The sequence below is a fragment of the Archangium sp. genome (genome assembly GCF_057119385.1).
Genome location: NZ_DBNGVP010000106.1, coordinates 1 through 55,877, shown reverse-complemented (window position 1 = coordinate 55,877; position 55,877 = coordinate 1). Strand labels below are relative to the sequence as shown.

Sequence of the window (55,877 nt, the reverse complement as noted above, 5' to 3'; positions counted from 1 at the left end):
CGTCGGGCCTGGGGCTGGCCATCGTGATTCCGGGAGCGAGCTCCATCAGCTTCTTCATCGGCGCGGCCATCGCCGAGTTCCTGCGCCGCAAGAAGCCGAAGCTGGCCGAGGCCACGGTGCTCCCGGTGAGCTCGGGCTTCATCGCGGGCGAGAGCCTCATGGGCATCGCCGTGGCGATGCTCAAGGCGTTCGGGTTCATGCCCAAGTAGGCCCTCCAGGGAGGGTCGGGCACTACTTCTGGAGTCAACCCCGGGCTTGACAGCGATGTGACTCATGGAGTCACATCCGCTGTCGCATGCCCTCCCTCCGTCACGAGGCCTTCGTGGTGAACGACGCGGCACGCACCGCCCTGGAGGCACTGATGCGCAGTGGCACCTACGAGTACCAGAGCGAGTTCGCCCGGCGGTACCTCGCCCAAGGCCGGCAGGAAGGCCGGCAGGAAGGCCGTCAGGAAGGCCGTCAGGAGGGCCGTCAGGAGGGAGAAGTGATCGCCCTGCTGGAGGTCCTCGAAGCCCGCGGCTTCCAGGTGGATGAGCAGGACCGCCAGCGCATTGCCGCCTGCACCGACCTCGAGCAGCTCAAGCGTTGGCTCCGCAAGGCCGTGTCCGTGCAGTCCGTGCGGGAGCTCTTCGTGCCCGCGTGAGCGGCGACTCCGAGAACATGGTCCGCCTGGCGTTCACTCGATAGCATCAGCGCCCATGAGCGTGGACCTGTTGCGTGAGCTCGCGGCCGTCCTGCCGCCCGAGGCACTCGTCACCGACCCGGATGTGCTCGAGTCTCACCGCCGGGACCAGGCAGGGTGGGCTTCGGCGGGCTCTCCGCGCGTCCTCGTCCGTCCTGGTTCGACCGCCGAGGTCCAGGCCGTGCTCCGGGTGGCCTCGGCCCTGCGTGTCCCCGTGGTCCCCCGTGGGGCAGGCTCGGGGCTGTCGGGTGGTGCCAACGCCGTGGACGGGTGCATCGTGCTCTCGCTCACGCGGATGAACCGCATCCTGGAGATCGACCGGCGAGGTCTGTGTGCCGTCGTCCAGCCCGGAGTCATCAACGGGGCGCTCAAGGCGGCCGCGGCGGAACTGGGGCTCTGGTACGCGCCGGACCCCGCGAGCTGGGAGTTCTCGACCCTGGGCGGCAACCTCGCGACCAACGCGGGCGGCCTGTGCTGCGTGAAGTACGGCGTGACCGGAGATGCCGTGCTCGGGCTCGAGGCCGTGCTCGCGGATGGCTCCGTCGTCCGGACGGGCGGCCGCATGATGAAGAACGTCGCCGGTTATGACCTCACCCGGCTGTTCGTCGGCTCCGAGGGCACGCTCGGCGTCATCACCGAGGCCACGTTGAAGCTCCGGCCACGTCCGCCCCGGGCCACGACGCTGGTGGCCTCGTTCCCGACGCTCGTGGGCGCGGGTGCGGCGGTCACGGAGATCATGGCCGAGCTCCGGCCCTCGCTCCTGGAGTTGATGGACCGCACGACCGTCCGCGCCGTCGAGGCCGCCCGGCCCATGGGCCTGGACATCGACGCCGCGGCGCTCCTGCTGGCGCGCTCGGATGCCGGGGGAGAGCAGGGCGTGGCCGAGAGCACGCGGATGGCGGCCATCTGCGAGGCGGTGGGGGCGACCTTCATCGCGAACTCCTCCGACGAGGCCGAGGGCGAGCTGTTGATGGGGGCGCGCCGCTTCGCCTTTCCCGCGTTGGAGCGGCAGGGCTCGACGCTGCTCGATGACGTGGGGGTGCCGCTCTCACGCATCCCGGACCTGCTCGCGGTGGTCGAGCGCATCGCCGAGCAGCGGGGAGTGCTCATCGGTACGTTTGGCCACGCGGGCGACGGGAACATGCATCCCACGATCGTCTTCGACCCGAACGACACCAGCGCGGTGGCACGGGCGCGGGCGGCGTTCGACGACATCCTGCACGCGGTGCTCGAGCTGGGGGGAACCATCACCGGCGAGCACGGAGTCGGCTCGCTCAAGCGGCCATTCATCGCCCGGCAGCTCGGACCCGAGACCCACCGGCTCCACCTCACCATCAAGAGCGCGATGGACCCGCTCGGCATCCTCAACCCCGGCAAGCTGCTCTGAGCGCGGCTAACGCGGCACCAGGACGCACTGCCCGAGCTCCGTGTCGCACACGGGGATGAGCTCTCTGGGGTCCAGACAGTCGGCGGTGACGCACTCTCCCGGCTGGCAGACGATGGAGGCCTGCTGGGCCAGGGTTCGCGCTCGCCGCTGGAACTCGGTGAGGTTGGCCCTCGTGTTGACGGCGCCGAAGCACTGGAACGCGCCCAGGCAGTTCTGCCCACCCGCCAGGGCGAGCAGATCGATCTTCTGACAGGTGTCGCCAGCGCCGCACCGGGCGTAGTGGGAGACCAGCTCCGTGGCGCCCTCCTGGAGTTGCTCGCAGTTGGCGCACCCCGACAGCCACACCGCCCCCGCCGCCATGCACGAAACGAGCATCCGTCTCATTCCCACACCCCCGCGTGCCTCGGTTCAACCGCCCGTGGAACGGACGGACCCTGGACACGCGGGAGCCCTCGCGCATCGCCCCAAGGGGATGTCGGCAGCGCGCTGTTCCTCGGTGTACAGACGGAGCCCGCCGAGGGGGTCTACTTCTGTCCGTTCGCGAAGTAGCGCTTCTGGATGCGCTCGCAGTAGCGGACCAGGTTCTGCTGCTGCTGCGTGTACTTCCGGAGCGGCGAGTCCACCGGGAACAGCAGGATGCTCGCGATGAAGGCGTAGAGCGCCGCGTCGAACGAGGTGGGGTTGTCCCCCAGGAGGAACGGCTTGTCGCCGAGCACCGCCGCCACCGCGGAGACGTCCGCCTTGCCCATCTCCAGGATCTCCTCGGGGCGGTGGCGGCCCATGCCATGGGCGTGCATCGCCTTTCCGACTCCCCGGCGGATCAGCGGCACGATGGCCTTGCCGACGACGGGCGGGAAGAGGGCCTCGAAGAGGGGTTTGTAGAGCCGCCAGCCCTCGTCGGAGATCCAACGCTCCTGGAGGATGTTCCAGTAGAGGCTGTCCTCCAGCGCGCGCCGGACCAGGTGGCCCTTGGCGACATCCTCCGCGCCGAGCTTCCCGTCGAGCGTGTCGCCGTGCTTGCGCTTGAGGTGCTCGATGATGAGCTGGGAGTCACCCAGGTACGAGCCATCCTCCTCGATGAAGGGGATCTTCCCCTTGGGAGCCTTCCCCCCGGCGGCCGGCTTCGCCGTGTAGGGGATGCCGGCCATGCGGAGATAGGTCTCCAGCTTCAAGCAGAAGGGGCTGATGTCGCTGAGGCCGAACGCGGACGGGCCTTTGTGCAGGGTGAGCATGGAGGGGAATCCTCCATGCCCGGGTGCGGCCCGTCCAGAACCCAGCGGTCAGCTGCGCAGGCCGGGGGCCTCGTGGCCGGTGCGGGCCACGTACTCCGTGTAGCCGCCGCCGTACTGGTGGATGCCCTCGGGCGTCAGCTCCAGCACCCGGTTGGACAGCGCGCCGAGGAAGTGCCGGTCGTGGCTCACGAAGAGCATGGTGCCCTCGTAGTTGGCCAGCGCGGCGATGAGCATCTGCTTCGTCGCCATGTCCAGGTGGTTGGTGGGCTCGTCGAGGATCAGGAAGTTGGGCGGATCGTAGAGCATCTGCGCCAGCACCAGCCGCGCCTTCTCGCCACCGGAGAGCACCTTGCACTTCTTCTCGATCTCATCGCCCGAGAAGCCGAAGCACCCGGCCAGCGCGCGCAGCGAGCCCTGCGAGGCCCGCGGGAACCTGTCCACCAGCGAGTCGAACACCGTCTGGTCCGGCTTGAGCAACTCCATGGCGTGCTGGGCGAAGTAGCCCATCTTCACGCTGCCGCCCACGCTCACCGCGCCGTCGTCCGGCTTGGACTCCCCGGCGATCAGCTTGAGCAGGGTGGACTTGCCCGCGCCGTTCACGCCCATCACGCACCAGCGCTCGCCGCGGCGCACGAGGAAGTCCAGGCCGTTGTAGATGCGGCGCTTGCCGTAGCCCTTCACCACCCGCTCCAGCTTGGCCACGTCGTCGCCCGAGCGCGGCGCCTGCTGGAACTCGAACACCAGCGTCTGCCGGCGCTTCGGGGGCTCCACCTTCTCGATCTTCTCCAGCTTCTTCACCCGGCTCTGCACCTGGGCCGCGTGCGAGGCGCGGGCCTTGAAACGCTCGATGAACTTCAGCTCCTTGGCGAGCATGGCCTGCTGGCGCTCGTACTGCGCCTGCTGGTGCTTCTCGTTGAGCGCCCGCTGCTGCTCGTAGAACTCGTAGTTGCCCGAGTACGTCGTCAGCTCGCCGCCGTCGATCTCGATGATCTTCGTCACGATGCGGTTCATGAACTCGCGATCGTGGCTCGTCATCAGCAACGCGCCCTCGAAGCCCTTGAGGAAGTTCTCCAGCCAGATGAGCGACTCGATGTCGAGGTGGTTGCTCGGCTCGTCCAGGAGCATCACGTCCGGGCTCATCAGGAGGATGCGGGCCAGGGCCACGCGCATCTTCCATCCGCCGGACAGGGCGCCCACGTCCCCGTCCATCATCTCCTCGGAGAAGCCGAGGCCCGCCAGAATCTCCCGCGCCCGGCCCTCCAGCGCGTAGCCGCCGAGCTCCTCGTAGCGTCCCTGCACCACGCCGAAGCGCTCCACGAGCTTGTCCATCTCGTCCATGCGCTCGGGGTCCGCCATGGCCGCCTCGAGCTGCTTGAGCTCGGCGGCCACCTCGGACACGGGGCCCGCGCCGTCCATCACCGCCGCCACCGCGCTCTGCCCGGACATCTCGCCCACGTCCTGATCGAAATAGCCGACCGTGACGCCGCGATCCACGGACACCTGCCCCTCGTCCGGGTGCTCCCGCTGGACCACCATCCGGAACAGGGTGGATTTGCCCGCTCCGTTCGGGCCCACCAGACCCACCTTCTCGCCCTTGTTGAGCTGCGCAGACGCCTCCACGAAGAGGATCTGCTGTCCGTGCTGCTTGCCGATGTTGTCGAGACGAATCATGGGACCTCAGACTCCGGAAACCAGGTTCTGCAACTCCTGCCAGCGCGCGTAGAGGCGTTCGACTTCCGCCGCCGTCGCGTCCAGCTCCTTCTGCACCTCGGCCGCCTTCGAGCCGCTGGAGTAGATGGTGGGATCCACGAGCTTCGCTTCCAGCTCCGCCTTGCGTGTCTCCGCGGCCTCGATGGCCGCCTCCATTCCGTCCAGCTCGCGCTGCTCCTTGTACGAGAGCTTGCCCGGCTTGCGCGCCTGCTTCGATTCGGCCACGGGGGCGGGCTCGGCCTTCTTCGCCGCGGGGGCAGGGGCGGCCGCGGCGCGGGCCTGGGCCTGCTCCTTGAGCCGCCGGTACATCGCGAAGTTGCCCTCGTAGCGCACCACCTTGCCATCGCCCTCGAAGGCGAGGATGGAGGTGGCCACCTTGTCGAGGAAGTACCGGTCGTGCGTCACCAGCAGCACGCTGCCGGTGAAGTTGAGCAGCAGCCCCTCGAGGATGTTCAGCGTGACGATGTCCAGGTCGTTCGTCGGCTCGTCCAGCACGAGGACGTTGGCGCCCTCCAGGAAGAGCCGCGCGAGCAGCAGGCGGTTGCGCTCGCCACCCGACAGCGCCTTCACCTTCATGCGCTGCATGGGCACGGGGAAGAGCAGGTCATCCAGGTAGTCGCGCAGCGCCACGCGCTGGTCGCCCAGCTCCACCCAATCGTCCCCGCGAGGCGAGGCCGCCTCGTACACCGTCTGCTCCGGGTCCAGCGAGGCGCGGGTCTGGTCGTAGTAGGCGACCTTCGTGTTCTTGCCGATGACCACCTTGCCGGAGTCCGGAGGCAGCTCGCCGAGCAGCACGCGCAGGAAGGTCGTCTTCCCCACGCCGTTGGGCCCCACGAGGCCCACGCGCTCGCCGCGCTGGAGCATCAGGTTGACGCCCTTGAGCACTTTGCGCTCGCCGTAGGACTTGTGGACGCCCTCGGCCTCGATGACGGTGTGGCCCAGCCGGGGCGCCTGCATCACCTGCAGCCCCGCCACCTTCGGCCGCTGGAAGCCCTTCTCCTCCATCAGCTTGCGCGCCCGCTCGATGCGCGCCTTGCTCTTGGTGCGCCGCGCCTCCGGGCCCTTGCGCAGCCACGCCACTTCCTGGGCAATCCAGCGCTCGCGCTTGTGCTGGGCGGTGGCCGCGTTCTCCTGGGCCACCAGCTTCTGCTCCACGTACGCCTCGTAGTTGCCCGGGTACGAGACGACGCCCTCTCCAGGCTGGATCTCCACCATCCGATCCACCAGCCCGTCCAGGAAGTAGCGGTCGTGCGTCACCAGCAGCAGCGAGCCGGGAAGCTTGTCCAGCTCCTCTTCCAGCCAGTCCACCGTGTCCGCGTCCAGGTGGTTGGTGGGCTCGTCCAGCATCAGCATGTCCGGCCGCGTCAGCAGCGCACGGGCGATGGCCACCCGCTTGCGCAGGCCGCCGGACAGCTCGGCCACGGGCCGGTCCCAGTCCTTCACGCCGAGCCGGTCCAGCAACGTCTTCGCGTGGTGCTCGGTGTCCCAGCCGCCCAGCTGCTCGATCTTGTCCGACAGCGCCGAGAGCTGCTCCATGAGCTTGCCCTGCGCGTCGGCGGGGGTGGACTCCATGCGGCGGATGAGCTCGGCGTGTGTGGCCAGCGCATCCCTGAGGGGACCCTGGGCCACGCTCAGCTCCGAGGCCACCGTGGCGCCGGGAGCGAACTCGGGCTCCTGCGGCAGGTAGGTGACGCGAGCGCCCCGGCGCAGCTGCAACTCCCCCGCGTCCGCGCGCGCCACCCCCGCCAATATCTTCATCAGCGAGGACTTGCCGGAGCCGTTCACTCCCACCAGGCCCACGCGCTCACCTTCTTCGATGGTGAGCGTCAGGCCCTGGAAGACGGTACGGCTGCCGAAGGACAGTTGGACGTCGGCGGCGCGGAGCAGGGTCAAGGGTTCCTCTTATCCGGTGTGCGGAGGTTCTCGTCGCGAGCGCTTCTTACAGCCACTTGGGCGCGCGAGGCCTCTGGGAAACGGCGGCCGGTGCGGCAGGGGCCGGCGCCGAGGGGCGCTGGGCCTGCTGCTGGCTGGCCGGACGGTCGCTCCGGGGCGGACGCGCCGACTCCGAGCTCCGGGAGCCTCCCGCGTTCGCACCCCGGCCACCCCCACCGCCACCACCCCCCCGGCGGCCGCGTCCACCGCCGTTGCCGTCGCGGCGCCCGCCGTCACGGCGCTGTCCCTGCGGCGGACGGGGGCTCTGCTGCGCCCGGGCCGGTGCCGCATCGAGCGCGCCCTCGGCGGGGGGCGGCAGGTTCGAGCGGTACGCCTGGGCCTCCATCACCGGCACGCGCCGGCGGATGGTGCGCTCGATGTCCTTCAGGTACGCGCGCTCCTCGGAGTCGCAGAAGGAGAGGGCGATGCCCGCCGCACCCGCGCGGCCCGTGCGGCCGATGCGGTGCACGTACGTCTCCGGCACGTTGGGCAGGTCGAAGTTGATGACGTGGGTGATGCCGTCGATGTCGATGCCTCGCGCGGCGATGTCCGTGGCCACCAGCACCCGGCAGGTGCCGGACTTGAAGGCAGCCAGCGCCCGCTCGCGCGCGTTCTGGCTCTTGTTGCCGTGGATGGGCTCGGCGCCGATGCCCGCGGCCTCCAACTGCTTGGCCACGCGGTTCGCCCCGTGCTTGGTGCGCGTGAAGACGAGCACGCGCTGGATGGCCTTGTCCGTCTGCAGCAGGTGCACCAGCAGGCCGCGCTTCTGCTCCTTCTCCACGAAGTACAGGCGCTGGTCGATCGTCTCCGCGGTGGTGGCCACCGGCGCCACCTCCACCCGCACCGGGTTCGTCAGGATGCTGTTGGCCAGCCCCTGGATCTCCGGCGGCATGGTGGCCGAGAAGAAGAGCGTCTGCCGCTTCTTGGGCAGCGCGGCGATGACGCGCTTCACGTCATGGATGAAGCCCATGTCCAGCATCCGGTCCGCCTCGTCGAGGACGAAGACCTCGAGCGACTTGTAGGTCACGAAGCCCTGCTGCATGAGATCCAGCAGACGGCCGGGGGTGGCCACGAGGATGTCCACGCCCTGCTTGAGGGACTGCTCCTGGGCGTTCTGGCCCACGCCGCCGAAGATGACGGCGGAGGTGATGCCGGTGAAGCGCCCGTAGGCGCGGATGCTCTCACCGATCTGCGCGGCCAGCTCCCGGGTGGGGCTGAGCACGAGCGCGCGGATGGGGCGGCCGCGGGCGGGCGGCGTCGGGCGGCCCACGGACAGCCGCTGGAGGATGGGCAGCGTGAACGCCGCCGTCTTGCCGGTACCCGTCTGCGCGCAGCCGAGCACGTCCTTGCCCTCCAGCACGTGGGGGATGGCCTGCTGCTGGATGGGCGTGGGGGTGGTGTAGCCCTCGCCCTTCACGGCGCGCTGCAGGGGCTCGGCAAGCTTCAGGTCTTCGAAAGTCATGGATTCTCTTGAGTGGGGGATGGTCCCCGGGGGGCCCGCGACGCGAATCGCCAGCGGGCCCGAAAACAAAGAAGGCGCCCCCGGGGGAGGCGCCTTCCTTCAACAGCCTGGAACTGTCAGGCCGTGCAGCGCGGGACTACTTGCGCGCGGCCTGCTCGGCGGCCAGCTTCTCCTTGTACTGCGCCATCAGGGCCTCGGCCTCGTTGCGCGGCACCGGCGAGTACTTGGCGAACTCCATGGTGAACTCGCCCTTGCCCTGGGTGGCCGAGCGGAGGTCCGTGGAGTAGCCGAACATGGTGTTCAGCGGCACCTCGGCCACCACCGTCACGTAACCCTCGGCCGTTCCGGACTCGAGGATGGTGCCACGGCGCTGGTTGATCTGTCCCACCACCGAGCCCTGGAAGTCCTCGGGAGCCTGGACCTCCACCTTCATCATCGGCTCGAGGATGATCGGCTTGGCGGCCGCGTAGCCCTCGCGGAAGCCCATGATGGCGGCCGTCTTGAAGGCCTGCTCGGACGAGTCCACCGCGTGGAAGGCGCCGTCGTTGATGACCACGCGCACACCCACCACGGGGAAGCCGATGAGCGAGCCCTTCTTGATGGCCTCCTGGAAGCCCTTGTCGCACGCGGGGATGAACTCGCGGGGGATGGAGCCGCCCACGATGTCGTCCACGAACTCGTACTGCTGCACGGCGTCGGCCGGCAGGGGCTCCACGTAGCCGCACACGCGCGCGAACTGGCCGGAGCCACCGGTCTGCTTCTTGTGCGTGTAGTAGAACTCGCCCTTCTGGGAGATGGTCTCGCGGTAGGCCACCTGCGGCTTGCCGGCCACCACCTCGCAGTTGTACTCGCGCTTCATGCGCTCGATGTAGATCTCCAGGTGCAGCTCACCCATGCCGCGGATGATCGTCTGGCCGGACTCCTCGTCCCGGTTCACGCGGAAGGTGGGATCCTCCTTGGTGAAGCGGTTGAGGGCCTTGGAGAAGTTGGCCTGGGCGTCGCGGTTCTTCGGGCTCACCGCGAGCGAGATGACGGCGTCCGGCACGAACATGGACGTCATCGTGTACTGCACGGTGCCGTCGGTGAACGTGTCGCCGGAGGCGCACTCGACGCCGAACAGGGCGACGATGTCACCGGCACGCGCGTCGTTGATGTCGTTCATCTCGTTCGAGTGCATGCGGACGAGACGGGGGACCTTGACCTTCTTCTGGTTGGCCTGGTTGACGATGAAGTCACCCTTGCTCACCTTGCCCTGGTAGATGCGCATGTAGGTGAGCTGACCGTAGCGGCCGTCTTCCAGCTTGAACGCCAGACCGACGAAGGGCTTGTCCGGGTTGGACTCGAGGATGACCTTCGCCTCGCCGTTCTTCTGGTCCAGCGCCTCGTTGGTGATCTCCGCCGGGTTGGGCAGGAACGAGCAGATGGCGTTGAGCAGCAGCTGCACGCCCTTGTTCTTGTAGGCCGAGCCGCACATGACGGGCGTCATCTTGAGCGCGATCGTGGCGCGGCGGACCGCGGCCATGATCTGCTCGTTGTTGATGGCGGCGTCCGCCAGGAAGAGCTCACCGAGCGTGTCGTCCACCTCGGCGACCTTCTCGATCATCTCCAGGCGGTCGGCCTTGGCCTTCTCCACATACTCGGCGGGGATGGCCTCCTCGCGGATGGTCTCGCCGCTCTCACCGTCGAAGTAGAACGCCTTCATCTGGATGAGGTCGATGAGGCCCTGGAAGCGGTCCTCGGCGCCGATCGGAACCTGGAGGCGCACGGGGTGGTGGCCGAGCTTCTCCTTCAGCTGGGCGGCCACGCGCTCATAGTTGGCGCCCGCGCGGTCCATCTTGTTGACGAACGCGATGCGGGGAACCTTGTAGCGCTTCATCTGCCGGTCCACCGTGATGGACTGGGACTGAACGCCGGACACCGAGCAGAGCACCAGGATGGCGCCGTCGAGCACGCGCAGGGAGCGCTCCACCTCGATGGTGAAGTCCACGTGTCCCGGGGTGTCGATCAGGTTGATGTTGTACTCGCCCCACATGGCGTACGTGGCGGCGGACTGGATCGTGATGCCCTTCTCACGCTCCAGATCCATCGAGTCCATCTTCGCGCCCACGCCGTCCTTGCCACGCACCTCATGGATCTCGTGGATGCGGCCGGTATAGAAGAGGATGCGCTCGGAGAGCGTCGTCTTGCCCGAGTCGATGTGGGCGGAGATACCGATGTTACGAACCTTTTCGATGGGAACTTGGGAGGCCACGAGGGTCGGTCCTTCTGCTGATTGAAGTCCTGCGAGAACAGGGCAGGGGGCGCCCTTACTTCCCGGCGCTTGAAGTTTCCAGCCAAATCGGCATGGAGCCGGGGAGCCGTGTACTCCCTCTCAAGCCGGAGGGGAAGCCCCCCCGGTCGCCGGGCTGCTGGAGGAGCCCCGCCTACACTGGGGGTTCATAACCCCCAAGCTTCCCGAAAGCTTCTGTTGCCCAGGTGGATTTCCGGGGAGGGCGGTGGGATGAGGCGCCCGGACGGCCGTCCGGTGAGGTAGGAAGCGGGGACGGGGTCTCTTCCCCACCCGAGGAGGACGCACATGGCTCAGCCCGCTGGTTTCGACAGGGATATCGGCTACTTGATGCCCTTCCTGGATCGGGTCACCGCCGCGGCCGACACGCTCCCGGACGCCACGGCCCGCGAGGAGCTCAAGCGCCTCATGGCCGACGAGAAGGCGCGCTGGGCCCGGATCCAGCAGTTGCTGGGTGGGGCCGCGGGGAAGGGGACGCCGACGCCCGCCACGGCGGGGGCGCGTACTCCTTCCAGCGCGCCGGAGCTGGCCCGGGCCCGGGCGGATGGGATCAACCGGGAGCAGCCGCGCCAGGCGGGGCTCACCGTGGGCAGTCTGAAGCGGCAGTCCTGAGGGGGCGGCCCCTCACTCCTTATTACCGGGGGTATAGCGGAGGCCCTCGGTGACCTCGGCGTCGGTGAGGAGCCGGAAGGAGCCCTCGGGCACGTCCAGCTCCACGCCGCCCACGGCCTCGCGGTGCAGGGCGCGTACGGGCAGCCCCACCGCGCCGAGCATCCGCTTCACCTGGTGGTTGCGGCCCTCGGTGACGATGACCTCCACGGTGTGCACGTCGCGCAGCCGGACCTTCGCGGGCCGTGCGGGGCCGTCCTCCAGCTGCACGCCGTGGCGCAACGGCTCCACCTTGTCCTCGTCCGCCTCGCTGAAGACGGTGGCCACATAGCGCTTGGTGAGGTGCGTGTCGGGAGACGTCGCGTGCGTCACCAGCTTGTCGTCATTGGTGAAGAGGAGCAGCCCGGTGGTGCCCCGGTCCAGCCGCCCCACCGCGTGCCAGGTGAAGCCGGCCAGTTCCGGGGGCAGTTGGGGCAGGAGCACGTCATAGACGGTGCCCACCCGATGCTGGCCCACCGTGGAGGTGAGCAGCTCGGCGGGCTTGTGGAAGGCAAGGACGCGGGTGGGCGCCTCGAGCGACACGGGCAACCCGTCCACGCGCACGGCGGCTCCAGGGAGAACGGGGGCGAGGGGCTGCTTCACCACCTTGCCATTCACCGAGACGCGGCCGGCCTTGATGGCGGCCTCGGCCTCCTCCTGGGGCAGCACCCCGGCCCTCGCGAGCGCGCGGGCGAGCCAGTCCGGCTTGGCCTTGCCCTCCCAACGCCCCGGGTGGGCGTGCTTCTTGGCGGAGGGAGGCGGGGAGCGGCGTGCGGGGGGCTTGCGATTCATGGCTCGGGGCCACTGTAACGGCCACGAGTCAATGCCGCGAGGGTTCGTCGAAGGCGCCCCCCTCGGCGGAGCCGGGCGTGGCGCCGGGCTCGCCCTGGGGCATGCGGCGCTCCTCGCCCTCGGTGCCCTCGGCGGCGTTGGGCGTGCGCTTGGGCCCCTGCTCCTTCTCGTTGGGGGCCTCCCGGTTGGGGACATTGGGAGAGTCGTCGGGCCCGTCGCCGATGGACATCCGCTCGTAGGGCATGTGCCGCATGGTTGGCTCCTTCCAGGTTGGAATCTTCAGAGAAGGTAGGGACCCTGGGACGCACCTCACCGGGGATGCTTCCAGGCCGCTCGCTGGAGGGGAGGGGGACGCGGAGCGCTTGCGGCTGGACGCCCGCTCGCTCAGGCTCGCGGCCCCTTCCCTGGAGGCTTCATCGTGCGTTCCATCCTGTTGCTCGTCCTGCTCGCCATGCCCGCGCTCGCCGCGGAGCCGGCTCCGGTGCCCAAGCGGCCCGTGCACACCTACTCCATCGTCGCGAGGGATCCGGAGACGGGGGAGCTGGGCGTGGCGGTGCAGTCCCACTGGTTCTCGGTGGGCTCGACGGTGCCCTGGGCCGAGGCGGGCGTGGGCGCGGTGGCCACCCAGTCCTTCGTGGATCCGTCCTACGGGAAGCTCGGGCTGGAGCTGATGCGCGCGGGGCGCAGTGCTCCGCAGTCGCTGGCGGGGCTGCTGGCGGCGGACTCGGCGAGCCAGGTGCGGCAGGTGGGGATGATCGACGCGCAGGGCCGGGTGGCGGCGCACACGGGGGAGAAGTGTATCGCGGCGGCGGGCCACATCGTGGGGGAGAACTTCTCGGTGCAGGCCAACATGATGGAGAAGGACACGGTGTGGCCGGCGATGGCCAAGGCCTACCGCGAGGCGAAGGGGGACCTGGCCGAGCGGATGCTGGCGGCGCTCGAGGCGGCGGAGGCGCAGGGGGGCGACATCCGGGGCAAGCAATCGGCGGCGCTCATCGTGGTGTCGGGCAAGGCGTCGGGGCGGCCGTGGGTGGACCGGAGGTTCGATCTGCGGGTGGATGATCACCCGGCCCCGCTGAAGGAGCTGCGCCGGCTGGTGACGCTGCAGCGGGCGTACAACTTCATGAACGAGGGGGACCTGGCCATCGAGCGCAACGACACGCAGGCGGCGCTGAAGGCCTACTCGGCGGCGGAGGAGCTGGCGCCGGGCAACGCGGAGATGGTGTTCTGGCACGCGGTGTCGCTCGTCAACGTGGGCAAGGTGGACGAGGCGGTGCCGCTGCTCCAGAAGACGTACAAGGCGGACCCGCGCTGGAAGGAGCTGCTCGAGCGGCTGCCGAAGTCGGGGCTGCTGCCGGAGGACCCGAAGCTGATGACGAAGCTCCTGGGCCCCGCCCGCTGACAGGGGTTACTCGCCCCTGTTCCCCGAGCGCAGCCGTTTGGCCAGCGTGTGCAGGGCGGCGAGCCACAGCTTCGCCTCCTTGCGGGTGAGCCGGGAGCGGCGCAGGGGGGCGAACAAATCCCGGAGCCCGGTGCGGCCCCGGGTCTGCTCGTCCACGAGGAACCCCCCGGTCACGAGCGCCTCCTCCAGGGCGGACTCCACGAGGGCCAGCTCGGTATCCGTGGCCGCGACGGGAAGCGGAGCGGCGGGAGGCGGCGAGGCGGCGAGCGTGGCCATGCGGATTTCATAGGCGTACAGCAGCACGGCCTGGGCGAGGTTGATGGAGGGCTGCTCGGGAGCGGTGGGGACGGCGGACAGGTCGTGGCAGCGCTCGACCTCGGCGTTGGTGAGGCCGCTGCGCTCATCGCCGAAGACGAGGGCGACGGGGCCTTGAGCGGCACGCTGCACCATCTCCTCGGCCACGGCGCGAGGGGACAGCCGGCGCTTGCCCTCCACCTTGCGCGAGCTGGTGCCCACCACCCAGACGCAGTCCGCCACGGCGGCGTCGAGCGAGTCCGCGCGGCCCGAGGCCTCCAGCACGTCCTCGGCGTGGACGGCGAGCCGGCGGGCGGGGGCGAGGTCCTCGGCCTCGGGGTGGACCCAGGTCCACTCGGAGAGGCCGCAGTTCTTCATGGCCCGGGCGGCGGCACCGAGGTTCTCCGCGTTGCGCGGGCGTAGCAGCACCAGGCGGATGGGCAGGGACATGGGCCGCGCACCTTAGCGCGCCTCGGGCAGGCCAGGGCATCCGGAGGCCGCCGGGCGGCGCGCGTGGAGACCGAGCCGAGAAGCCGCCTCCGAGGCCGCCCCGCTCTGACCGTCCCTGACGAGCACGAGCCGCCATGCCTCCCGGGCTTCCTCGTGCCGGCCCAGCGTCGCGAGGCAGTCACCCCAGGCCAGCAAGCCGTCCCCACCCTGGCCCTTGTAGGGGTGTGCGGCGCCCGCCTCGAAGAAGCGCAGGGCTTCCTCCAGGCGCCCCGCGGCCAGGGTGATGCGCCCGAGCAGGAACAGCCCGTTGCGCGTGCTCGACACCCGGCGCGCGAGTTTCATCCCCCCGCGCGCCTCCCGCTCCGCTTCCTCGTACCGGCCCAGGGCCAGGAGTGCCGCGGCGCGGGTGAAGTGCACCTCGCTCCGATACACCCGGGACACGCGCTGGCGGTCCACGTGCTCGAGCGCGGCGAGCGCCTCCTCACCGCGCCCGGTGTGCGCGAGGATCCACGCCCGCTGGACGGGGAAGAAGTTCCACAGGAAGGGATACGCACGTGCCGGCTCTTCCAGGGCGGACAGGCGCGCGCTGGCGGCCCCCCAGCCTCCGAGGTTGTAGACGGCCTCGACGAGGTTGAACCGGACCATGGCCCACTCATTCCGCTCGGGGGACGGCACCTCGGGAGCCGGTGGACCGTGCCAGCCCCGCTCGATGTCGAGCGCCTCCAGGTAGCGGCCCGCGTTGATGAAGAGGTTGACCACGCAGGTGGCGCAGGGCAGGCAGCCATCCGCCCTGGCATGGACCGCGAGGCGGCGGGCACCCGCGAGGGCCGTCTCGGTATGGCCGAGCGCCGAGTACGCGTAGAGCTCCTCGCGCCACAACCTGGCCCTCATCCAGGCGTCGAGGGGAAGCCACTTCAGCAGCCAGGCGAGAGCGAGGGTCGCGCGGAAGGCGCCCCATTCGCCGCACCATGTCGTGAGATCCAGGAGGAGCCGATGCACCTGGCCCCAGAGCAGCAGCGAGGCCACGAGGACGAGCAGCAGCTCGGGGGGAAAGGGGGAGAAGCCCGCGATGGCGAGGGTCATGGCCGGTATGCCTCCGTACCGGGACACTCTACCTGATTGGGCAGGTGGGCGGGGCGACTTTTCAGGTCATGTGTCGAGGAAGCGGCGCTGCCATCGTCGAGTGAGGTCCCGGGAGGTGGGCTCTTCGTACAGATAGGGCTCCAGCACCCGGGCCAGGGCGCGGTACGACCGCATTTCTCTCTTCTGCTCCACATCGCCCGCTTCAGGCCATTGCCCCATCGAGACCATCACCTTCTGTGTGCTCAACTGCTCGATGGACACCTCTGGGTGATGGGTCAGCCGTGCGCGAATTCCTCCTGCGCCTCCGAGTCGTCCGAGCAATGTCTGTCCATAGAAGTTCAGCCAGTAGGCTCCCCGTACCTTCTCACCCAGGTTCATGGATGTGGTGCTGAGGTCCTGTATGTCCATCCCCGGGTAGCGGAAGCATTGCTCTTGGATGAGCTGCATCACCGGCTTGCTCGGCAGGAGATGGTTGAACGCAAGACTGACGTAACCAGAATCGAGGGGGACCTCGCGTGCAATCGCCACGGCGAGTTCCTTGACGTGCTCGGGGCCGTGCTCCTCCAGATACTCCGTGGGCAACCAGAATGAAACCGCGCTCACGAAACCTGGCGGGTCGAGGTCTTCTCGTGACCTGCCATGGTATTCGAAGCGAAATCCGCCCACCTGATTCTCATGCTCCTCCAATTGCAGGATGCAACTGGAAGGTGCTCTCAGCTCGTCGCGAACCTTCTCCCACTGTGCATCATCGAGAGGCCGTACAGCTCCCGCCCAGCCCTTGTATTCCTCGGAGGCCAGATCGCCTCCCATGTCCACGTACCAGCCCAGCTTCTCGTGCCCCACCGCATCGAGGTAGAGGTTCAGGGCGCGCATGATGGTCCGTGAGATGGTGTCATGCGGGCGCCGCATGAAGAGGCAGAGGATGAGTCCCTCTCGCAGGACCAGTCTGCCATCCGGCAGGCTTTGCCTGAGTCTCGGGTAGTGCTCGCTCACCATGTGGGCTCCCGAATGACTCCGTCCAATGGGGTGACGCGGTAAGGTGACTGTCCCAGGGCGCGCTGGTACATCTCTCCTTGTGTACGGCCCTGATAGGGATGCCCTTTGGGGTACTTCCTCCAGAAGGGCGGGTTCGTCTCCGGGCAGGGAAACTTGAAGTCGTAGACAGCCCAGACTTCGAGAGGATCTCCCGTGTGGATGACGACATCGGGCTCCAAGGTGCCCTCGAGCTCTTTCTCACGCCCTTGTCGCACGAGCCTTCCTCTCGCTTCCTTGCTCACGAGACTCGTTCGTCCTGTCGCGGGGTTGAAACTGTAGCGTTGTTCCAGGCTGAATTGCCCGGGAATCAGTTGTCTCAATGCCAGGTCGGCGCACTCGCGGGCTTCCTGGTGCTTCTCCAACCCCCAGCGCATCGCCTGTGTTACAGGCCGCTGGTGGGACTCGCCATGCTGTGGTTCCGGTCACCCCCGGAGCACGTCGTCGAAGGGTGGCGCTTCGCTCCCTGGTTGTCCCCAGCGGAGGCCCGGGAGCGGCCCACCCTCCTTCAGCCGTGTCAGGGTGACGAGCAGTGTGACCCTCCGTTCGTGTGTTTCCATGACCCGCGCATCCAGCAGCGGCAGTGCACGGGCTCGGGTTGCGAGTCGGACTCCTGGTGTCCACCCCAGACCGCCTGCCGGGCCATTCCCCTCCGAGGCAGGGACAGGATGGCCCTGCGCACCTGTGCCCATGAGGGCCTGCGCAAGGAGGGAGAGCGGTGTCTGCGTTTCGTCCAGTGGCCCATGAGGGAACGGGCCTGTGGGGAGGGGCTCGTCTGCTCGGTTTCCGGCTGGTGCGGCCGGCCGTGCGTGCCCGGAAACGAGGGGACATGCCCGGAAGGCTTTTTCTGTGCTCGTGGGGACCCTGACGGGCCCGTGTGCCAGCCCACCTGTGAGGGCCGTGCGTGTCCCGAGGGCCTGGAGTGCGTCCGGCGGGAGGGGGGCGTGTCGGTGTGCCTCGCGGTGTACGGGCGCTCGTGCCATGGCGACGAGCCCTGTCCCGAGGGGACGGTGTGTGAGACGGAGCCGTTGCTCACCCTGGTGGGGCAGGCCCGGAGGTCGTGCGTCCGGACCTGTGGACACGAAGGTGCCGAGAGCTGTCTGGAGGGCTTCGTCTGCCACCAGGGCCGGTGCCGGCCGCGCTGCTCCCTGACGCGGCCCGATTCCTGTGGGACCCGGTTCTGCGTCTCCACCGACGACGAGGGCAACGGCATCTGCCTGTTCTCGCCGGAGCAATGGGACATGGACATCGAGCCGGCCCGGGATGGCGGGTGAGCTCGCTCATCCCGGGCTCGGACAACTCCGAGCTCAGAACGAGGCGTCGAGCTGGAGCCGCGCGAGATGCCGGCCCGCGGAGCGGTCGTGGCCGAAGATGTAGAAGTAATCGGTCTGCAGTTTGAACGCGTGACCGTTCAGGTAGACGTTGAGTCCACCCCCCACCTGTCTCCCCTGCGTGTTGACCTGGGTGACGAGCGCGGGGTCCGTCCCCGCGAACGCGAACAGGTGGTCCCACCGGGCGGCGACCTCGACCAGCGGGGACACCATCAGGCCGGCCTGGAGGAAGTAGCCCCAGCCGGAACGTGAGTACTCCCGGATCGCCGCCCCGCTCGCGTTGGTCCCCTCGAGGACATCGCGCCCCGCGTTGCGAAGCACTGCCTCGCCGAGGAACGAGAAGCCGCCGTACTTGAAGACCACGTCGGCGGCGGCGTGCCGGTAGTCCAGCGTCCCGAGCGTCAGCGCGTTGCCCGTGGTCGACCTCTGGCGGTTCGTCCCCTGGTTGTAGCCACCGGCGAGCCCGATCGCGAGGCGCGGCCTGGGCAGCCGCTGCAGGTCTCCTTCCTGATCATCGTCGAAGGCGCCCCACGGACGGAGCACCAGGCGCGCCACGTAGATGCCCCCCGTCGCCTGGGGGCCGAACCGGTTGCGTCCCTCGCCGCCGCCGACGAAGAGGTGATAGCCCAGCAGGCCATTCAGCCCACCGAGGTCGTTCGAGTACAGCATCAGACCGACATCGCGATCCAACGTCAGCTCCTGCACCACCTGCTGCCGGTCCACGAGCTGGAGCGCGAACTCCCGGATGGTGCGGGCCCGGTCGAACGGAACGAAGTACTGCCCGACGCGCAGGTTGAGATCGCGCACCTTCGTGTAATCGATGAACGCATCGAAGATGGGAGAGGAACTGCCCGTCTCGAAGTCGTTGCCGCCGAAGGCGAGCTGAATGGTGTACTTGAGGTCGGTGGTGAGGACATGCCCCTGGGTGATCAGGCGCAACGTCTTCACGTTGATCTCGTTGGTCGTCTTGTCCTTCTCCCGGGCGAGCGTCTCCCGCAGCTGCGCTCGCGCCCTGACCGTGATGCCAAAGCGGCCGTCCTCGGTCGTGACCGTGAGTCCCTTGCCCGGCGCGGCCGATACGGAGACGCCCTCCTCCCGCTGGCTCTGGAGCAGGCGGACCTGTTGCTCCAGCTCCGCCAGCCGCTCGGCGGTGGCGGCCGGTGCATCCACCGCTGGGGCCGGCGCTGGCTCCTGGGCGCTCGCGGGCCCGTGGACCAGGACCGCCGTCATGGCCAGCACGAGGGCGGCATGCGCGCGCACGCCCTTCGTGTTGCCGGCCTCCTCTCGTTTCATGTTCGCAGCTCGCATTCCTGACCTCTCCTGGGGTGACCCGGACCGAGGCACGGCTGCGATCGAGCATAGAAGCTCGAAAGCCCACCGGGCCCTCGCGGGGGGTGGGCTTTCTCTTCCTCTGTCGTGCGGCGGTCCTACTGCCGCTCGACGGAGGGGAGACCCACCGTCAAGGCAGGACAGCGGCAGCTGCAGGGGTGACGCGGAGGAAGCATGTGCATCCAATATAACGGATGAACCTCCGCCAGCAAGGAGATTCCCGCCAGGCACCCGGGGAGCGCTCCCCCCGGCGGGCCTTCAGGCCGCGAGCTTGTTGCTCACGGTGTGCGGCACGGGCCGGTGCGTCGAGGGCAACCAGACCAGCGGGAAGCCGATCTCCGGGTACTGGGAGATCATCTCCCGGAGGTAGCGGCACATGCTGAGGACCATGCTCAGCACCATGACCCCCAGCAGGCCGTGGTGGAGCACGGGCTGGAGCGCCTGGGGCAACGCGGACAGGGGGAGCACCAGGAGGAAGAGCACGCACTCGGCGGTGAGCCACGCGGGCGGCTTGTTGACGAGCTGGCGCGCATGGACGCCCACCGCGAGGCTGCTCATGGCGAGGGCGACCAGGGCCCGGGCGGAGAAGACATCGCTCCAGTCGCTCAGCCACGTCACGTACAGGCCGAGGATGAGCGCGGGCGCCGTGAGGATCCGCACGTAGAAGCGCGGCGAGGAGAGCGGCGAGCGGTACATGAGCACGAGGTCCTGCAGCAGCGACCAGGCCCCCGCGCCGAAGGCCACGAGGCTCAGGATCGCATAGGTGAGCTGGAAGGCGGGCTGCTCGAGGATGGCCACGCCGAAGACGCAGACCGACAGCCCCAGGAAGAGACAGAAGACATAGTTCCAGAGGTGGTTGATGTAGGGATCGCGCATGACCCCCGTGGCGAAGTAGCGGCACAGCCCGAGGTAGAAGAAGAGCTGCCCGGTGGCGGTGAGCAGGATGTAGGGCAGGAAGTAGACGCCGTGCCGGGGGCCGAGCTGGGCCACGATCATCACCGCCATCGCCGAGTTCATGACGTCGACCCAGTGGTCCCAGAAGTGGCGGGCGGTGGACTGGGTCCCGTTGCGCCGGGCCTGGGTGCCGTCCATGGCATCCAGGCAGAAGTGGAGCACCCGGCAGACCACCCAGAGCGCATACATCCATTTCGCGCGCTCGAAGGTGTGCACGGCGGCGAGCAGGAACAGGTGCAGCAGCAGCCCGGGAATGCCGAGGACGACCGGGGAGAGCCGGTAGGGGAGATGGTGGACGGCGAAGTGCCGGCACTCCTCCCGGACCACCCGGATGAGCGCATCCTCCTCCAGGCGCTTGTAGCTCTGCTGCGTGTCGAGGACCAATACATGGGGCTCCAGCGCCCGTGCCTGTTGCGTGCTCATGGCCAGTGTCCGTTCACCCGGGCCGGTGTCGTTGCCCTGGGTGTGGCGAACAATGCGAGGGATGGGGCTCGAGCGCGGTGCGCGGCGTCACACGAGGACTGTGGCCCGCGTCACAGCCCCGAGGGCGGATCCGGGGCGGCGCCGGAAAAAAATCGGAGGCCTTGCCCGCCGGAGCGGCTCACGGGTCCAACCCATCAGACAGCGCACGAAAGGGAAATCCCATGAGCCACAAGCGTTTCAATCAGGTGTGTCTGGTGGCGGCCGCCGCCTCTCTGCTGGGTGCCTGCGAGGGCGGGCTCACGGCCGCGGAAGCGCCGCACTCCGACCGTGGCGGTATCGGAATGGAAACGCCGGTGCCGGCTCCGGGCGCCGACGAGTCTCCGGCCACGGGCTCCATCGACATCCGCCGCTCGCTGGCCGTGACGGAGAAGAGCATCCTGGCCCGGTTCGGGGGACGGCGGGTGTTCAGCAAGCTGGTCGCGGACCATGGCGGGACGGGCTTCACCCCCGAGCAGCTCTTCCGCCAGCTGTGGGACACGCAGAACCCGGCGCCCGGGCAGCCGGATCTGGCGGGCATGCCGCACTGCACCGACATGGGCAACACCCTCAACGGCTTCCCCTACGTGTGCCGCCCGAGCGAGGGCGGACAGGCGCGGCCGGGCTCGGTCATCAACCTGGACAGCTATGCGGCGGTGGGTCTCTACAACCGCTTCGATCTGGCGCCCGTGGACGGCTCGAACTGCGGCGAGTACCGCATCGTCCTGGCGAAGCTGCCCTCGGCGCCCGCCAGCCGCAACTTCATGATCTTCGAGGCGGTGCTGCCCAACCCCCAGCCCGAGCTGGGGCTCGAGGGCTGCCGGCCGGTGGCCGACTTCTGGGCCGGGCTGTCCGCTGACGCCGATCCCGCGTCGCGCGCCAGCAAGCTGGAGGCCTTCTACTTCACGGGGTTGCCGGGCTTCGAGCCGGTGGTGGCCATGAACCACTACGGCAACAACCCGGGGAGCCTGGGCCAGGTGCGCACCAACCAGTTCCTCCAGGGCGGCCCCACCGCGCCCCCGATTCCGTGGATGATGCGCGAGTTCAAGCTGGTGAGTGACTGCACCTCGCAGCCCTCGTGCACGCTGAAGTTCGTTCCGGCGACGGTGAAGACCAACCCCTTTGGCGGGCTGTTCAACCCGGCGTCCACGGACCCGCGGGCCTCGGCCTTCCAGAGTCACTTCATCTCGCAGGTGGCGAGCCTGGCCATCAACGACATCAACCGCTTCAACCACTCGGTGCCGGATCAGTTCAACGCCGCCCAGAGCGACTCGCAGACCCGGGGCGGAGCGGATGACTACCTCGCCCAGTTCGGCCCGGGCCCGAGCCCGTTCCACCAGGCCATCGGCCAGGAGCTCGCCCGCGTGGGCAGCACGCTGACCCCCCATGACATCGTCGCGCGTGCCCAGGCCCTGTCCTGCGGCGGCTGCCACCAGCGCAACAGCGGCAGGCCCGTGGGCGGTGGCCTGACGTGGCCCGCCTCGGCCAACTTCGTCCAGAGCACGGAGAACGATGATCCGGCGGACCCGGGCCGCTTCGCCATCTCCCCCGCGCTCCGGGACCAGTTCCTGCCCCAGCGCAAGGCCGTGCTGGAGCGCTTCCTCAATAATTGAGTTCGGCCTTCAATCCAGGTTGAGCTTGATTTTCAGGTTTTGGAGCAATATGCGGACCTCTCAACGGAGGTTCGCATGAGCGGTGGACAGACGAGGCCGTGGGCAGCAGCGCGGATGATGAGCTTCATGGGAGTGCTCGCCATGCTGGGAGTCTCGAGCATGGCGGGTCCGGCCGCGGCGGCCATGGCCCCGCTGGCGGCGCTCCAGGCCGAGGTGACGGCGAACCTGCCGTACCCGACGCGGAGCGAGTACCGCATCAAGGGCCTGCAGCCCGACTTCTGGCCGAGCTACGACGAGGTCACCGGCAACAACACGGGCGGCGTGGCCATGAACCTGACGTGGTTCACCTGGGAGCCCACCGCGAAGGCGCCTCCGTGTGCTTCGAATGAAGTGGAGTACAGCGGGCGCTGCTTCGTGGTGGATGCGGCGGTGGACTCGGCCATCCGGACCTGGACGGCGCGTGGCGTGGTGGTGACGGCGGTGGTGTACGGCGTCCCCGCGTGGGCGCGAGCGGGCCGGGTGTGCACTCCGGCGGGGCCCGGCTTCGAGATCTTCTGCGCGCCCAACAACGCGGCGGACTACGGGCGCTTCGCGGGCATGCTGGCCTGGCGCTACAACGGGCTGAATGGCAACGGCCGCATCGCCGACTTCGTCATCCACAACGAGGTCAACTCGAACGTCTGGTTCGACGTGGGCTGCGGGCAGGGCGCGGGGGCCTGCAACACCCAGACGTGGCTGGACACCTACGCCGCCAACTACAACGCGGCCTATGACCAGGTCGTCGCCTGGCAGCCCGCCGCCAAGGTGCTCATCTCGCTCGAGCACCACTTCGGCCCCGAGTTCGACCAGCCGGGCGCCAACGAGCCGCTGCTCTCGGGCATGACGTTCCTGAGTGGCTTCGCCGCGCGGGTGGGCTCGCGCGCGTGGCGGGTGGCCTATCACCCCTATCCGCCCGATCTGCTCAAGCCGCAGTTCTCCGCGGACGACTACCCCCGGGTGACGTACGGCAACATCGGCGTCCTGGCCGGGTGGCTCCGCAAGACGTTCCCGAACGTGCCGTCCTCCTGGGAGCTCCAGCTCACGGAGAGTGGCGTCAACTCGCTGTCGCCCAACTCCTCGGAGGCGGCGCAGCAGACGGGCGTGTGCAACTCGTTCCGCAACGTGCTGGGGACGCCCGGCATCGAGAGCTACATCTACCACCGCATGAAGGACCACCCGGACGAGGTCTCCAGCGGTCTGGGCGTCGGGTTGCGCCGCGCGGATGGAAGCGCCAAGCCGGCCTGGACCACGTGGGCGCTGGCCAACCGGAATGACCTCAATCCGCCGCAGCTCTCCTGTGGCTTCGAGGACCTGCCCTACACGCGCCTGCGCCGGAGCTACAACGCGACGCGTGGGCACTGGGCCTCCACGCGTCTGCCGCCGCCGGGCTTCACCGTGGAGTCCTCGTGGCGGCTGCTGCGCGCTCCCCAGCCGGGAACGCGGATGCTCTACGAGTGCCGCGTGGGCGATCACAACCTGCTGACGCCGGATGTGAACTGCGAGGGTCTGCAGCCGCTCGGGCCGGTGGGCTACGTCTACACGTCCCAGGTGGCGGGCACGGTGCCGCTCTACCGCTGCCGGATCTCCTCCAACGGAGATCACTTCGTCTCGCCCGCGTCCAACTGCGAGGGGCAGACCGTCGAGTCGCTCCTCGGGTACGTCGTTCCCTGAGACAGCCTTCTTCCGTGGACGCCAGTGGGGAATCCCCTGGCGTCCCGGCCCTCACCCGGCTGCCTGGTCCTCCTGACCGGGCATTCGCCGTGCGTACCCTCGGAACGAAGCTCCCACCCGAGGGTTCGCCCGATGAGACACAACCGGCTCGAGTCCTTCGCCCTGCTCGCGGCTTCGTGGGTGACCACGGCCGCGTCCGCCTGTCCCAACTGCGAGACCTCCCAGGTGGTCAAGGCCTCGGTCCTGGGTGAGGACTTCTGGCGCTATCTGATGCTCCGCCGCAGGTTCGTGGTCAGCACCATCCCCCCGAGCAGCACCGGCGTGCTGCCCCGGTTGCGCAGCTCCACCCAGCCCTCGCGCGCGTCCAGCGCCTCCAGCACCAGCCCGGGCTTGCGCATGCGGTAGCGCTCCAACTCCTTCAGGACGAACGCCCGGCGCAGGCGGACGAAGTCCCTCATCCAGGCGCGGCCCTTCTGGAACTTCAGTGGATGCCCCCGGCCCGCGGGATGGGAAGCGGGTTCTCCCAGGTGGGAGGGCCGTTGTCCGCTCGGGGCTCGGGACTACCCGCTCAGCGGCAGCCGGTGGCCGAGGGAGGAAGCGGGGAGCCGACACGGTCCAGCCACCCGCGCTCCCGCCACTCCTCCTTGCGGACCTCCACCGCGTGCGACAGGTCCCGCTCGAAGCTGTCGGCGAGCGCCCGGGCGAGTGGCGCGTCCTCGACGACGAGCGCCCCCTCCTCGAGCATCGCGCTCGCGTTGGGCTCCAGGTTGTTGGAGCCCACGGCGGTCAACTGGTCATCCACCACGAGCGTGCGGGCATACAGGGGCGCGGACTGGTACTCCCAGAGGCGCACGCCGCTCTCCAGCAGGCGCTCGTAGGAGGCGCGCTGGGCGGCGAGCACGCCGGAGGTGGCCTCGTCGCCGGGCACGAGGATGCGCACGTCCACGCCCGCGCGGGCCTTGCGGATGAGCGTGTCCACGGTGGCGGCGGTGGGGACGAAGCAGGCGTTGGTGAGCCACAGCCGGCGCCGGGCGGCGGCCATGAGCACCTGCACCATGCGCTCGGAGTGGCTGAGCGACGGGGAGCCGGTGCTCGCGACGAAGCCCGCACGCGCCTCGCCGCGCGGCTCGAGCGTGGGGAAGGCGGACTCCGGGAGCAGTCCTCCGCCCGCTTCCAACCAGTCCCGGGCGAAGGCCTGCTGCAACTGGCGCACGGCCGGGCCCTCCACGTGGACATAGGTGTCGCGCCACGCGTTCACCGGTGTCTGCCCGGTCCGCCATTCCGGGCCCACGCCGGAGCCTCCGGTGAGGCCGCTGCGCCCGTCGCGGATGACGAGCTGGCGGTGGTTGCGCGCCTCCAGCCGCTCATCGTTGAACACCACCTCCGAGCCGACGAAGGGCCGGAAGGCGCGGACGTCACACCCGGCCTGGACGAGCCGCGGCTCCACCGTGTCCTGGAAGCCCGGGCTGTGGAGGGAATCCACGAGGATGCGGCACACCACGCCCGGCTGGCGCCCGGAGAGCGCGCGCAGCAGGCGCTCCGAGGCCTCGCCCGGCTGCCAGTTGGAGGCGAGCAGGTGGATGGACTCGCGGGCCTCGCGGATCTCCGCCTCGAGCCGCTCGAGGATGCGGGCGTCCTGCACCAGCTCCACCACATGGCCCGTGCGCAGCCCCACGCCCACGGACTGGTACAGCGCGAGCGACAGCTCCGGCCCCGAGTCCGCCACGTCATCGTAGACGCGCAGGGCTTGGGGGTAGTCGCGGTGGACGCAGGCGGTACCGAGCAGGCAGGCGAGCAGGACGCGTGGAAGACGATTCACGGCGGCCAAGCTAGGCATCCCCTGGCGAGCCGAGCAGGGGGGAGCGGCGGGCAGACGGCCGGGCCCGGTGCGCTGTCCTGACCCGGGTGCGGCTGCATCCCTACCTTCGCACAGATGACCTGCCAGCCTGGAGGGAGGCGAGATGGAGTCCTGGAACCGGACGTCGGCCGACTCGGTGCGTACCCACACACCGGACGGGGTGAACCGGCGGATTGATGCGCGGGTGGAGAAGTGCGTCCAGGGCATGGCCGAGCACATGGATCGCTCGGTCATCAGCACCTACCTGGAGAAGCTGGAGCGCGAGTGGGACCTGAACCGGGTGGTGACGGTGGCGGCGTCCGCGGTCTCGGTGCTCGGCCTGGTGCTGGCGGCGAAGGACGGCCCCCGGTGGAAGCTCGTGAGCGGGGTGGCCGCGGGGCTGCTGTTGCAGCACGGCCTGCTCGGCTTCGGTCCGCTCTCGGAGCTGGTGAGGGCGCTGGGGGTGCGGACGCGGCGGGAGATCGACCTGGAGAAGTTCGCCCTCAAGGCGCTGCGGGGCGACTTCGAGCGGATTCCCCACGACGGCGGCCCGCTGGCCCGGTCCAACGCCGCGCTGGTGGCGGCGCAGTCCTGAGTGGACCGGGGTGAGGGTCTCTTCAGCCCCCACCCCGGACCGTGACGGCGCGGCCGTCAGAACCCGCCGACGTTGGGTCCCCCGAGCGTCACGGGAGGCCCGGGGATGCGCTTCTTCTGGGCGCCGGGCGGGTCGCCGTGTCCCTTGAAGAGGTAGCCCTCGAGCCCGGCGAGGCCGATGGAGAACTGCGTCACCCACTTGTCGGCCGGCCGGCCCACGGGGGCGTTGATGTCGAACGGGTAGGCGAAGTGCAGGCGCAGGAGGATGGGACCGAGGCCCACGTTGACGCCCACGGCGGCATCGAGCACGCGCCGGTTCCACAGCTCGCGGGCCGTGCCGCCCACGCCGCCCACGTCGAAGCCGGCCACGCCCATGAGGGAGTTGAGGAAGGCGATGCGGATGAGCGCATCCAGCGGCACGCGCAGCTCCAGCGTGGAGTACAGGTAGTGCTGGCCGAGCAGCCACTGCTCGTTGCCGAAGGGCACGCCGCGCAGGGTGTCGAAGCTGGAGAGGTAGAAGGACTGGGAGAAGCGTCCACCGAAGCTGGTGCCCGCGCCGCCGCGCAGCATGATGTGGGTGCTGCCCAGCGGGATGGGGAAGTAGCGCTCCGCGTCCAGGCGCAGGTTGCCGTAGAACTGGCCGTTGAAGGGCTGGACGCCGGTGGTGATCTCGCTCAGGAACGAGGTGCCGGAGATGGGCACCCCCGTGTAGTGGTAGCGCAGCGTGTTGTAGCCGAAGGCCAGCGAGCCCTCCGTCTGGAAGCGCATGCCCGGCCTGTTGCGCTGCCACTCCGAATACAGGTCTCCGATGCCGTTGATCTCCTGCAGGTTGAGGAGGAAGGCGGTCGTCGGATCCAGGAAGTACGAGGCGCCACCGATGCTGAGGTTGCCTTCCAGGAAGGTGAAGGTGCTCAGCGGATAGCGTGCCAGGGAGGTGGCGCCGAAGAAGCGCTCACCCGCGACGAGTGCGTAGTAGGGCAGCTGGTTGCGGTAGCGGCTCAGCGTCTGGTCCAGCCGGAAGCGCAGGGACTGGAAGAGGCCCAGGCCGTACATGGTCCGCTGGGACTGGTTGATGTACAGCAGGTAGCCGTCGGTCAGGTCGAACGAGCCGTACACGGCCACCTGCAGCATCAGGGCGTGGTTGCGCATCCGGTCCGCGGCCGAGGCGAACACCTGGCCGTAGAAGCCGCCGCCACCCGCGCCGGCGAAGCCCATGATGGGGCCCAGGTCGATGTTCTCCCGGGCGAAGGGCTTGTAGGGCTCGGCGCCCACCAGCGAGCGCTGGGGCAGGGGGCTCGGCGGGCCCGCCTCCGCCTTGGAGGCCTGTGCCACCTCGAAGTTCATCAACTGCTGCGAGCGCAGCAGGGCCGGCTTGCGCTCACCGGACACGTGGTAGAGCAGCCACAGGTTCCCATCCGGAGCGGGGCTCGGCTCGAAGAGGCCGGTGGTCACGTCCGTGCGCCGCACGATGCCGCCACCGCCGGTGTACTCGTGCAGGTCCGAGCGGCTCTTCTCGTACGCCACGAAGAAGAGGCGGCCGTCGGGCATCACCGTCGGATCATTGTGGTCCCTCGCCTCGGTGGTGAGGCGCTCCACCTTGTCGGCGGCCTCCGGCTTCACCCGGAAGAGGTTGTAGTAGCCGTGCGAGGTGGCGTCCGAGGTGAAGACGATGCCCGCCGGGCCCCAGGTGAGGCTGCGCTCGGCGTACACGTCATGGGTGATCTGCCGGGGCTCCACGTCCAGGCCCTGATCCAGCGGCAGCACGTACACGTCGCGCGTGCCCGACTCGTTCAGGCCGATGAAGGCCAGCTGCTTGCCATCCGGCGAGAAGGCCGGCGAGTACGCGGCGATCAGCCCGTGGTCCGCGAGCTTGTAGGACACGCGCTCGCCCAGCTCGAAGCGCACCTTGAAGGGCGGGTCCTTGCGCAGCCCGGAGGGGTTGTTGAGGTAGGGGCTGCGGCCCATGGACGGCAGCGCGCCCGTCATGGAGATGGGCTCGGCGGTGTGCTTGAAGTTCTGGACGTAGAGGATGTCGCGCGAGAGCGACTCGGCCACGAAGACCAGCTTGTCGTCCGTGAGGGCGAAGTTGCGCCCGAACACGGGGTGCAGCGACTCGTAGCCCGGCACGCCGTCGCCCTGCACCTTCACGCTCTCCTGGGGCGCGCGCGGATCCAACATGATGAGCTGGCTCTGGCCCGTCTCCGGGATGATGCTCCGGTACATGATGATCCGGCCATCCGGCGAGCTGTTGAGCGAGGTGACGATGCCCCGGCGCTCGCGCAGCACGTCGATCTGCGGCGTGGACTGCTCGGCCTTGAGGTAGGTGCGGTAGGCGCGCTGCTTCAGCCACGCCTCGAACTTCGCGGCCACCTTCTGCGGATCATCCCCGGTGAGCATCTCCACCAGCCCCTCGAACTGCAGCTCCGGCGTGTTGGCCGTGCCGGAGACGAGCTTGGGCGAGTTGTCGATCACCTTCTGGATGAAGCCCCGGCCGTACGTCTCCTCCAGGAACTCGCAGCGCGCCTGGCCCACCTTGTAGATCCACAGGAAGCCGTAGGGCCCGGGCGACCAGAAGTCGAGGAAGGCGTACCCGCGCATCAGGTCCGGGTTGATGAGCAGATCCCTCACCATCATCTCGCCTTCGGGGTCCAACCCGCCCTTGGCGTAGAACTCGGCCAGACCCTCGATGAACCAGAGGGGGATGGCGTTGAGCGGGTCTCCGGACACCTTGGCCTGCTCCGCCAGGAAGCGGACCTTCTGGATGGTGAACTGGTGGGCCATCTCGTGGGAGCTGATCTCCCCGAAGAGCCGGTGGTCACCCAGGTAGGGCAGGGCCAGCTCCAGGTTGCCCTGGGTGCTGGTGACACCCAGCGTGCCCTCGGACACCGCGAAGACGTTGGTCTGCAGGAACTCCTGGTAGCTGCTGTAGAGGATGTACGGGAACGTCTGCGTGGGAACGAACTGGAAGCGATCGACGAGGTAGCGGTAGGCCTCCTCGAGCTGGGGCGCGGCGTACTGGGCCACGTTCCGTTCGCTCTCGTAGAAGTAGAAGCGGACACCGCCGCTCTTGGCGCCCAGCGACGTGGCGTAGGCGGGGCCGCCGCCATCCGGGGTGCCGCCGTCGGCGGACAGGGCGATGGGGACGTAGAGCTCACCGCCCGTGGCGATGGGCGTGCCTCCATCCCGCTGATTGTCGGCCACGGGGGTGGGGCTGCCCGGCTCCACGGACTCCACGGGGCTGCCACCGGTGCCCTGCTCGCCCTGCTTGCCTCCCTTGGGCACCTGCGTCGCGTCGGCGGTGGGGACGCCCGGCCCGCGCATCTGCGGGGTGGTGGGGGAGGCGGGGGTCGGACCTCCCGGCGCGCCCGGTGGCTGCATGTGGGCCCGGTGGGCCGCTGGGGCGGCTACACCCTCGGCCTCGGGGCCCACGAGGATGTCCATGTGCTTCCACTCGAACTCATACGTGTGCACCGGCGAACGTTGAGCCCGTCGCGGAATGACATAGACCTGGGCCAGGGCGGCCTCTGAGAGGACGAGGGCCAAGAGGGTGGCGGTGAGAAGACGTCGATTCACAGGGGCGACCTCCCGGGTGGGGAGACGAGGGACTGAGCGAACCTAGGCAGGCTTCCTCATATAGACGAGTGGGCAGCCGGGCGCTTCTGTATGATTGCTCAGCGTTGCACGTCCCCGCGTCGCCGGGTGTTGGGTGAACCAATGCTTTCGCATCCCTCTGGCGCCCGGTATGGATGGCGCATGAATCGTTCTCTGGTGGTCATGGCGGGAGCCCTGCTCCTCGCCCTTCCTGGATGCCCGAACACGGCGGAGGAGAAGCACGAGTGCGATCTCCCGGCCTTCGACCTGTCCGCATGTGACCGGTCGGGTTTCGCCGCCGTCCAGGCCGATGGGGTCTGGAAGACGAACGTCACGATCGACGGAGTGGGCACGCCGACGGCGTTCTTCCTGACGCCGGATCAGTCCCAGTCCCTGCTCTTCGTCACCCCGCTCTCGGAGCGCACCGTGGAGGGGGAGACCTTCTACCTGGCCGCCGACTACGAGCGCTCCTTCTCCACGCTCCGCATCGCGCTCGCCGGCTGCGAGGCCCCGGCGCCCCATCAGGTGAAGGGGCAGTTCCGCCGCTGCGTGAATGGGGAGAAGGACCTGGAGGGCACCTTCGAGGCGGTGCGCGTCCAGCGGCCCGCGGGCGAGCAGGAGGCGTCCGGGGTGGAACTCGTGTCGGAGATGGCCCTGCCGCGCGGCATGGCCATGGACGTCTTCGTGTCGGGTGGGTACGCCTACGTGACGGCGTTGTCCGAGGGCCTCTTCATCTACGATGTGAAGAACCCGGCGGCGCCCAGGAAGGTGGCGGAGCTCACCCCCACGTCGGACACCTGGTACCGCTCCTGGGTGAAGGGCACGACGCTCTATGTCACCAGCCAGACCGAGGGCCTGCTCGTCTATGACGTGACCACGCCCGAGGCGCCCAGGTGGCTCACTTCGCTGCCGGGGGGGAGCTCCGTCCTGGCGGGGTGGGGCCTGTTCGTGGACGGGGACCGGCTCTACATGATGTCGCCGTCGCCCCGGGCCGAGGTGCTCATCTTCGATGTCTCCAAGCCCGCCTCGCCCTCGCTGCTCACGCGCTACTTCGTGCCGCAGAGCGACGCCCTGAAGGGGGAGTACCCGGTGGACGGGGTGGTTTTCGGCAATCGGCTCTACCTGGGTCACTGGGCGTATGGGTTGGCGGTGGTGGGGGTGACGAATGTGGCCGCCCCGAAGTTCCTGGGGCGCTTCGGGTACGACAACGCCACCAGCCGCACGGTGGCGGTGGGCTCCATCGGGGACCGGACCATCGCCTTCGAGGCGAGCGAGGGCTGGAACTCCCGGCTGCGGGCCCTGGAGGTGTCGGTGTCGGTGGACGCGAACATGTCGGAAGTTGCCCACATCACCGAGGTCGGCCGCTTCGAGATGGGGCCGGCGTCCCCGGTGCTCGGTTTGACGCTGGTGGGCACGAAGTTGTACGTCGCTCATAGCCAGGACGGTCTGCGTGTCCTGGACATGTCCAACCCGAGCACACCCCGGCAGATTGCCTACTACAATACGTGGCGGGAGACGGATTCAGGCCGGGGACGCGCGTTCCTGGACGGCCTCACTGGCGTGAAGGTGCCCGGCGACGGGTACGTGTACGCTACCGAGACGTCCTGGGGATTGCTCGTCTTCCGTGAGCAGTGAGTGAGGCGCATGAGCCAGACCGTGTCGAAGTCGTGTGAGCGGTGCCAGTCCCTTCCAGAGAAGCTGGAGCTGGAGGGGCCGGGCCGGCTCTTCCTCTGGCTGCCGCTGGGCCACAGCTACGGCAAGCTGGTACGGCAGTTGGGAGACTCCGGGCGCCAGCACCAGGCCATGCCGGATGATCGCTGCGTGGCGGTGCGGCTGGAGGGCGCGCAGCTGGGTTCCTTCGTGGCCGACGTCATGGGCGCGCTGACGGGCGAGGAGTCGCGGGCCACGCGCGCGCTCTTCGTCGAGGGCGAGGGCGAGCCGGGCCTGGGGGACTTCCCCCGGGTGGGCTCGCTGCCGCAGCTCTTCACCCTCAGCCGCTCGGGCTGGCTGGTGGACATGCTGGCCGAGAAGCGCATCACCAGCCACTACCAGCCCATCGTGAACGCCAAGGACACGCGCCAGGTGTACGCCTACGAGGCGCTGTTGCGCGGCCTGGAGCGGGACGGGGCGCTGGTGTTCCCGGGCAAGATGCTGACGCTGGCGCGCGACGCGGATCTGCTCTTCCAGCTGGACCTGGCGGCGCGGCTGTCCGCGGTGCGCGAGGCGGCGCGGCTGGGACTGAAGGTGCCCATCTTCATCAACTTCACGCCCACGGCCATCTACGATCCGGCGTTCTGCCTGCGCTCCACGGTGGCGGCCATCTCCGAGGTGGGCATGCCGCCGAGCAACGTGGTCTTCGAGATCATCGAGTCGGACCACACGCCGGACGCCAACCACCTCAAGTCGCTGATCGCCTACTACCGGCAGGCGGGCTTCCGGGTGGCGCTGGATGACCTGGGAGCGGGGTACTCGTCGCTGAACCTCATCCACCAGCTGCGGCCGGACATCATGAAGCTCGACATGGAGCTCGTCCGGGGCATCCACCAGGACTCGTACAAGGCGTCCATCACGGAGAAGCTGCTGGAGCTGGCGCAGAAGCTGGGCATCCTCACGGTGGCCGAGGGCATCGAGACGCCCGAGGAGCTGCGCTGGGTGCGCGAGCACGGGGTGGACTTCGTGCAGGGCTACCTCATCGCGAAGCCGAGCAGCCCGCCCACCATGGTCACGCCGCACTACTCCTGATTGACGAGCGAGGCGCCCGAGCGCTGGAGGCTGAGCCTCCAGGCCTGGTGCAGCTCGAAGCCGGCGCTCTGCAGCTCCAGGCGGGCCCGGTAGATGTCGCGCTGCTCCACGGCCTCCTCGAGGGTGGTGAGCCGGCCGAGCGCGCTCTCGATGAGGCGCGCGGTCTCACCCCGGCCGCTCCCGGCGGCGCTGGCGAGGGCCTCGGAGATGTCCTGCCGGGCGTAGGTGAGCGCGGGGCCCACGGAGAAGTCCCCCTTCTCGAGCAGCTGGTCGGCGGTGATCATCCACTGGTAGCCGCTGCTCATGCTCCGCACGCTCTGCTGCCGGAGCTGCTCCAGGGCCTGGGCGCGGGCGCCCACGAGGGCCTCGCGTTGCTCCACGGTCCGCAGCCGCTCCTGGTCCTGCTGCTGCTGGCTCTGTTGGGCCTCCAGCTCGGTTCGAAGGAGCTCCACCTGGGCGCGCAGCTGCTTCACTTCCGCCTCGCGGGCGGCGCGCTCCAACTCCTCGAGGGTGGGGGGAGAGGGGTTCTGTCCGAGCAGCAGCGTCAGGGAGAGGGCGAGAGGGCTCATCTCCCCAAACGTGTCCACCGCTGGACGAACCGGTACAGCCCGGAGGACGAGCCTCCGTCCCGCCGTCCGAGGGGCGAGCGGACGAAGTGCCCGCCCCGGCCGGACGTGTGCCGCATCAGCCCTCGAAGGTGTCCTTCATGCGGTTGACGGCGGCGCTGCTCATCTGGTCGATGGTCTGCTTGAAGGTCTGCTGCATCAGGACCTGCTTCATCATGACCTTGGAGGCCTGCTCGAAGACCTTCTCCGGGGAGGCGTTCGGGTTGGCCTTGAGCCACGTGGCCATGTCCTTCTGGATGCCCTCCAGGGCGCGGCCCTTGAAGCTCTTGCCCAGGCTCTCGATCGTCATGCCGTAGCCCTGGGCCTTCTTCTCACCCACGAGCTGCGCGAGGGAAGACATCACGTCCTCCAGCTTGGAGTCGGTGTTCACGCCGAGCTTGAAATCGGACCCGAGATCGCTGGCGGACTTCACGCCCTTGAGATCCTCCGCGGACGGAGGCTGGATCGTCGGGCCCGCCGTACGGGCCGCCGTGGTGGCGGCGAAGGAGGAAGAGTTGCTTCCGATGCGGGTGGACATGGCAACACCTTTCGGGAAAGACACGAATGCTTTGAAGGCATTATCGCCCGGTCCCCGGGGAAGTTGCGTGAGGGGGGGCCGAATTCTTCCCGTTTCCCGGCAGTGACCCGATAAGGCCCCTGATTCCAGGGGCTTATCAGAGGTCGATGCGCAGGCCCACGCCGGCCTGGAGCGTGGGCGGGGCGATGTGGATGGGAGGGATCTCCTGCTCGCCCCGGCGGATGGCCGGCAGGTTGAGGGCGAAGCGGAACTCGCCGCCCTTCTGGCCGTAGTTGAGGGCGACGAAGGCCTCGACGCTGAGGTAGCGCAGGGCCCGGTGCGTCACGTCCAGGCGGGTGATGAAGGAGCGATCCGAGAGGTTGCCCAGGTTGGACAGGATGAAGTTGGTGTTGTCCCAGGAGCCCGGTCCGGCGAGCAGCCCGTAGAGGGCGGCGTAGTGCTGGCCGATGAAGAAGGGCTGATACTGCCCCTGGAAGAGGAGGTACGGGTAGACCAGCGAGGAGGAGTAGCCCGTGGGATTGTAGAAGTACTCGACGCCCACGGTGGCGGTGTCGTTCTCCGAGTAGGCGAACGTCCAGGTGGCGCCGGTGCTCAGCTGGGGGATGTACGAGCCCTCCAGGTAGGTCGTCTCGATGGGGATGGAGCCGAGGTCGAGCGGTGGGCCGTCCCCGTTGACCTGGCTGAACAGCTCCTCCAGGGAGACCCCCGCGGGCAGCCGGTAGATGGGGGTGTCGGAGCCCCTGCGGATGGCGAGCTCGCCGTAGATGTCGATGGGGCCGAGGCCGGAGGAGAAGTCGAAGCCGAAGCGGGGCTTGCGGCCGCGCTGGAGCACGGCATCGAAGCCCAGCTCGGTGGAGCCGAGCACCACCTCGGCGCGGGCGGCGCCACCGACGCGGCCGAGCGTGTCGGCGGGGCCGGCGTTGTCGAGCAGGCCGATGGCGTAGAAGTTCCACCCCTTGGCCTCCCAGGGCACGTGCACCTTGAGCATGGTGGCGCCGGTGCGCGCGTCGAAGAGGGCGAGCGGATCCCTTCGCTGGGGGCTGAGGAAGTCGGTGGGGTTCCAGAAGCGCGAGGGGCCCCACTTCACGTGCTGCTTGCCGGCGGTGATGAAGAGGGCGCGGCCCAGGTCGAAGCGCAGCCAGGCCTGGTCCAGCAGCACGCGCGGGTCCGCGGCGGCCGCGCCGGGTGCCGCGGGGAGGAGGCTGCCCGAGCCCTCCCTGCGCGTTGGATCATAGGTGAGCCGGCCGAGCACGAAGCCGCGGAGCCGGTCGGTGGGGCGCGCGTCGAAGTACCCGTCCACCAGCATGGGGGCGGAGAAGGAGGTGTTGCCGAAGGTCACCCCCTCGCTGCCCTGGGAGAGGGCGCGCAGGTAGAAGCGCCCGCCGATCTTCAGCGGGTCCTCGACGGCCTCCTCGGTGTCGAAGGCGTTGGTGGCCGAGGGCCCATCGAGCGCCTGCGCGTCCCGGTCCGCGGGCCGGGAGTCCCGGGCCTCGGGGGCCGGAGCCGTGGCCTCGGGCGAGTCCCCGAAGAGGGCGCTCTCGCCGGGGCGTGCCGCGTCCGCCGGAGCGGGCGAGGCCTCCTGTGCCTCTGGCGTCTCACCGCCGAAGAGGTCGGCCTCGTTGGGGCGCTCCTGGGCGAGCGCCGGCAGCGCGGTGAGGACCGCGGCGAGCGCCAGGGTGGTGCGGGTGCTCATCGGCTTTTGCTCTCGAGCCAGGCCTTGGTGAAGATGTTCTCCTCGAGCGGCTTGAGGTCCACGTTCTTCACGACGATGACGGTGGAGTTGGCCTTCTCCACCTCGTCATAGAAGCGCATCTCCTGGGGGAACCAGACGTCGGCCTTCTTGGACTCGCTGAAGACCTTCATCCACTTGGGGTAGTAGGAGGTGCGCATCAGGCGCTTGGAGAGGGCGAACTCCTGGCGCTTGAGGATGTTGGACGTGTCCTTGTCCACCCACAGGTGCACCACGGGGTAGGCCACGTCCACGCCCGGCCTGGCGGTGAGGACGAGCTTCCATGCGGTGAACTTGCCGAGCTTCTCCTCGCCCTCGAAGGCCGGGTCGAACTCCTCGGCGAGCCGGGACTCGTCGAAGTCGGCGCGGCGGCTGTCGGTGCCGGCGATGCGCTCGCGCTCGGTGCGCCGATCCCACTTGCCGGTGTTGGGATCATAGCTCCAGAGGTTCTTCTCCAGCCGCATGTAGCCCTTGCCGGCCTCGCCCTTGGGCCTGGTCATGAGGATCATCAGCTGATCCTTGGCGTCGCGGCGGTACACCACGGCCTCGCGCACGACGTCCGTTTTGTCCTTCTCCTTCTGCTCGATGTACATCAGCGACTTGTAGTCGCCGCCGTTGCGCTGGCGGTCGTCGAGCGTCTCCAGCAGCTTCTTGAGCTCGGCCGGGTCCTTCATGTCGGCGGCCCGGACGGCGGGAGCGGCGAGGAGCACCGTGGCGAGCACGGCGCCGAAGAGGTTGCGCAGGGTCATGGTCGTCACCCGATGTGGTGCATCGCCGTGACGGGCTTCATCCGCGCGGCGAGGAAGGAGGGAATGAGCGAGACGAGGGTGGTGCACAGCGTGATGATGAAGACGGAGCCGGCCACGGCGAGCGGGCTCACGGCGAAGCGCAGCTGCTCGGACATGATGATGACCTGGACGGCCATGGGCATGGTGACGTGGGCGGCGTTGAGTCCCAGGCACACGGCCAGCCCCAGCAGGGCGCCGGACAGGGTGCCGAACAGGGCCAGCAGGAGGGCCTCGAGGAAGAACATCAGCACCACCCACCCGCGCTGCATGCCGATGGCGCGCAGGGTGCCGATCTCCCGGGTGCGCTCGCGGATGGCGATCCACAGGGTGTTCATGACGCCCACGCTGATGATGACGAGCAGCAGGGCGAGCAGTCCCACGGTGAGCCCGTTGAGCGCCTTCACGGACCAGGTGATGAAGGAGATCTCATCCTCCCAGTTGGTGATGTCCAGGCGCTGACCCGTCCAGGCCTCGCGGTTGACGGACTCGAACTTCATGAAGAACGGGTTGGGGTTGTGGTCGAGCACCTTGTAGCCGAGCTCGGGCAGCCGCTTCATGAGGCGGGCCTGGACGGCGGGGACGTCGGCGGTGTCCTTGAGGTAGAGGTGGAGGGCGCCGGTGGCGTCGTCGCGCATCTGGTAGAGGGCGCGCAGGGTGGAGTTGGGCAGGTAGCAGAAGACGGAGCTGAGCATGCCCACGTTGGCGGCGATGGCGGCCACGCGCACGTCCACGGTGTTGCTGGTGCCGCGCATGGTGGGGGAGGAGAGGGTGACGGTGTCGCCCACCTTCACCTCGAGCTTCTTGGCCTGCTCCTCGAAGAGCAGCAGGGTGTTGGGCTGCTCCAGGTCCTCCATCCGGCCCTCGCGGAGGATGAGGGCCCTGCGGAAGCCCGTCTCGTTCTTGACGTCGATGCCGCCCAGGACGAGGTCCATGGAGCGGGTGTCGCTGACCACCTTGGAGTAGCCGCGGCCGCGCTGGACCATGTAGTCCAGCTCGGGCACCTCCTGGAGGAGCTGCTTCTGGAGGGGGGGGACCGCGGTGACGACGGGGGCGGACTGGCCGGCGGTGACCTTGTAGAAACCGGCCACGTTGACGTGGCCCGTCATGAGCGTGGTGGCGGTCTCCACCGTCGTGGTCTGGATGCCGTTGGCCAGGCCCATGAGGATGACGAGCAGCGCGGTGACACCGGCGATGGCGCCGCCGAGCAGCAGCGTGCGGCGCTTGTGGGAGCCGAGGTTGCGCAGGGCGATGAGCAGCAGTTGGAACATGGCGTCACTCGTCCGTCTGCATCGCCTGGAGGGGCGAGACCCGGGTCGCGAGGTACGCCGGGTAGAAGGTGGAGAAGGCGGACACCCCGAGCACGATGACCAGGGCGGTGATGATGTTGGAGGCCTGCAGGGTGGGGAAGAGGCGCGGGCCGGAGAAGAAGAAGTAGAGCGACTCGTGGAACGCGGGGATGCCCATGACACCGAGCCCCTTCACGGCCAGGGTGCCCAGCAGCGCGCCCGCCGCGCCGAACACCAGGCCCAGCACGGTGGTCTCCAGCAGCACCATGCCCAGCACGAAGCCCCGCTGTGCTCCGATGGCGCGCAGGGTGCCGATCTCCCGCACCCGCTGCAGCGTGGCCATCATCACCGCGTTGTTGATGATGACCACCGCCACCACGAAGGTGATGAACACGGCCGCGTAGAGCACCAGCTTGGCCACCAGGATGATCTGCCCGACGAGGTCCGAGGCCTGGTGCCAGGAGACGACCTTGAGCGGCAGCCCGGCCTTCTTCGACGCCTCCTGGAGCTCCACCAGGGTCTGCTCCAGCATGTCCGGGTTCTTGAGCATCACCGCGGCATGGAGCACCACGCCGTCGTCGATGTCCTGCTGGGTGTACTTGCGCGGGGCCTGCTCCTGCTGCTGCCGGGCCTGGGACACGCCCTCGAGCTGGGCGTCCACGTCGATGGAGCCCGAGGCGGTCTCCGCCACCAGGGTGCTGTCTTCGCCGAAGAGGGCGGCCTCGGCGTCCTCTCGCTTCACGTCGGTGACGCCGCTGGCCGCCTGGAGCTTCTCCAGCTCGTCCTTCTGGTCCACCGTCAGGTAGCCGTACAGCTCGCGGAAGGTGATGAGGTCCATCAGGCTGAGCGAGCCGGCCAGCTGGGACTTCTCCATGCCGGTGAAATCGAAGGTGCCGTACACCTTCACGTTCGCGCTCCGCGCGTAGCCCGTGCGCGTGAAGGCGGTGATGGTCAGCTCGTCCCCGAGCCGGAGGCGGTAGAGGTCCAGCAGGGGCACCAGCTCCGCGTAGAACTGCTGGTAGCGCGTGTCGAAGTTGGTGTCGTCCATGGTGAAGAACGCCACCAGCAGCTTCTCCAGCTCCGTCTCCTGGCTCCCGAGCGCCTTCTGCAGCCGCGCGATGGCCTGCTGCGTCTTGAGGGGATCCAGCTGGAAGAGGAGCTCGCGCGTCTGGGTCTGGTTCTCCTTCAGGCGGCGCTGGAGCTCGGGGTCGTCGGCGATCTTCCGGTGGTTGACGTCGCGGGCCTCCTTGATGAGGTCCAGCCGGCGCGCCGTCTTCAGCTTGTAGAACTCCTCGTAGGAGAACTTGGGCAGCAGCAGGCCGCGCTGGCCCTCGGGCACGGCGGTGCCGTCCACGATGCGCATCCGGTCGAAGGTCTTCTGGAAGTTGACCAGGTCGGTGCCCAGGTAGCGCAGGGGAATCATGTCCCCGTCCGTCACCAGCGGGGCGATGCGGTTCTCCAGCAGCTCCAGCGAGGCGAGCGGGTCCTTCTCGAAGCCGTCCCAGAACTCCGGGGTCCGGGCGCGCTCCAGGGCCCGCAGGTCCGCGGGGTCCATGGCGTTCTCGGCGGCGATGGCGTTGCGCCGCTCCAGGTCCTTCTCGAGCAGGGCGATCATCTGGCGCACGTGGGACTTGAGGCTGTCGATCTGCGCGCGCAGCCCGGGCGTCTCACCCGCGGCGGCCTGCTTGTAGAGATCCCTCAGGCGCGCGAGCGTCAGGTCCACCGTGTTGCCGGACATCAGCAGGGTGGAGTTGGTCCCCATGGGGACCACCGTCTTCACGTTGGGGTGCTGCTCCAGCACCTTCTTGATGTCGGAGAAGCGCTCGATGACGCGCAGGTCCGCCTCGCCGCCCATCTTCCCGTAGAGCGCCAGCGAGTCCTTGGACTTCTCCGAGTACACCTGGAGGTGGCCCGCGACGCTGCCGATGATGCTGCGGCTCATCGACTCGTCCAGGCTGTCCACCACGGCGCCTCCCACCACCACCAGCACGGTGCCGAAGAGGATGATGCCGCCGATGATGACGTTGACCCAGCTGGCGAACAGGTTGCGGAAGGCCACCTGCACCAGCAGCTTGAGCTGTCCCATCTAGTGGCCCTCCGCCCCCGCGGCCATGGCCCGCTGGGCCTCGGCCGGGGTGATGCGATCGAGGATCTTCCCGTCCGCCAGCCGGATCACCGCGTTGGCGTGGTTCATCACCTTGGCGTCGTGGGTGGAGAAGATGAAGGTGGTGCCCTCCTTGCGGTTGAGCTCCTTCATCAGGTCGATGATGTTCTGGCCGGTGACGGAGTCCAGGTTGGCGGTGGGCTCGTCGGCCAGCACCAGCTTGGGCCGGGTGACGAGCGCGCGCGCCACCGCCACGCGCTGGCGCTGGCCACCGGACAGCTCGTTGGGCCGGTGCTTCACGTGCTTGTCCAGGCCCACCTGCTCCAGGAGCGTCATCACCCGCTGCTGGCGCTCCTTCGGGTTCAGCTTGCGCTGCAGCAGCAGGGGGAACTCCACGTTCTGGTAGACGCTGAGCACCGAGACCAGGTTGAAGCTCTGGAAGATGAACCCGATGGTGTGCAGCCGCAGGTCCGTGAGCTGCCGCTCGGAGAGCGTCTTGGTGTCCTGGCCATCCACGCTCACCACGCCCGAGCTGGCCGTGTCCACGCAGCCGATGAGGTTGAGCGCCGTCGTCTTGCCGCTGCCGGACGGGCCCGCGATGGAGATGAACTCGCCGGGGTATACCTCCAGCGACAGGCCCCGGAGCGCGGGCACCTGCACCTTGCCCAGGGTGTACGTCTTGGTGACGTCGGTGAGGGAGACGATGGGCCGTTTGGCGCCAGAGACGGCGGTGAGCTGGGTCATGGCTGGGTCGGTCCTTTCCGAGACCGGGGAAGGGGTGGGGGAGGTTACCGGGTGCCGCTGCGGCGCTGACGCGGAGAGGGCGGGGAAGGGGTGGTCTGGCTGCCGGGTCTGCGAGCGAAGCGGGCGCGCCAACGCTCGGCCGCACCGGACAGCTCCTGGCGGTAGAAGCCGCAGAACTCCACCGCCTCGCGCAGCTTGTCGCGTTCCTTCAATCCGGGCATGGCGAGTGCGTCCTGGCACAGTTGGCCCAGGGCGTCCATGGCCGTGACGGCCATCTCGAGCCGGTGGTCCCAGCCCGAGCTGTTGAAGACGTAGTAGTGGCGGCGATCCCCTGGGATGCTGGCGGGGTCCACCAGGCCACTGGCCTGCAGCTGGCGCACGTTGGTGGAGACCGAGGCCGGACTCACCCTCAGCAGCCGGGCGACCTCGCCCAGCGCGAGCGGCTTCTCGGCCAGCAGCAGCAATCCGAGGATGCGGCCGCCGATGCGCGGCACGCCCTGGCGCTCGAAGAACAGGCCCATCGACTCGATGAACTGCTCTTCCCCGGCGTCCAACCCGTCCCGACGCATGCGCGGCCCTTTCCGGAGCGGAAATCGCGCACCCGTCTACTGGCGTCAGGACATTCAGTCAATACTGAATGAATTGATGAGCCCGCGGCACCGGTGCGGCGCCGCGGGCTCGAGGACTTCATCCTCACGAGGGACGTGGGGGTGAAGGGCTAGTACTTCACGTCGCCGGAGCCGCCCTTGTCGCCGGCGCCGCCGCCCACGTCACCGCCCATGTCCTTGTCCTTGTTGATGTCCTGGTTGATGCCCGTGTCGCCTTCCAGGCCGCTGCCGCCCGTGTTCGCGTTGTCCAGCGAGATGCTCTTGGCCACGTTGTCCGTGCCCTTGATGTCGAAGCTGGCGCGCACCTGCTGGCCTTCCTTGAGGTCCTTGACCCGCTTGACGCTCGGATCCTGGAACTGGGTGTCCTTGTCGATCTTCAAGGGGATGATGCCGTTGTCCGTGCGCAGGCTGACCTGGTTGCTGCTGCTCTTCACCACGGTGCCGGTGACCTGCTTCTCGCCCATCATGCCCATCTGACCCGACTTGCCCATGTGCCCGGTCTGGCCCTGCATGTGGCCGGTCTGGCCCTGGTCGCCCGCGCCGCCGATGTCGCCGCTGCCCATCTGTCCGCTGGTCTGGCCCTGCTGCTGGCTCTTGCCCTTGTCGTCATTGGCCAGGGCCACGCCAGAGCTCAGCAGCGCCACGGTCGCGAACAGCCCCACGATCTTCTTCGTCATGAGATTCTCCCTTTGAGGCGGTGGCCGTGCCCCCCATGGACGTGCCCCCCGCTGGGCAAAAGCTAGGTGCACTCTGGGTAGCGGCCAGGGACGCCCCGGGAAGTGGGAGTGCCTGAGCCCTCCCCGGGCGTCTTTTGTTGGCGCGCCGCCTCGTTCGTAGGGCAGGCGGCTTGAACCCGGAGGGCGTTTTCCCCTACCTTTCCCTCATGCCTCCCCCGTCCAAGCAGCAGCCCGCGCCCGTCGCCGAGCCCCTGCCCACGCCTTCCTTCCCCGCCATCGAGTCCTTCATCGAGTCCGCCAGCGCCGAGGAGGTCCAGTCCCTCTTCACCCCGGTCAAGAGTGAGCTGGCCAACCTCAAGGGCCCCAAGGCCGAGCACGCCAAGAAGGTCCAGGCCGCCATCTCCCGCACCGAGGAATTGCTCGGCGTCCTCCTGGAGACGCGCGAGCGGCTGGTGGCCGAGGCCAAGGGTAAAGGCCGGAGATAATTGAGGTTTTCCGGCCCGGGCCGACTTTCTGGTGGATCAGACGCAACTGGGGCGGACGATCACCGATAATTCAGGAAAAGGGAGCGCTGGAATCCCCGTGCTCCACGAAGCCTTGGCCGTTCCATCGTCTGGAGAGGAACCATGAAGATCGACAGCAACCTGAACATGCCGCGGATGTCCACCAACGTGACCACGGCCCGCGTGACCCCCGACACGAGCTTCGCCGCTCGCGTGCAGAACGGTGTCGGCACGGCGGCCAACATGGTGGCTGGCGGCGTGGGTGTGGTGGCCAACATGGTGCCCGGTGGCTCCGTGGTGTCCGCGGCGGTGTCGTCGCTCACCACCTTCAGCAACTCCAGCGGCTCCGGCTCGGCCCCGTACTACGGTGCGGCCCTGGGCTCCGGCGCGGCTCCCATGAACACCACGCTCAACGCCGGTGGTGGCAGCGCGCTCGTGTCGGGCTCCACTGCCATCAGCGCCTCGGGCGGCAACAGCGGCCAGGTGAACCTGCCCAGCGGCGGCAGCGGCGTGGGCAGCGAGTTCAACGGCGAGATGCAGGGCATGTTCGCCGAGCAGAAGAAGCTGCTGGGCCTGCAGGTCGCCATGCAGCGCGAGAACCAGGTGTTCAGCACCATCTCCAACGTGCTGAAGACCCGGCACGACTCGGCGAAGAACTCCATCGGCAACATCCGCTAGCGCCCGGCGCTGGCGGTCTCACGGGTCCGGTGCCCCGGGGAGGACGAGGCCTCGTCCTCCCCATGGCCGGGCCGGAAAAGGAAGCAGACGTCACATGGCGGAGACTTCGGAGATCTCGGGCAGCCTCGTGCCGCTCGCCAGGCGGGAGGCGATGATCCTCCTCGAGGCGGGGTACCTGTGGCTGGACATGGGCCAGTTCGACAAGGCGCGCGAGATCTTCGCCGGCGCCGCGCTGCTGATGCCCAGGAGCGAGGTGCCCCAGCTGGCGTTGGGCTCGCTCGAGTTCGCCCAGGGCCGCCATGACAAGGCGCTGCAGGCCTACCGGGCCGCCCAGCGGCTCGCCCCCAACTCCGCGCTGCCGCGGGCACATGTGGGCGAGGCCCTGTTGTTCATGGGCAAGGTGCCCGAGGCCCTCAAGGAGCTGAAGGCCGCCATCGATCTGGATGCGGATGGAGATGGGGGACGGCTGGCCCGCGCCCTCATCGAAGCAAAAGAAGCGGGGGCCCTGCCTCCGCCCGCCGCGAAGAAGTAGACTGTATTGACGGAAGGAGATGCCGATGTCGGTCGGTGGAGTTGGACGAGGGGGCGGAAAGGGACGGGCTGGAGGCGCCAAGGGCCCCTCCGGCAAGGCGCCGGCCGGCAAGGCAGGGGCGACGAGTTTTGGTGGCGCGGTGGATCGCACCGCGGGGCTGGTGGGCCCCTCCGGAGCCGTGGGCTCCGGCAACGTTCAGGGGCCCCAGGCCGCTGACCCCATCACCTCCCAGGCGCTCGCCATCGCCAAACAGCTCAAGAACGGGGACTTCAAGAACAAGGAAGAGGCGACCAAGAAGCTCGTCGCCGAAGTGCTCAAAGAGAAGCTGCGGATGAAGTCGTCGGCGCTCACCAGCAAGATCGCCGATGCCTTGCAGGATGACCCCCGACTGAATCAGGCCCTCGAGCGGTTGTGGTCGAAGGCCGAGTGAGCGCCCCGCTTGGCTCTCGGCGAAGACAAGAAGGTCCTGCTGGAGAAGTACGGCCCCTACGTGCGGTCCCTCGCGGCCACCGTGCGCAGGCAGTTCTCCGCCCAGCTCGAGCTCGATGAGCTCATCGCCTACGGCCAGATTGGCCTGCTGGAGGCGGCGGATCGCTTTGATCCGAAGGTAGGAGCCAACTTCCTCACATTTGCCCACTACCGCATCAAGGGCGCCATCTACGACGGCCTGCGCAAGATGGGAGTTCTCAAGGGCAACGACGCGCGCAGCTCCTACATGGGAGAGCGCGCGACGGCCTATCTGGGAAATCTTTCGGATCGCGAGCAGGGAGGAGGCAACCGCGGGGGGTCCATTGACGATGATGTCATGGAGATCTCCAACGCGGTGGCGGGACTGGCGATGGTGTTCGCGACCAGCCTCGAAGGTGCGGACACCCTCGGCTTCTCGGACGAGTCCCTTCCGGCGGATCAACGGATGGAGCTCGAGCAGCAGCGGGTGAGGTTGCGGGCGGCCATCGAGAAGCTGCCGGAGAAGGAGAAGCGGCTTCTGCAGGGCTACTACTTCCAGGGCAAGACGCTGGAAGAGGCAGGGGCGGAGATCGGGCAGTCGAAGAGCTGGGCGTCGCGGCTGCATGCGCGCGCCATCGAGCGGCTCAAGGAGCTTTTGAACGAGGAGGACTCTTCCTCCCCTGAGGATTCAAGGAGGCAATCACATGGCGGGTCCGATGGCCGGCGTCTCGGCGGCGCAGATCGCTCAGCAGAAGTTGCAGGATCAGGGCGCGCAGCAGGTCAACAAGCAGGGGGCCTCGAAGTTCGACGCGGCCCTCGCTAACAAGGCCCAGGCCGCGGGCGGGCCGGAGCAGGTCCAGGCCACCCAGGCCACTCAGGCGACCCAGCGCGCCGAGCAGATCCGCCACACCGAGTCCGTCAACAAGACGGAGAAGGCGGCGCTCAACAAGGTGAACACCGCCGGCCAGGAGCCCGCCACCGCGCGCGGCGCCGAGGCCGTCACCGGCAAGCAGGAGGCCAACAAGGTTGGCAACATGCTGTCGCACGTGGTCGGCGAGCTGGAGAAGGGCCAGGTCAACATGGACAAGCTCATCCAGGCCGGCGCCTCCGGGAAGACGTTCTCCAACGCCGAGCTGCTCTCGCTCCAGGCCGGCATGTACAAGTACACGCAGGAGCTGGACCTGACGAGCAAGGTCGTCGAGAAGGCCACCAGCGGTCTGAAGGACACCCTGAAGACCCAGGTCTGAGCGAGCGGCCGGCCGAGCCGGCTCCTCTACCCCGAAGGGCGTCTCCTCGAAGCGAGGGGGTGCCCTTCCTCGTTTTCCAGGCTGTTTCGGGTTGGGTCTTGTTGCGAGGGAGCCGGCCCATCTAAGCTAGGCGCGCCCATGACGCTCCGACCGTACGCGCTCGCCGCCCTCCTCGCTCTCGCGGTGGGGACCGGCTGTACCATCGACCTGCAACACGACCTGAATGAACAGGACGCCAATGAGATCTACGTCCTGCTCAGCAAGAACGGCATCGCCGCCACGAAGATGAAGGAAGAGGGCGGCAACGAGCTGCGCTTCCGGATCCAGGTGCCCAAGGCGGACGCGGCCCAGGCCGCCGAGCTGCTGCGCGCGTATTCGCTGCCGCGGCCCATGGAGAAGGGGCTGAACCACTTCGCCAAGGGCGGCATGGTGCCCACCGCCACCGAGGAGCGCGCCATGCTGCTCAAGGCGCTCGGCGGCGAGGTGTCCAACGCGCTCAACCAGATCGACGGCGTGCTGGAGGCGCGGGTCATCGTGATGATCCCCGAGAACAACGACCTCACGCAGCCGGAGAACAAGCCGGAGCCGTCGGCGTCGGTGTTCATCAAGTACCGGCCGGGCCTCAAGAACGAGTCGCCCATCAAGCGTGAGGACGTGCAGCAGTTCGTCTCCACCGCGGTGCCGGAGCTCAAGCCCGCGGCGGTGACGGTGCTGCTGACGCCGGCGCTGGCGCCCGACGCGGAGGTGGGCCCGGAGAGCCGCCTGCAGGACGTGTTCGGCATGCGGATGACGGCCTCCAGCGTGAGCCAGTTCCGGATGATGGCGGGCGTGGCGGTGATGATCATCCTGGCCGCCATCGGCCTGGCGGTGTGGCCCATGCTCCGCGGGGATGCCGCTCCCGCGGCGGGCCGTCGGAAGTAGTCGCGCGAGCGCCCTGCGCGCTCTTTTCCTGGAACGCCTTCCACCCGCGGGGTGACCGTTGGATCAGTTCTTCACCTCGCTGAGCAAGCGACAGACGATGATGCTCCTGACCGCCATCACCTTCGGTGGCCAGGAGGGCGTCGCCGCGCTGGAGCATCTGCCCGAGGAAGAGGCGGAGCTGCTCCAGCACCGGGCCCAGGAGATCCTCCAGATTCCGCGCGAGAAGCGGATTCCCCTGCTGGTCCAGGAGATCAAGCGGCTGGTGAAGGACCGGCGCGGGCAGCTGTGGAGCGCGGACCCGGAGCGTCTGGCGGGGCTGCTCAAGCGCGAGCGCGCCGCCCTGGTGGAGGTGATGTTGCGCGCGCTGCCGGGGCAGCTGGCCGAGGCGGTGCGCTCCCACCTGCCCAACACGGGGAAGGTGAAGCTCACGCGCGAGGTCCGGCCGCAGGTGCTGGACATCGTGCGCTGGAAGCTGGAGGAGCGGCTGTCGCGCGAGGCCTCGGCGCACGTGCCCTTCAAGTTCACCGACGTGCTGCTGCTGCAGACGCGCGAGCTGCTCACCATGAGTGACCGGCTGGGCGCGCGCGTGCTGGGGCCCGCGCTGGCGGGCATTCCGGAGGGCGAGCGGGAGCCGGCCTTCGCCGTGCTGCCTCCCCACCTGCGCCAGCTCGCCACGCGCGCCGTGACGGCGAATGCCCCGCGCAAGCTCGCCGAGGAGGACGCCCGGGCGCAGCTGGACCTGTACGGCGGCATGGACAACCTGGCCTCCGCCATCCGGGGCGCGGGCGTGCACCGGCTGGCGCGGGCCAGCGTGGCGCAGTCCGCCGAGTTCGCCTCGCGCCTGGTGGAGAAGCACCGCAGCGAGTTCGGGCAGATGCTCGCGAAGTGGGTGCGCGAGGAGCGCGCCAAGCCGTCGACCCGCGGGGATGGGGGCCGCACGGACATCGTCACGGACCTGGAGCGGCTCGCGGCCCGGGGTCTCATCGAGCGCCCGGTACGGCTCACCCCTCCGCGTCCGCCCGCCCTCGGCCCTCCGCCCTCGCTGGCCGGCAAGCCGGCGGTGGTGGCGCCGCCCCCCGCGAGCCGGGGTCCCGCCGTGTCCCGGGAGATGCGCGCGGGCGCCAGCTCGGAGGCCTCGGTCCGCCGGTCCGCCTCCTCCCAGTCCGTCAACGTGCGGAGGGATCCCATCGCCGAGCGCGAGGCCCGCCGGGCCGGGGCCAGCTCCAGCTACGGGGGCCGCCAGGACGCGCCGCCCGAGTCCTCGCCCTCGCGGGTGAGCCGGGTGACCCCTCGCAGTGCCCGGGAGGGGGCGGACGTGAAGCCAGATCCCACCGGAGCGCGCATCGGCCCGCCGCCGTCGCGGCCCCCCACGAATGTGGGCTCCCGGTCCCGGGTCGCCGAGGTTCCCGAGCAGGATTCAGAGGTCTCCCGCATCATTCGTTCCCCCGTGGCACGCTCGCAGAGCCGGAGCGCTGTATCCCGGGTCGAGGCCGAGCCTGATCGGCCGCCCAGGGTGCTGAGGACCAGCACCTCCCTCCCGGCGGTGAAGGCGGACGGGTCCCAGGTCCAGCGGCGCCCGCAGCAGCCGGGCGGCCCGGGTACGAGTGGGCGTGGACCGCGGGGCGGAACGCGCTAGCATCCGGCGCACAAGGAGCTTTCCATGGCGATCGGCAAGGTGATCAAGGGCGATTCGGGGGCCGAGCCTCTACCCGGTGGGGACAGGCCGGTACTGCGTCCTCCGCGCCCGGGCGTGATGAACGCCGAGGTCTTCGATGCCCGGCAGACCGCCCAGGGCATCATCGAGGAGGCCCACCGCGAGAAGGAGCGCATCCTCGCGGAGGCCCAGCGCGAGCGCGAGGACCTGCTGGCGAAGACGCGCGAGCAGGGCCGGCAGGAGGGCCTGGCGCAGGCCACGGAGACGCTGCTGCGCGCGAAGATGCAGGCCGGGGAGATCCTCGCCCAGCAGGAGCGCGACGTGGTGGCCCTGGCGTGCAAGATCGCCGAGAAGATCATCGGCCGCGACGTGGAGCGCGACCCTTCACTGCTGGCGGACATCTGCGCCAAGGCCATCGAGGAGCTGCGCAACGCGCGGGCGGTGGTGCTGCGGGTCAATCCCAAGTCGGCGGCGGTGCTGCGGGCCCGCAAGGCGGAGCTGATGGAGCTCATCGGCCGGGCGGTGGACGTGTCCATCAAGGAGGACGCGGACGTGGCCCCGGTGGGCTGCATCGTGCAGACGGAGTTCGGCAAGGTGGACGCGCAGCTGCCCACCCAGTTCGAGATGCTGCAGAACGTGCTCTTCCCGGACCAGGGCAAGAAGGACGGTCCCGCCTAAGCCATGGCTCTCGATCTCCAGCGCTACTTCTCCCTCATCAAGGAAGCGCCGCTGTACCGGGTGCAGGGCCGCGTCACCGAGCTGACGGGTCTGGTCATCAAGGCGAGCGTGCCCGGCGTGCGCGTGGGCGAGCTCGTCCTCATCAAGGGCCACGGCGGCCGCAACGCGGTGAAGGCCGAGGTGGTGGGCTTCCAGGGTGACGAGGTCATGCTCATGCCCCTGGGCGAGCTGCTCGGCATCGGTCCGGACAGCGAGGTCATCCCCACCGGCAGGCCTCTCTCCATCAAGTGCGGGGAAGGGCTGCTGGGCCGTGTGCTCAACGGCATCGGCGAGCCCATGGACGGCAAGCCCCTGCCCACCGAGGGCCTGTTCGACTGGTCCGTGGACCGCGACTGCCCGGACCCCTTCAAGCGCCAGCGGATTGAACGGCCGCTGCCCCTGGGCGTGCGCTGCATCGACGGACTGCTCACCGTGGGCGAGGGCCAGCGCGTGGGCCTCTTCGCCGGCTCCGGCGTCGGTAAGTCCACGCTGATGGGCCAGATAGCGCGCAACACCAAGGCCGACCTGTGCGTGGTGGCGCTGATCGGCGAGCGTGGCCGCGAAGTGCGCGAGTTCATCGAGGACGCCATGGGCGAGGAGGGCATGAAGCGCTCCGTGCTGGTGTGCGCCACCTCGGACCAGCCCAGCCTCGTGCGTCTGCGCGCCGCCTACGTGGCCACGGCCATCGCCGAGTACTTCCGCGAGCGCGGCGGCAACGTCCTCTTCATGCTCGACACGGTGACCCGTCTGGCCCGTGCCCAGCGTGAGATCGGCCTCGCCATCGGCGAGCCCCCGGCCCGCCAGGGCTACCCGCCGAGCGTCTTCTCCATGCTGCCGCGCATCCTCGAGCGCACGGGCAACTCGGAGAAGGGCAAGTGCACCGCCATCTACACCTGCCTCGTGGCCGGCGGTGACATGGAGGAGCCCATCGCCGACGAGGTCCGCGGTATTCTCGACGGTCACTTCATCCTCAACCGTGCCCTCGGCGAGCGCAACCAGTGGCCCGCCATGGACGTGCTCGCCAGCCTCTCCCGTGTGATGAGCGGCATCGTCTCCAAGGAGCACAAGAAGGCCGCGGGCAAGCTGCGCGAGACGCTCGCCACGTACGAAAAGCAACGCGACCTCATCCTCCTGGGCGCCTATCAGTACGGAACCGACCCCCGGACGGACTACGCCATCGACAAGTACGACGCCATCATCGACTTCCTCAAGCAGGACACCCACTCCAACAGTGGATTCGACGAGACCGTCGAGCAGCTCATCGGCTTGTTCGAAGAGTGACAGGGGAGGGTGACAGGGGAGGGTGACGGACCCGGGGTTTTCCAGGTTAGGATGGGGCCATGCCCCCCTACCGGTTGCAGACCCTGCTCGAAATGCGCGAGCGCGCCAAGGAGGAGGCCGAGCAGGCCTTCTCCGACGCCGTCAAGGCGCTGGAGAAGCAGAAGGCCGAGCTCAAACGCCTGGAGCAGGAGCTCGAGACGCGCAAGGCCGAGCGCAAGCAGAAGGTCATGGCCTACCTCCAGGGACTCATGGCCAAGGGGACCACCGGTCCCAACAGCTTCACGATGATGAACCGGTACGAGGAGCGCCTCAAGGACGAGGAGGCGCAGCTCGCGCTGGAGATCGAGCGCCAGAAGGAGGTCGTCAAGACGGCCGAGAAGCTGGTGGAGCAGCGCCGTCGCGAGATGGCCGAGGCCGCCAAGGAGCTCAAGGCCATCGAGAAGCACAAGGAGAACTGGACGAAGCAGATCCGGGCCGAGCGCCAGGCCAAGGAGGAGCTGAACCAGGAGGAAATCGGGAACACCTTGTTCCTGATGCGTCAGCGCAAGTAACCTCCAGGCCCCCCCAGGTGGTGTCGAGATGAGCCGAGTCGAAGACGATCGTCAGGCGCAGAAGGCCGCGGAGCGGCTGGTCCAGGAGAAGCGTCTCCAGGAGTCCAAGGCGAAGCAGCGCCAGGAGGGGGAGTCCTCCTTCTCCAAGCTGGTCCAGCAGCAGAAGTCCGCGCAGGCGCAGCAGCCCCCGCAGCAGAACCTGGGCAAGTCCGTGCTGGCGCGTCTGCAGCAGGAGGGCAAGGCGGGAGACCTGCGCGGTCAGCAGCGCCAGACGGGCATGTCCGAGGGCCAGGTGTCCGGGGGCCGCCAGCCGGAGTCGCCCCAGATGGCGCAGGCGAAGAAGCAGGACCAGGGCGTGACGCAGACGCGCGTCGAGTCGCGCGCGGCGGACGCGAAGAACACCAGCGAGGCCCTGGACGAGCGCGGCGAGGCGCTCGACAAGGACAGCGAGAGCGCCGCGATGGGCGTACAGGCCCGGCGCGAGGGCAAGGGCTCGCTCAAGGCCGACGCGGACGGTGGGGGCAAGGGCGGCGGGGACGGCAAGGACAAGAAGGACGGCGCCGAGGCGGCCGCCAGCTTCCGCTTCAACCCCGCGCTGATGGCGCCCGTGCCGGTGGCCAAGCCCAAGCCCACGTCGGGCTCGGAGCGGCTGCGCGCCATCGCCAATGAGATCGCCCAGAAGATCGTCGAGCGCGTGCGCGTGGGCACCAACGCCGCGGGCAACGCGGAGTTCCAGATCGACCTGCGCAACGACGTCCTCAAGGGCCTGTCCATCAAGCTCAGCGCGAAGAACGGGAAGATCCACGCCACCTTCAGCGGCAGCGACAAGGAAGTGCTGAAGATGCTCGAGGGGCAGCGTGAGACGCTGAAGAACGCGCTGGCCGGACGTGGCCTCACCCTCGAGGAGCTGCGCGTCGAGGCGAAGTCATGAGCAGTCTCGACCTGGACGACGAGTCCGGTCCGCAGGAGCGCACCATGGTGGTCGACGCGAGGCAGCTCAAGCGTCCGGCCGCCCCGGCTGCCCCGGTCGTTCCGGGCAAGCCGTGGAAGCCCTACGCCTTCCCCCGGTTGGAGAAGGTGTCGCTCAACGAGTCCCGGCTCACCTCGCGCCTCAAGTGGCTGACGCCGAAGGCCGAGGCCGCCGAGGCGCTGTGCACCCGGCTCAAGGGCCTCTTCGACACGCAGGTGGGCTTCCTGCTGGAAGGGGTCCGGGCGATCGGTCCGGGCGAGCTGCGCCGTCACCTGGCGGAGCCCACCTTCCTGTCCTTCCTGGTGCCCGGTCCGCATCGCGGGCGCGCGGTGCTGGAGATGGAGCTGCCCCTGGCGCACGCGGCGGTGGACGCGCTGCTGGGTGGCGCGGGCGAGGCCGTGGGCGTGCGGCCCCTGACGGACATCGAGGAGGGCGTGGCCAGCTTCGTCATCCTCGAGGCGCTCAAGGCGCTGGTGCCGGGGATGGATCCGAGCCAGCCCAAGCTGCGCCTGGAGGGCGTGGCGCGCGGCCTGGACGAGGCCGTGACGCGGCTGAGCGAGGACGGGCCGGTGTTGGTGATCCAGCTCCGGGCCCGGCTCGGCTCGCAGGAGGGCATGGTGCGCCTCTTCGTGCCCTCGGGCGTGCTGGACGTGATGGAGCCGGCGCAGGCGGCCGAGCAGCGCCGGGCCGCGTTGCATGCGGACATCCAGACCCACCTGGGCCGGCTGTCCTCGGTCCGCACCTGGCTGCGGGCGGAGATCGCCCAGGCGGAGATCTCCAGCCGCGACCTGGCGAGCCTCCGGGTGAAGGACGTGGTGCTGGTGGATGCGTTCTCGGCCCGGCCGGACCGGGGGGAGAATGGCACCGCCCGGCTGCTGCTGGGGCTGGCCCGCAAGGGCTGCCTGGCCGCGGACGTGTTCCTGGAGGATGGCCAGTACCGGGCACGCATCACCGGGCTGGTGCCGGGAGATCAATCCTTCCCGAGGCGCGTGCCCTCCGAGGCGGATGAGTCCGCGGCGGAGGCCCTGGGAGAGACGGGGGACGAGGAGTTCACCAACCCCGAGATGCGCAACCCTTTGGCGGAGAGTGGTGCCTTGGACGACAGAATGGATTCGGGCGACCTGCTGGGTGACATCCCGCTGCAGATCTCCGTGGAGCTGGCGCGGGTGCCGGTGACGGCGGACCAGGTGGTGGCCCTGCGGGTGGGCCAGGTGGTGGAGCTGCGCCGGGCGCCGGGAGAGCCGGTGGACCTGTCGGTGAATGGCAAGGTGATTGCCCGGGGCGAGCTGGTGGAGGTGGAGGGGCAGTTGGGCGTCCGGGTCCTCTCGCTCGCGGGCTGAGAGGAGCGCGGCGCGTGTGGGGTGACCCGGGCAGGCAGGCAGAGGAGCGGGGCAGGGCGGCGGCGGCCCGTGGCGGTCTCCTGCCCGATGCACTAGCCTCGCACCCCACCATGGCAGTGTCTTCCGTGTTTCCCCCGCGTCCGGTCTGGCTGGTGTGCGCGTGCGTCCTGCTGGCGCCGCTGGCCCGGGCCGATGCCCCCGCCCCGAGCGCTCCGCCGGCACAGGCCGCCCCCGCGGCGCAGGTGGCGCCCGCCGCCGCGCCGCCGGCTTCCGTGGATGAGTTCGGCGCGCCCTCGCAGCGGCCACCGGGCCTGGACGAGGAGCCCGAGAGCCTCGGGTGGATGCTGATGCGCACGCTGCTGCTGTTCGGCGCGGTGGTGGCCTCCATCTACCTCACGCTCAACGTGGGCCTGCGCAGGCTGATGGGCTTGCAGGGCGTGCCCGCGGGGCGGCCCTCGGTGGTGTCGGTGTTGGAGCGGGTGCCGCTGGACCAGCGCCGCACCCTCTTCGTGCTCAAGGCCGCGGACGAGTACCTGCTGGTGGGCGGAGGCGAGAGCGGCCTCCAGCTGCTCTCCAAGCTCGACACCGCGGCGGTGGAGCGCATCCGCTCCGAGACTCCGCCGTCCAACGTCATCTCCCTTTCTCCCTTCCTGCGGAAGCTCCTCGCCCGCCGCGACGCCACGCAGCAGCAGACTTCCGCTACCCAACCGAGCGGCACCGAGCCGCCGGGCGCCTGATCGAGACGACTCGTGAGATTCACCAACGTCCGCCTCCCCGCCCTCCGCCTGTCGCCCTGGCTCTTCGCCGTGGTGTTCGCGCTGGAGCCCTTCCTCGCCTTCGCCCAGCGCAACAAGCGCGGGGGTGGTGGGGCCGCCGCCGCCGCCGACGTCGCCGTGAACGTCGACGCGGTGAGCCCCGACTCCTTCGCCTCGCGGCCGCTGGTGCTGATGCTGGCGCTGGCCGCGCTGTCGCTCGTCCCCTTCGTGTTGATGATGGTGACGAGCTTCGTGAAGATCTCCGTGGTGCTCTCCATCGTGCGCTCGGCACTGGGCACCCAGCAGATTCCTCCCACCCAGGTCATCACCGGCCTGGCCATCATCCTCACCGTCTACATCATGGCCCCGGTGGGACAGGCCATGTACCGGGCCGCGGAGGTGGACATCCTCTCCAGGGGACCCTCGCTGCTGTCCTCGGAGTCGGTGGGCACCTTGTTGGAAGCGGCCAACAAGTCCAAGGAGCCGCTGCGCGCCTTCCTCATCAAGAAGGTCACCGCCAAGGACCGGGCGCTCTTCTACAACCTCGCCAAGAAGATGCGCACCACCGAGGAGGACAAGAAGGAGCTGACGGACAAGGACTTCATGACCATCGTCCCGGCCTTCGTGGTCTCCGAGCTCAAGGAGGCCTTCCAGATCGGCTTCCTGCTCTTCGTGCCCTTCATCGTCATCGACATGGTGGTGGCCAACATCCTGCTGGCGCTGGGCATGCACATGCTCTCGCCCACCACCATCTCCATGCCCTTCAAGCTGCTCCTCTTCGTCCTCGTCGACGGCTGGTACCTCATCGCCAAGGGCCTGGTCGTCGGTTACCTGTGAGACGCACATGCACCAGCTGAACTCCATCCTCCAGCAGGCGCTCTACCTCGTGCTCGTCGTCTCGGCGCCGCCGGTGCTGATGAGCCTCCTGGTGGGCTTCATCATCGCCGTCTTCCAGGCCACCACGCAGATTCAAGAGCAGACGCTCTCGTTCGCTCCCAAGGTCATCATCGTCTTCGGCGTGCTCGCGCTCGCGGGCCCGTGGATCGGCCACCAGCTGGTCCGCTTCACCTTCCACGTGTTCGATCAGTTCCCGGCGCTGATCAAATGAACGTCTCGGAAGTCATCGCCCGGATGACGGAGCAGGCCAACCTCTCGCTCGTCATCTTCACCATGGGCCTGCTGATGTGCCGGATCATGCCGGTGCTGGTGCTCTCCCCATTCCTGGGCGGTGAGGTCATCCCCCCGGAGATCAAGATGGGCGTGGGCGTCATGCTCTCCGGCGTGCTCTTCCCGGCCGTCAGCGCGCGCATGGGGGCCATCCCCACCAGCGCGTTCCCCTACATCGGGTTGATGCTCAAGGAGATCTTCATCGGCGTGGCGCTGGCCTCCATCGTCAACGTCGTCTTCGAGGCGGCGCGCGTGGCCGGCAACCTCGTGGACACCATGTCCGGCAGCAACAACGCCCAGCTCTACGTGCCGCAGCTCGGCACGCAGGTGTCCATCTTCGCCAGCCTCAAGGTGCAGCTGGCGGTGGTGCTCTTCCTCACCCTCAACGGCCACCACCTGGTCATCGAGGCGCTCGCCGAGAGCTTCTCCATCGTCCCGCTGGACCGCTTCCCGCGCTTCAGCCAGGGCGAGTGGGCCTTCTTCGAGCTCTTCATCCGCTCCTTCGCGGACCTGCTGAAGATCTCCCTCGCGCTCGCCGCGCCGGCCATGCTGGCCGCCTTCCTCACGGACATGGCGCTGGGCGCCGTCAACCGCGTGGCGCCCCAGGTCCAGGTGTTCTTCATCTCCATGGCCATCAAGCCCCTGGTGGGCGTGGTCATCGTCTTCATGTCGCTCGGCCTCATCATGGAGCGGATGCAGACGGAGTTCGCCTCCATGCTGGCCATGCTCCGCCACGCCATCCGCCTGCTCGGCTGATCCAGGGTCCTCGCCATGTCCGACGAGAAGACAGAAGAACCCTCACAAAAGAAGCTCGACGACGCACGCAAGAAGGGCCAGGTCTGGAAGAGCAAGGACCTGACGGCCGTGTTCGGCTTCGTGGTGGGCCTGGGCGTGGTCAAGGCCACCTGGTCCACCGTGGAGGAGCGTGTCACCGAGCTGTTCCACTTCAGCTTCGATCACATCGCGCACCCGGAGAACCTCGAGGCGGCCACCGGTCAGCTGATGACCATGGGGCTCAGCGCGGTGCTCCTGCTCACCCTGCCGGTGGTGGGGGCGGTGGCCGTCATCGGCGGCCTGGTGGAGTTCCTCCAGGTGGGCTCGCTGTTCACGATGGATCCGCTGATGCCCAAGCTGGAGAAGCTCAACCCCATCGAGGGGTTGAAGAACCTCTTCACCAAGAAGCAGATCGTCGAGCTCATCAAGAACCTGACGAAGATCGGCATCGCCGCCTACGTCACCTACGGCGTGGTGCGCGACTCCATGCCCCTGGTGGTGGAGACGGTGCGCCGGGACATCCCCACCATCCTCGCCATCATGGGCGAGCTCACCTACCGCGTCGCCGTGCGCGTGGGCATGGTGTTCTTCCTCTTCGGCATCTTCGACGTCTGGTGGCAGCGCAAGTCGTACATGAAGGACCAGATGATGTCGAAGGAGGACGTGAAGAAGGAATACAAGGAGAGCGAGGGCGATCCGCACAACAAG

Annotated in this window: 54 protein-coding genes (1 of these 54 running past the window's edge); 29 read left to right on the top strand and 25 right to left on the bottom strand. The window is 68.7% G+C overall.

What is annotated here, in order from left to right; all coding sequences use genetic code 11:
* The 3 genes from AC16DP_RS26150 to AC16DP_RS26140 all read left to right on the top strand — a co-directional run.
* Positions 1–209: the end of an OPT family oligopeptide transporter gene (locus AC16DP_RS26150; RefSeq protein ID WP_329725728.1), read on the top strand. Its footprint begins 1,678 nt before the window's first position; only the last 209 of its 1,887 coding nucleotides appear in the window; its start codon lies off the left edge, out of view; the stop codon is at positions 207–209.
* A gap of 86 nt (positions 210–295) precedes the next feature.
* Entirely contained in the window at positions 296–643 is a 348-nt protein-coding gene (locus tag AC16DP_RS26145; protein ID WP_329725727.1) for an RpnC/YadD family protein, read from the top strand.
* A 55-nt stretch (positions 644–698) separates the two neighbouring features.
* The gene (locus AC16DP_RS26140) at positions 699–2,069 is read left to right on the top strand and encodes an FAD-binding oxidoreductase (RefSeq protein WP_329725726.1); all 1,371 of its coding nucleotides are present in this window, start codon (positions 699–701) and stop codon (positions 2,067–2,069) included.
* 6 nt (positions 2,070–2,075) lie between these two features.
* Here the strand turns inward: AC16DP_RS26140 and AC16DP_RS26135 are convergent, their stop codons facing one another.
* The 6 genes from AC16DP_RS26135 to fusA all read right to left on the bottom strand — a co-directional run bounded on the left by AC16DP_RS26135 (position 2,076) and on the right by fusA (position 10,656).
* Complete coding sequence (locus AC16DP_RS26135; RefSeq protein WP_329725725.1) at positions 2,076–2,444, bottom strand: hypothetical protein; 369 nt, start codon at positions 2,442–2,444, stop codon at positions 2,076–2,078.
* Positions 2,445–2,593: 149 nt separating this feature from the next.
* Complete coding sequence (locus AC16DP_RS26130) at positions 2,594–3,301, bottom strand: glutathione S-transferase family protein (RefSeq protein WP_329725724.1); 708 nt, start codon at positions 3,299–3,301, stop codon at positions 2,594–2,596.
* Positions 3,302–3,349: 48 nt separating this feature from the next.
* A complete protein-coding gene (locus AC16DP_RS26125; RefSeq protein ID WP_329725723.1) occupies positions 3,350–4,972 on the bottom strand; it encodes an ABC-F family ATP-binding cassette domain-containing protein in 1,623 nt (540 codons plus the stop codon).
* Between the two features lie 6 nt (positions 4,973–4,978).
* Positions 4,979–6,904, bottom strand: a complete 1,926-nt coding sequence (locus AC16DP_RS26120) for an ABC-F family ATP-binding cassette domain-containing protein (protein WP_329725722.1) — start codon at positions 6,902–6,904, stop codon at positions 4,979–4,981.
* A 46-nt stretch (positions 6,905–6,950) separates the two neighbouring features.
* Entirely contained in the window at positions 6,951–8,405 is a 1,455-nt protein-coding gene (locus tag AC16DP_RS26115) for a DEAD/DEAH box helicase (protein WP_329725721.1), read from the bottom strand.
* A 136-nt stretch (positions 8,406–8,541) separates the two neighbouring features.
* On the bottom strand, positions 8,542–10,656 hold the full coding sequence (fusA, locus tag AC16DP_RS26110; RefSeq protein WP_329725720.1) for an elongation factor G: 2,115 nt from the start codon (positions 10,654–10,656) through the stop codon (positions 8,542–8,544).
* A gap of 324 nt (positions 10,657–10,980) precedes the next feature.
* Here fusA and AC16DP_RS26105 point away from each other — a divergent pair, with 324 nt between their 5' ends.
* Positions 10,981–11,304 (top strand): hypothetical protein, encoded by a 324-nt coding sequence (locus tag AC16DP_RS26105; RefSeq protein WP_329725719.1) that lies wholly within the window; start codon positions 10,981–10,983, stop codon positions 11,302–11,304.
* A gap of 12 nt (positions 11,305–11,316) precedes the next feature.
* Here the strand turns inward: AC16DP_RS26105 and AC16DP_RS26100 are convergent, their stop codons facing one another.
* The gene (locus tag AC16DP_RS26100; RefSeq protein WP_329725718.1) at positions 11,317–12,132 is read right to left on the bottom strand and encodes a pseudouridine synthase; all 816 of its coding nucleotides are present in this window, start codon (positions 12,130–12,132) and stop codon (positions 11,317–11,319) included.
* A gap of 28 nt (positions 12,133–12,160) precedes the next feature.
* A complete protein-coding gene (locus AC16DP_RS26095; RefSeq protein ID WP_329725717.1) occupies positions 12,161–12,385 on the bottom strand; it encodes a hypothetical protein in 225 nt (74 codons plus the stop codon).
* A 165-nt stretch (positions 12,386–12,550) separates the two neighbouring features.
* On the opposite strand from AC16DP_RS26095, the gene AC16DP_RS26090 reads away from it, so the two are divergent.
* Positions 12,551–13,534, top strand: coding sequence for a DUF1028 domain-containing protein (locus AC16DP_RS26090; RefSeq protein ID WP_329725716.1), 984 nt, complete (start codon positions 12,551–12,553; stop codon positions 13,532–13,534).
* A gap of 6 nt (positions 13,535–13,540) precedes the next feature.
* On the opposite strand, the gene AC16DP_RS26085 is transcribed toward AC16DP_RS26090, so the two are convergent.
* From AC16DP_RS26085 to AC16DP_RS26075, 3 genes are all read right to left on the bottom strand, one after another.
* Entirely contained in the window at positions 13,541–14,278 is a 738-nt protein-coding gene (locus AC16DP_RS26085) for an RNA methyltransferase (RefSeq protein WP_329725715.1), read from the bottom strand.
* 12 nt (positions 14,279–14,290) lie between these two features.
* The gene (locus AC16DP_RS26080; protein ID WP_329725714.1) at positions 14,291–15,361 is read right to left on the bottom strand and encodes a tetratricopeptide repeat protein; all 1,071 of its coding nucleotides are present in this window, start codon (positions 15,359–15,361) and stop codon (positions 14,291–14,293) included.
* Positions 15,362–15,427: 66 nt separating this feature from the next.
* Positions 15,428–16,357 (bottom strand): type VI immunity family protein, encoded by a 930-nt coding sequence (locus tag AC16DP_RS26075; protein WP_329725713.1) that lies wholly within the window; start codon positions 16,355–16,357, stop codon positions 15,428–15,430.
* Between the two features lie 980 nt (positions 16,358–17,337).
* Here AC16DP_RS26075 and AC16DP_RS26070 point away from each other — a divergent pair.
* Complete coding sequence (locus AC16DP_RS26070) at positions 17,338–17,667, top strand: hypothetical protein (RefSeq protein ID WP_329725712.1); 330 nt, start codon at positions 17,338–17,340, stop codon at positions 17,665–17,667.
* 33 nt (positions 17,668–17,700) lie between these two features.
* On the opposite strand, the gene AC16DP_RS26065 is transcribed toward AC16DP_RS26070, so the two are convergent.
* Positions 17,701–19,017, bottom strand: coding sequence for a porin (locus tag AC16DP_RS26065; RefSeq protein ID WP_329725711.1), 1,317 nt, complete (start codon positions 19,015–19,017; stop codon positions 17,701–17,703).
* A 294-nt stretch (positions 19,018–19,311) separates the two neighbouring features.
* Entirely contained in the window at positions 19,312–20,430 is a 1,119-nt protein-coding gene (locus AC16DP_RS26060) for a CDP-alcohol phosphatidyltransferase family protein (RefSeq protein WP_329725710.1), read from the bottom strand.
* A 221-nt stretch (positions 20,431–20,651) separates the two neighbouring features.
* Here AC16DP_RS26060 and AC16DP_RS26055 point away from each other — a divergent pair, with 221 nt between their 5' ends.
* Positions 20,652–22,079: a hypothetical protein gene (locus AC16DP_RS26055; protein ID WP_329725709.1), complete on the top strand. Its 1,428-nt coding sequence runs from the start codon at positions 20,652–20,654 to the stop codon at positions 22,077–22,079.
* A gap of 75 nt (positions 22,080–22,154) precedes the next feature.
* Positions 22,155–23,789 (top strand): DUF5722 domain-containing protein, encoded by a 1,635-nt coding sequence (locus AC16DP_RS26050; protein WP_329725708.1) that lies wholly within the window; start codon positions 22,155–22,157, stop codon positions 23,787–23,789.
* A gap of 263 nt (positions 23,790–24,052) precedes the next feature.
* Here the strand turns inward: AC16DP_RS26050 and AC16DP_RS26045 are convergent, their stop codons facing one another.
* Complete coding sequence (locus tag AC16DP_RS26045; RefSeq protein ID WP_329725707.1) at positions 24,053–24,247, bottom strand: hypothetical protein; 195 nt, start codon at positions 24,245–24,247, stop codon at positions 24,053–24,055.
* Between the two features lie 110 nt (positions 24,248–24,357).
* Positions 24,358–25,608, bottom strand: a complete 1,251-nt coding sequence (locus AC16DP_RS26040; RefSeq protein ID WP_329725706.1) for a phospholipase D-like domain-containing protein — start codon at positions 25,606–25,608, stop codon at positions 24,358–24,360.
* Positions 25,609–25,750: 142 nt separating this feature from the next.
* Between AC16DP_RS26040 and AC16DP_RS26035 the strand changes: the two genes are divergently transcribed.
* A complete protein-coding gene (locus AC16DP_RS26035; RefSeq protein ID WP_329725705.1) occupies positions 25,751–26,221 on the top strand; it encodes a hypothetical protein in 471 nt (156 codons plus the stop codon).
* 56 nt (positions 26,222–26,277) lie between these two features.
* Here the strand turns inward: AC16DP_RS26035 and AC16DP_RS26030 are convergent, their stop codons facing one another.
* Positions 26,278–29,793 (bottom strand): tolB protein precursor protein, encoded by a 3,516-nt coding sequence (locus AC16DP_RS26030; RefSeq protein WP_329725704.1) that lies wholly within the window; start codon positions 29,791–29,793, stop codon positions 26,278–26,280.
* A gap of 180 nt (positions 29,794–29,973) precedes the next feature.
* On the opposite strand from AC16DP_RS26030, the gene AC16DP_RS26025 reads away from it, so the two are divergent.
* Complete coding sequence (locus tag AC16DP_RS26025; RefSeq protein ID WP_329725703.1) at positions 29,974–31,446, top strand: LVIVD repeat-containing protein; 1,473 nt, start codon at positions 29,974–29,976, stop codon at positions 31,444–31,446.
* A 9-nt stretch (positions 31,447–31,455) separates the two neighbouring features.
* Positions 31,456–32,553 carry an EAL domain-containing protein gene (locus tag AC16DP_RS26020; protein ID WP_329725702.1) on the top strand — a complete coding sequence of 366 codons (1,098 nt, stop codon included), beginning with the start codon at positions 31,456–31,458 and terminating at the stop codon, positions 32,551–32,553.
* Here the strand turns inward: AC16DP_RS26020 and AC16DP_RS26015 are convergent.
* From AC16DP_RS26015 to AC16DP_RS25975, 9 genes are all read right to left on the bottom strand, one after another.
* Complete coding sequence (locus AC16DP_RS26015) at positions 32,544–33,122, bottom strand: hypothetical protein (protein WP_329725701.1); 579 nt, start codon at positions 33,120–33,122, stop codon at positions 32,544–32,546. The two genes, AC16DP_RS26020 and AC16DP_RS26015, sit on opposite strands and share 10 nt — an antisense overlap.
* 115 nt (positions 33,123–33,237) lie before the next feature.
* Positions 33,238–33,696, bottom strand: a complete 459-nt coding sequence (locus AC16DP_RS26010) for a hypothetical protein (protein ID WP_329725700.1) — start codon at positions 33,694–33,696, stop codon at positions 33,238–33,240.
* Positions 33,697–33,832: 136 nt separating this feature from the next.
* Positions 33,833–35,389, bottom strand: a complete 1,557-nt coding sequence (locus tag AC16DP_RS26005; RefSeq protein WP_329725699.1) for a hypothetical protein — start codon at positions 35,387–35,389, stop codon at positions 33,833–33,835.
* The gene (locus AC16DP_RS26000; RefSeq protein ID WP_329725698.1) at positions 35,386–36,174 is read right to left on the bottom strand and encodes an outer membrane lipoprotein-sorting protein; all 789 of its coding nucleotides are present in this window, start codon (positions 36,172–36,174) and stop codon (positions 35,386–35,388) included. The genes AC16DP_RS26005 and AC16DP_RS26000 overlap by 4 nt, the downstream gene beginning before the upstream one ends.
* Positions 36,175–36,179: 5 nt before the next feature.
* Positions 36,180–37,481 (bottom strand): ABC transporter permease, encoded by a 1,302-nt coding sequence (locus AC16DP_RS25995; RefSeq protein WP_329725697.1) that lies wholly within the window; start codon positions 37,479–37,481, stop codon positions 36,180–36,182.
* A gap of 4 nt (positions 37,482–37,485) precedes the next feature.
* A complete protein-coding gene (locus AC16DP_RS25990) occupies positions 37,486–39,585 on the bottom strand; it encodes an ABC transporter permease (RefSeq protein ID WP_329725696.1) in 2,100 nt (699 codons plus the stop codon).
* Entirely contained in the window at positions 39,586–40,347 is a 762-nt protein-coding gene (locus AC16DP_RS25985; RefSeq protein ID WP_329725695.1) for an ABC transporter ATP-binding protein, read from the bottom strand.
* Between the two features lie 44 nt (positions 40,348–40,391).
* Complete coding sequence (locus tag AC16DP_RS25980) at positions 40,392–40,916, bottom strand: GbsR/MarR family transcriptional regulator (protein WP_329725694.1); 525 nt, start codon at positions 40,914–40,916, stop codon at positions 40,392–40,394.
* Positions 40,917–41,065: 149 nt separating this feature from the next.
* Positions 41,066–41,632, bottom strand: coding sequence for a hypothetical protein (locus AC16DP_RS25975; RefSeq protein WP_329725693.1), 567 nt, complete (start codon positions 41,630–41,632; stop codon positions 41,066–41,068).
* 206 nt (positions 41,633–41,838) lie between these two features.
* Here AC16DP_RS25975 and AC16DP_RS25970 point away from each other — a divergent pair, with 206 nt between their 5' ends.
* The 18 genes from AC16DP_RS25970 to AC16DP_RS25885 form a co-directional block, all read left to right on the top strand.
* Positions 41,839–42,117, top strand: a complete 279-nt coding sequence (locus tag AC16DP_RS25970) for a hypothetical protein (protein WP_329725692.1) — start codon at positions 41,839–41,841, stop codon at positions 42,115–42,117.
* A gap of 141 nt (positions 42,118–42,258) precedes the next feature.
* Positions 42,259–42,813, top strand: a complete 555-nt coding sequence (locus tag AC16DP_RS25965) for a hypothetical protein (protein WP_329725691.1) — start codon at positions 42,259–42,261, stop codon at positions 42,811–42,813.
* 94 nt (positions 42,814–42,907) lie between these two features.
* Entirely contained in the window at positions 42,908–43,345 is a 438-nt protein-coding gene (locus AC16DP_RS25960; RefSeq protein WP_329725690.1) for a tetratricopeptide repeat protein, read from the top strand.
* A 25-nt stretch (positions 43,346–43,370) separates the two neighbouring features.
* Positions 43,371–43,775, top strand: coding sequence for a hypothetical protein (locus tag AC16DP_RS25955; protein WP_329725689.1), 405 nt, complete (start codon positions 43,371–43,373; stop codon positions 43,773–43,775).
* 9 nt (positions 43,776–43,784) lie between these two features.
* Positions 43,785–44,615 carry a sigma-70 family RNA polymerase sigma factor gene (locus tag AC16DP_RS25950; RefSeq protein WP_329725688.1) on the top strand — a complete coding sequence of 277 codons (831 nt, stop codon included), beginning with the start codon at positions 43,785–43,787 and terminating at the stop codon, positions 44,613–44,615.
* Positions 44,497–45,039, top strand: coding sequence for an ATP-dependent helicase HrpB (locus tag AC16DP_RS25945; RefSeq protein ID WP_329725687.1), 543 nt, complete (start codon positions 44,497–44,499; stop codon positions 45,037–45,039). Before AC16DP_RS25950 ends, AC16DP_RS25945 begins: the two co-directional genes overlap by 119 nt.
* Positions 45,040–45,177: 138 nt before the next feature.
* Positions 45,178–45,960 carry a type III secretion protein gene (locus tag AC16DP_RS25940; RefSeq protein ID WP_329725686.1) on the top strand — a complete coding sequence of 261 codons (783 nt, stop codon included), beginning with the start codon at positions 45,178–45,180 and terminating at the stop codon, positions 45,958–45,960.
* Between the two features lie 58 nt (positions 45,961–46,018).
* Positions 46,019–47,596: a hypothetical protein gene (locus tag AC16DP_RS25935; protein ID WP_329725685.1), complete on the top strand. Its 1,578-nt coding sequence runs from the start codon at positions 46,019–46,021 to the stop codon at positions 47,594–47,596.
* A 24-nt stretch (positions 47,597–47,620) separates the two neighbouring features.
* Positions 47,621–48,292, top strand: coding sequence for a FliH/SctL family protein (locus AC16DP_RS25930; RefSeq protein WP_329725684.1), 672 nt, complete (start codon positions 47,621–47,623; stop codon positions 48,290–48,292).
* A gap of 3 nt (positions 48,293–48,295) precedes the next feature.
* The gene (sctN, locus tag AC16DP_RS25925) at positions 48,296–49,612 is read left to right on the top strand and encodes a type III secretion system ATPase SctN (RefSeq protein ID WP_329725683.1); all 1,317 of its coding nucleotides are present in this window, start codon (positions 48,296–48,298) and stop codon (positions 49,610–49,612) included.
* A 59-nt stretch (positions 49,613–49,671) separates the two neighbouring features.
* Positions 49,672–50,163 (top strand): flagellar assembly protein FliH, encoded by a 492-nt coding sequence (locus tag AC16DP_RS25920; protein WP_329725682.1) that lies wholly within the window; start codon positions 49,672–49,674, stop codon positions 50,161–50,163.
* A 28-nt stretch (positions 50,164–50,191) separates the two neighbouring features.
* Positions 50,192–51,094 carry a flagellar hook-length control protein FliK gene (locus AC16DP_RS25915; RefSeq protein WP_329725681.1) on the top strand — a complete coding sequence of 301 codons (903 nt, stop codon included), beginning with the start codon at positions 50,192–50,194 and terminating at the stop codon, positions 51,092–51,094.
* Entirely contained in the window at positions 51,091–52,473 is a 1,383-nt protein-coding gene (gene sctQ, locus AC16DP_RS25910) for a type III secretion system cytoplasmic ring protein SctQ (RefSeq protein WP_329725680.1), read from the top strand. Before AC16DP_RS25915 ends, sctQ begins: the two co-directional genes overlap by 4 nt.
* Before the next feature lie 110 nt (positions 52,474–52,583).
* Positions 52,584–53,210 carry a FliO/MopB family protein gene (locus tag AC16DP_RS25905; protein WP_329725679.1) on the top strand — a complete coding sequence of 209 codons (627 nt, stop codon included), beginning with the start codon at positions 52,584–52,586 and terminating at the stop codon, positions 53,208–53,210.
* Positions 53,211–53,222: 12 nt separating this feature from the next.
* The gene (gene sctR / locus AC16DP_RS25900; RefSeq protein ID WP_329725678.1) at positions 53,223–54,065 is read left to right on the top strand and encodes a type III secretion system export apparatus subunit SctR; all 843 of its coding nucleotides are present in this window, start codon (positions 53,223–53,225) and stop codon (positions 54,063–54,065) included.
* Positions 54,066–54,072: 7 nt separating this feature from the next.
* Positions 54,073–54,336: a flagellar biosynthesis protein FliQ gene (gene fliQ, locus AC16DP_RS25895; protein ID WP_329725677.1), complete on the top strand. Its 264-nt coding sequence runs from the start codon at positions 54,073–54,075 to the stop codon at positions 54,334–54,336.
* Complete coding sequence (locus AC16DP_RS25890; protein ID WP_329725676.1) at positions 54,333–55,151, top strand: flagellar biosynthetic protein FliR; 819 nt, start codon at positions 54,333–54,335, stop codon at positions 55,149–55,151. Before fliQ ends, AC16DP_RS25890 begins: the two co-directional genes overlap by 4 nt.
* Positions 55,152–55,166: 15 nt before the next feature.
* A partial coding sequence (locus tag AC16DP_RS25885; RefSeq protein ID WP_329725675.1) for an EscU/YscU/HrcU family type III secretion system export apparatus switch protein occupies positions 55,167–55,877 on the top strand: 711 nt, incomplete at its 3' end.

Coding starts and splice junctions, on each gene's coding strand:
- AC16DP_RS26125 (WP_329725723.1), bottom strand. CDS start 4,972: ATGATTCGTCTCGACAACATCGGCAAGCAGCACGGACAGCAGATCCTC.
- AC16DP_RS25985 (WP_329725695.1), bottom strand. CDS start 40,347: ATGACCCAGCTCACCGCCGTCTCTGGCGCCAAACGGCCCATCGTCTCC.
- AC16DP_RS26105 (WP_329725719.1), top strand. CDS start 10,981: ATGGCTCAGCCCGCTGGTTTCGACAGGGATATCGGCTACTTGATGCCC.
- AC16DP_RS26035 (WP_329725705.1), top strand. CDS start 25,751: ATGGAGTCCTGGAACCGGACGTCGGCCGACTCGGTGCGTACCCACACA.
- AC16DP_RS26085 (WP_329725715.1), bottom strand. CDS start 14,278: ATGTCCCTGCCCATCCGCCTGGTGCTGCTACGCCCGCGCAACGCGGAG.
- AC16DP_RS26020 (WP_329725702.1), top strand. CDS start 31,456: ATGAGCCAGACCGTGTCGAAGTCGTGTGAGCGGTGCCAGTCCCTTCCA.
- AC16DP_RS26065 (WP_329725711.1), bottom strand. CDS start 19,017: ATGAAACGAGAGGAGGCCGGCAACACGAAGGGCGTGCGCGCGCATGCC.
- AC16DP_RS26100 (WP_329725718.1), bottom strand. CDS start 12,132: ATGAATCGCAAGCCCCCCGCACGCCGCTCCCCGCCTCCCTCCGCCAAG.
- AC16DP_RS25905 (WP_329725679.1), top strand. CDS start 52,584: ATGGCAGTGTCTTCCGTGTTTCCCCCGCGTCCGGTCTGGCTGGTGTGC.
- AC16DP_RS25995 (WP_329725697.1), bottom strand. CDS start 37,481: ATGTTCCAACTGCTGCTCATCGCCCTGCGCAACCTCGGCTCCCACAAG.
- AC16DP_RS25940 (WP_329725686.1), top strand. CDS start 45,178: ATGACGCTCCGACCGTACGCGCTCGCCGCCCTCCTCGCTCTCGCGGTG.
- AC16DP_RS25890 (WP_329725676.1), top strand. CDS start 54,333: ATGAACGTCTCGGAAGTCATCGCCCGGATGACGGAGCAGGCCAACCTC.
- AC16DP_RS26025 (WP_329725703.1), top strand. CDS start 29,974: ATGAATCGTTCTCTGGTGGTCATGGCGGGAGCCCTGCTCCTCGCCCTT.
- AC16DP_RS26135 (WP_329725725.1), bottom strand. CDS start 2,444: ATGCTCGTTTCGTGCATGGCGGCGGGGGCGGTGTGGCTGTCGGGGTGC.
- AC16DP_RS26095 (WP_329725717.1), bottom strand. CDS start 12,385: ATGCGGCACATGCCCTACGAGCGGATGTCCATCGGCGACGGGCCCGAC.
- AC16DP_RS26130 (WP_329725724.1), bottom strand. CDS start 3,301: ATGCTCACCCTGCACAAAGGCCCGTCCGCGTTCGGCCTCAGCGACATC.
- AC16DP_RS25980 (WP_329725694.1), bottom strand. CDS start 40,916: ATGCGTCGGGACGGGTTGGACGCCGGGGAAGAGCAGTTCATCGAGTCG.
- AC16DP_RS26055 (WP_329725709.1), top strand. CDS start 20,652: ATGAGCCACAAGCGTTTCAATCAGGTGTGTCTGGTGGCGGCCGCCGCC.
- AC16DP_RS26140 (WP_329725726.1), top strand. CDS start 699: ATGAGCGTGGACCTGTTGCGTGAGCTCGCGGCCGTCCTGCCGCCCGAG.
- AC16DP_RS26050 (WP_329725708.1), top strand. CDS start 22,155: ATGAGCGGTGGACAGACGAGGCCGTGGGCAGCAGCGCGGATGATGAGC.
- AC16DP_RS26005 (WP_329725699.1), bottom strand. CDS start 35,389: ATGAGCACCCGCACCACCCTGGCGCTCGCCGCGGTCCTCACCGCGCTG.
- fliQ (WP_329725677.1), top strand. CDS start 54,073: ATGCACCAGCTGAACTCCATCCTCCAGCAGGCGCTCTACCTCGTGCTC.
- AC16DP_RS25970 (WP_329725692.1), top strand. CDS start 41,839: ATGCCTCCCCCGTCCAAGCAGCAGCCCGCGCCCGTCGCCGAGCCCCTG.
- AC16DP_RS25960 (WP_329725690.1), top strand. CDS start 42,908: ATGGCGGAGACTTCGGAGATCTCGGGCAGCCTCGTGCCGCTCGCCAGG.
- sctN (WP_329725683.1), top strand. CDS start 48,296: ATGGCTCTCGATCTCCAGCGCTACTTCTCCCTCATCAAGGAAGCGCCG.
- AC16DP_RS26015 (WP_329725701.1), bottom strand. CDS start 33,122: ATGAGCCCTCTCGCCCTCTCCCTGACGCTGCTGCTCGGACAGAACCCC.
- AC16DP_RS25975 (WP_329725693.1), bottom strand. CDS start 41,632: ATGACGAAGAAGATCGTGGGGCTGTTCGCGACCGTGGCGCTGCTGAGC.
- AC16DP_RS25945 (WP_329725687.1), top strand. CDS start 44,497: ATGGCGGGTCCGATGGCCGGCGTCTCGGCGGCGCAGATCGCTCAGCAG.
- AC16DP_RS26000 (WP_329725698.1), bottom strand. CDS start 36,174: ATGACCCTGCGCAACCTCTTCGGCGCCGTGCTCGCCACGGTGCTCCTC.
- AC16DP_RS25965 (WP_329725691.1), top strand. CDS start 42,259: ATGAAGATCGACAGCAACCTGAACATGCCGCGGATGTCCACCAACGTG.
- AC16DP_RS26045 (WP_329725707.1), bottom strand. CDS start 24,247: ATGAGGGACTTCGTCCGCCTGCGCCGGGCGTTCGTCCTGAAGGAGTTG.
- AC16DP_RS26080 (WP_329725714.1), bottom strand. CDS start 15,361: ATGACCCTCGCCATCGCGGGCTTCTCCCCCTTTCCCCCCGAGCTGCTG.
- AC16DP_RS25990 (WP_329725696.1), bottom strand. CDS start 39,585: ATGGGACAGCTCAAGCTGCTGGTGCAGGTGGCCTTCCGCAACCTGTTC.
- AC16DP_RS25920 (WP_329725682.1), top strand. CDS start 49,672: ATGCCCCCCTACCGGTTGCAGACCCTGCTCGAAATGCGCGAGCGCGCC.
- AC16DP_RS25915 (WP_329725681.1), top strand. CDS start 50,192: ATGAGCCGAGTCGAAGACGATCGTCAGGCGCAGAAGGCCGCGGAGCGG.
- AC16DP_RS26010 (WP_329725700.1), bottom strand. CDS start 33,696: ATGTCCACCCGCATCGGAAGCAACTCTTCCTCCTTCGCCGCCACCACG.
- AC16DP_RS26075 (WP_329725713.1), bottom strand. CDS start 16,357: ATGGTGAGCGAGCACTACCCGAGACTCAGGCAAAGCCTGCCGGATGGC.
- AC16DP_RS25955 (WP_329725689.1), top strand. CDS start 43,371: ATGTCGGTCGGTGGAGTTGGACGAGGGGGCGGAAAGGGACGGGCTGGA.
- AC16DP_RS26145 (WP_329725727.1), top strand. CDS start 296: ATGCCCTCCCTCCGTCACGAGGCCTTCGTGGTGAACGACGCGGCACGC.
- AC16DP_RS26115 (WP_329725721.1), bottom strand. CDS start 8,405: ATGACTTTCGAAGACCTGAAGCTTGCCGAGCCCCTGCAGCGCGCCGTG.
- AC16DP_RS26060 (WP_329725710.1), bottom strand. CDS start 20,430: ATGAGCACGCAACAGGCACGGGCGCTGGAGCCCCATGTATTGGTCCTC.
- AC16DP_RS25930 (WP_329725684.1), top strand. CDS start 47,621: ATGGCGATCGGCAAGGTGATCAAGGGCGATTCGGGGGCCGAGCCTCTA.
- sctQ (WP_329725680.1), top strand. CDS start 51,091: ATGAGCAGTCTCGACCTGGACGACGAGTCCGGTCCGCAGGAGCGCACC.